Source organism: Rathayibacter sp. Leaf248, assembly GCF_920939495.1.
Taxonomy (GTDB): domain Bacteria; phylum Actinomycetota; class Actinomycetes; order Actinomycetales; family Microbacteriaceae; genus Rathayibacter; species Rathayibacter caricis.
Genome location: NZ_CAKLAV010000001.1, coordinates 1,407,151 through 1,461,733, shown reverse-complemented (window position 1 = coordinate 1,461,733; position 54,583 = coordinate 1,407,151). Strand labels below are relative to the sequence as shown.

Here is a 54,583-nt window from a genome sequence, read left to right as displayed (position 1 = left end):
AGCGCTACCCGAAGGTGGAGGTCGCCGCCTCTCTCGACCGCATCAAGGACGCCGGCTTCTACTGGGCCACCCGGTCCGGTGTGACCGTCGCCCTGTCGGACATCCTCACGCCCCCCTCCAAGCCCGAGATCATCGCGGGCTACGAGAAGAAGGCCGCGAAGGTGGAGACCGAGTACGACAAGGGTCTGACCACCCAGGCGGAGCGTCGCCAGGAGCTCGTGAAGATCTGGACCGAGGCGACCGACGAGGTCGCGAAGGCCATGCGCGCGAACTTCCCGACCGACAACACCATCAACCGGATGGTCACGTCCGGTGCCCGTGGAAACTGGCTGCAGGTCCGCAACATCGCGGGCATGCGAGGCCTGGTGAACAACCCGAAGGGCGAGATCATCGCCCGACCGATCATCTCCTCGTACCGCGAGGGCCTGTCGGTCGCCGAGTACTTCATCGCCACGCACGGTGCCCGCAAGGGTCTGGCCGACACCGCGCTCCGCACCGCGGACTCGGGCTACCTGACGCGTCGACTCGTCGACGTCTCGCAGGACGTCATCATCCGCGAGGACGACTGCGGCACCACCAAGGGCCTCGAGCTGCCGATCATGCTCCAGGACGCCACCGGCGCCTGGTCGCAGGACTCCAACGTCGAGAACTCCGTCTACGCCCGCTCGCTCGCCACCCCGGCGACGAACGAGGCCGGCGAGGTCATCGCGGAGGCCGGCGAGGACGTCGGAGACGTCCTCATCGAGAAGCTGGTCGGAGCCGAGGTGCGCCACATCAAGGTGCGCTCGGTCCTGACCTGCGAGTCCGCCGTCGGCGTCTGCGCGGCCTGCTACGGCCGTTCGCTCGCCACCGGCAAGCTCGTCGACATCGGAGAGGCCGTCGGCATCATCGCGGCCCAGTCGATCGGCGAGCCCGGCACGCAGCTCACGATGCGCACCTTCCACACCGGTGGATCGGCCTCGGCCGACGACATCACGCAGGGTCTGCCCCGCGTGCAGGAGCTCTTCGAGGCGCGCACCCCCAAGGGCGCGTCGCCGATCGCGGAGGCCGCCGGTCGCATCACGATCGAGGACACCGACCGGGCCCGACGACTCATCCTCCAGCCGGACAACGGCGACGAGGCGGTCATCTACCCGGTGCTCAAGCGCTCGCAGCTCCTCGTCGAGGACGGCCAGTCGGTCGTGCTCGGTCAGCAGCTGCACGTCGGAACGGTCGACCCCAAGGAGGTCCTGCGCGTGCTGGGCGTCCGCGAGGTCCAGAAGCACCTGGTCGGCGGCGTCCAGGGCGTCTACCGCTCGCAGGGTGTGCCGATCCACGACAAGCACATCGAGGTCATCGTCCGTCAGATGCTCCGCAAGGTCACCGTGGTCGACCACGGCGACACGGATCTGCTTCCGGGCGAGCTCGTCGACCGCTCGCGCTACAGCGAGGTCAACCGTGCGGCTCTGACCGAGGGCAAGCGGACCGCGTCCGCCCGCCAGGAGGTCATGGGAATCACCAAGGCCTCGCTCGCGACGGAGTCGTGGCTGTCGGCCGCGTCCTTCCAGGAGACCACCCGCGTCCTGACGCAGGCGGCCATGGAGGGCAAGCGCGACCCGCTGCTGGGCCTGAAGGAGAACGTGATCATCGGAAAGCTGATCCCGGCCGGTACCGGTCTCCCGAAGTACCGCAACGTGTCCGTCGAGGCGACCGAGGAGGCGAAGGCCGAGCGGTACCCCAACCGCATCTTCGCCGACGACGCCGCGTTCAGCGACGCCGACCTGTCGTTCGTCGACTTCGACTCGTTCTCGAGTGACGGATACGAGCCCGGCAACTACAGCTGAGCTCCGACCGAGTGATCGAAGGCCCCGCCGGGTTCCCGGCGGGGCCTTCGTCGTTCCCGGAGCGTCCCGCCACGCCGGTTGCCCACCGCAAGGGGGGTGAATGGGAGTCGCCCGGGAACCGCACGGTGCCTGCGTCGGTGATTGACTCGAGGGACGTTCGACGGGGTACCGCCCCGCGCCCGTCCGGTCGGGGTCGCAGCGGTGAGGATACGCGCGGATGAGAGTCGTGGTCGTCGCGCTGGCCGCCCTTCTCGTGGCGGTCGGTGCCGTCGTGCTGCCCGCAGCGCCCGCCGTCGCAGCGCCGTCCGTCCCGGCCTCGTGCGGAGTCGCGCAGCTCGCTCCCGTGCTGCAGGACGACGAGGTCGACGCGACTCCCTCCGCCGAGAACGTGCCGATCGTCGTCGTGCACGGCTGGCTCGGCACCTCGACGCACGACGAGGCCCGCACAGGCGCCTTCTCGCACCTCGTCGACCTGGTCGCCGGCGCCGACACGGACCCTCCGGGCGCCGACACGGACCCTCCGGGCGCTGAGGCGGATCAGCCGGGAGTCGTCGCCGAGCGCTCCGTCATCGGCACGCTGCAGGACATCGAGGGCTCCCTCGTCTACACGTTCGACTACCGCGACCTCTCGGCGCGCTGGGTGACGGATCCGGGCATCAGCGACGCACTCGCCTCCTCCCTCGCCTGCCTGGTCTCCGCGACCGGCAACAGGGCGATCGTGGTGGCGCACTCGATGGGAGGCCTCGCCGCTCGCCAGGCGCTCAGCCAGGAGGTCGACGGGGTGAGCGTCGAGTCGATGGTCTCGGACGTCATCACCTTCGGCACGCCGAACACGGGCTCCGACCTCGCCGCCCGCCTGGGCGAGATGATCGAGTCGACCGGGTCGGTCAGCCCCGCGGTCGTCGCCGGGCTCGAGCCGCAGTCCCGGCTCGGGGTCTCGGCCCTCCTCGCGTCCTGCGGCGAGGCGGCGTCCGAGGACGCGGCGCGGGCGGGGGAGTGCACGGGGATGCCGATGATCGACGCCCTCTCCTCCCAGGCCGGCATCGCGATGCGCACGGGCTCGTCGGAGCTGAGCCGGCTCCCGCCCTGGCCGGCGGGGGTGCACGTCGTGGCTCTCGCGGGGGACATCCGCGTGACGCTGGTGTCCGTCCTCGGGGCGCGCACCCGCGACCTCGATCTGGGCGACGTCATCGTCGGCGCGCGATCGGCCGAGGCGGGCGTGGACGAGTACGCGGTCTCGACGTGCCGCTACACGCTGATGTCGCTGCCGGACGTCCCGTCCGTCCTCGCGGAGCTCAACCCGCTCGCGCGAGTGGGGGACGCGATGCGTCTCGCCTCCGTCGTGACGAGGATCGCCGCGAGCCCCTGCCACCACGCATGGCTGATGCGCAACGCGGCGCTGGCCGAGCGGGCCGGAGCGGAGGCGGCCGACGCGGTGGCCGCCTCCCTCGCGCACTCCCGCGGCGAGGCGCCGACGCCCCCGCTCGTGTCCGACCTCCCGCTGTCCGAGGAGCCGCGTCGCCGTCCGGTCCGCTGACGACGTCCTCAGACCCGCCCCCCGGTACGACGCGACATGATGTCCCGATGTTTTGACTCCGCGTCCGGACTGCGCTTACCGTGGGCGAGGCCGATGGGGCGGCCACCAGGGGGACAGGCAGCGCGGCCCGCTCGGCTCACGGGCCGGCAGCGGGCCGCGCCCGTCCCGACGACGGTGGGACACGCGCTACGCTCCCAGCACCGGGGGCCGACGACGGCGCCTCCGCCTTCCCGCCGGAGGCCGCATGAGCCAGACCCCCGTCCCGCCCGCGACACCCGCGCGCGCACCCCGACTGACGCGTGAGCAGGTGCGCTCCCGCCTCCTGGACGCCGGACTCGACGTCGTGCGCAGCGACGGCCTGAGGGTGGGCGTCTCCCACCTCCCGCTGGAGGACCTCATCCGCACGGCCGGGGTCCCGCGGAGCACGGTCTACCGGATCTGGCCGAGCCGCCAGGACTTCTTCGACGAACTGCTCGCCAGGATCCCCGACCGGCTCCTCTCGACCCGCCTCGACGAGCCGGCGCTGCAGGTCGGCGCGACCTACCTGCAGCGGAACACGGATGCCGAGGCCCCGGCCGACGAGCGGCGCGCGACCCTCGTCGCCTCCGTGGCCGTCGCCATCGAGGCCAACTACGAGAACACCTTCGCGTCGCAGCACTGGCGCAACTTCGTCTCGCTGGCCGGCACCGTCGAGTCGCACGACGAGCCCGTCCGGGGAGTGGTCCACGACGCCCTCCGCAAGCGCCAGCAGCACTTCATCGAGAACATGGCCAAGTACTACCGCTACACCCTGACCGAGGCGGGGCTGCGGCTGCGCCCGGGCTTCGGCGGCGAGTACACGGCGCTCGCGTCCGCGATCTCGGCGTACATCGAAGGACTCTGCGTCGCGAGGATCGCGGCGCCGGAGCTGGTCACCGGACCGCTCCTCCCCGAGCGGCCCGAGTCGCCGAGCCTCGTCGTCGCCGGAGTGATGATGCTGATCGACGGGTTCTGCGAGCCGATCCCGGAGGGCTAGGGCGTGTCGACCAGGACGAGCGGAGCACGCGGGATCGTGGTCGACGCGCCCTAGTCCTCGGTGGGGGGCTCGAGCATGCCCTCGACGATCGAGCGGATGGTCCACGCGGCCAGATTCCACTCCACCGGCTCGCCGTCCAGGCCCGGAGCGGTGATCGTCGCGTCGAGCTCCTCGTCGATCAGCCGGCTGCGGTGCGCCAGCCCGTCGATCACGATCGCGGTGAGGTGGGCGAGCTGCAGCGTCGTGAATCCGGGGCGCATGCTCCCGTGGAACACGTCGAGCATCTCCTGGTAGAAGGTCTGCATCCGGTGCGTGAGCATCGTCTCGATGCGCTTCGCGGTGGCGCGGACCGCCTCGCGGGCCGGTCCCTCCTCCATCGAGAACGTGCAGGCGAGCAGGGCGTTGTAGGAGGACCAGTCGACGGAGCGGCGCAGGTTCGCCATGTTGGCGTTCGCCCCGATCCGGATCATCTCCCACGCGACCGCCCGGCGGCCGCGTGACGTGGACAGGCGGTCGCCGTGCCGCTCGTAGACCTCCCGCATGAGCTCCTGCGCCTCGGGGTCGGTACCCCCGGCGTAGCGGTCGCGCACGAAGACCTCGCCGATCAGATCGGCGACGAACTCCTCGCGGGTGCTCCAGATGCGGTAGACGGAGCTGCGCGGGACCTCCGCGAGCCGGATGTACTCCTCCATCGGGAGGTGCGCGAAGCCGACCGTCAGGCCGTTCTCCGCGATCACCCCGCGGGCGGCGTGCAGCATCCGCTCCCGCACCTCCTCGGCCGGGAGCCTCTTGGCGCGGGGGGTCGAGGTGTCGAGGCGGTCCATCCGGCAGACACTAGCCCGCGCAGGGCGTCCCGCGCACTGGGGACACCCCGAGAGGCGCCGAGGTCGCGGGAAGCCCGGGAGCCGGTCCCGGTGGAGACAGTGTGTCCCAAGATCTGGTCCACGGGCTCCGAGGGCGCTACGGTGCCCCCGGGGCGGCTCCCGACCGCGCCCACGAGGAGTCCCTGTGCCCGAGACCGAGCCTCTCGCCCTGACCGTCGTCGACGGTCTCGCGATCGACCGCGCCGCCCTGCTCGCCCTCCTGGGTGCGGCCCTTCCGCAGTTCGACGTGCAGGACGCGTCGAGCCGTGCCGACACCGGCACCGTCGCCGTGGTCGACCTCGACGGCGTCGCCACCGGCGACCTCGTCCGCACCCTGGCGGGTCTCGTCGGCCGGTACCGCGGAGTCGTGGCCCTCTCGACGATGCTCGGGCTCGAGACCGTGCGCGCCGTGCTCCGCTTCGAGCGCTCGGCGTTCGTCTGGAAGGGCGACGACCCCGGTGACCTCGCCGCGGCCGTGGTGTCGGTCTCATCCGGCCGCACCTGGATCTCCGAGGCGGCCCGCGGCCGCTTCCTGATGACCGAGGAGGACCGCCGCCCGGTCCTCAGCCCGCAGGAGAGCCGCGTCATGCGCTCCTACGGGGCCGGCACCGCGGTCAAGACGGTCGCGGTGGAGATGCGGATCGCCGAGCACACCGTCCGCACCTACATCAAGCGGATCAGGGTGAAGTACCTCGACGCGGGCATCGCGCTCGAGTCACGGGTCGACTTCTACCGCAACCTCGACGGGCACGACGTGGCGCTGCGCAGCGGCGGCGACCGGATGAGGACCCGCGGCCAGCAGCTGGACGGCGACCTCAGCGGCGACGGCGCCGCGTGAGGCGAGCAGGATCGCATTGCCGGACGATCGCCCGCGGGCGAACGACTCCGCTCCGATCGCCTCGGTGACCGGCAGCAGCGGCTCCACCGCCGCGCGGATCCGGTCGAGGCGGCGATGGTCGGCGTCGTCGGCGACGTTCACGGCCAGCAGGCCCTCGCCGACGCGGTCGGCGATCCGGGCCAGCGCCACCGCGCCGAAGAACGCCTCCGGGATCTCGTCGCCGTCATAGGCGTCCAGGACGACCAGGTCGACGGTGCCGCGGGGGAGGGAGGCTGAGGCGTCGGCCGTGACGACGCGCAGGCGGGTGCCCGGCGGGAGCGGAGCGTGCTCGACGACGAAGTCGACCAGTCCCTCCTCGACGTCGACGACGGTCTGGTCGGATCCCGGCCGCGTCCACTGCGTGTAGCGCGCGAGCGAGAGGGCGCCCGCGCCCAGGTGCAGCACGCGCACGGCCCGACGGGGCGGTGCGAGGGCGTCCACGACCGCTCCGAGCCGAGCGGTGTACTCGAGGTCGAGGGCACCCGGGTCGGACGGGTCGATCAGCGACTGCTCGACGCCGTCGATCGTCAGCACGAGCGAGCCCGTCCTGACCGCGTCCGGCTCGAGCGCGACCGTGCGACCGCCGGGCAGTCGAACGGAGGGAGGCATCCCGCCACGCTACGGCCTCTCGCGGCACCCGGGTGCCGCGGCTACGGTGGCAGGCATGGCCGCGCTCATCCTCCTCGACGTCGACGGCGTCCTGAATCCGTCCGTCGTGAGCGATCGGGCTGCGGGCGGCCACCGGCTGGTGCTCGACGCCGACCGCGCCGCGCTGGTCGCCCGCCTCGCCGCCGTCGGCACGATCGTCTGGGCGACCACCTGGCCGCCCGAGCTCACCTCGGTACTCGCCCGCGATCTGGGCCTGCCCGAGGGGACGGAGGCGATCGTGTTCCGCGGGGGCCTTCCGCGCGACGCGCGCTTCCCGGGCGGCACGGGCAAGCTGCAGCCCGTCGCGCTGTGGCTCGAGCGGGCGCGTGCCACCGGGCCGTTCGACGCCGTGGTCTGGATCGACGACAACCTCCGCGAGGACGCCTATGCCTGGGCGCGCGAGCAGGACACCCCGCTCCACCTCGTCCGTCCGGAGTCGGCCGAGGGCCTCACCGCCGACGAGGTGTCGGGAGCGGAGGAGTTCCTCGCCGCGCTCGCGCCGTCATCCGGGGACATCGGGGAATAGGCCGCCCCCTCCCGGTGGTTATGGTCACTCCGGGCGGCCGCGGATCCGGTCCGCGCCGTCCCGCTCCCGGAGCCCCCGCTCGGGAACCCGCGCCGACCACCGGCGCGACCACATCGTGAAGCACCGAAGGACACCCACCGTGACGCACCTCCCCGCCCGCACCCCTCTGCGCGTCCTGCTCGGCACCGCCGCAGCCGCCACCGCCCTCGTCCTCGCCGGCTGCGCGCCGGCCTCCACCGAGGACGCCGTCTCCGGCTCCACCGACGAGGGGACCACCGCGGCGAACTCGGGCCTCACCCTCGCCGAGGTGCAGGACGCGGGCGTGCTGACCATCGGCACCGAGGGCACCTACCAGCCGTTCTCGTTCCACGCCGACGGCGGCACGGGCGAGCTCACGGGCTACGACGTCGAGATCATCACGGCCGTGGCCGAGAAGCTGGGCGTCGAGCCCGAGTTCGAGGAGACGCAGTGGGACGCGATGTTCGCGGGCCTGGACGGGGGCCGCTTCGACGTCATCGCGAACCAGGTCTCGATCAACGACGAGCGCAGCGCCCGCTACGACTTCTCCGAGCCCTACGCCGTGAGCCCCGGAGTGGTGGTCGTCCCGACCGCCGACACCGAGATCACCTCGCTCGACTCGCTCGCGGGCAAGACGACCGCGCAGTCCCTCTCGAGCAACTGGTACGAGCTGGCGCAGGACGCCGGCGCGCAGGTCGAGGGCGTCGAGGGCTGGGCGCAGGCCGTCGCCCTCGTCGAGCAGGGTCGCGTCGACGCGACCATCAACGACCGCCTCACCTGGCTCGACTGGTCGACGAACTTCCCGGACCAGGCCGCGGGCCTCAAGGTCGCGGTGACCACCGACGACAGCTCCGAGAGCGCCTTCACCTTCCCGAAGGGCTCGGACGACCTCGTCGCCGCGGTCGACGACGCGCTCGACGAGCTCCGCGCCGACGGCACGCTGACCGAGATCTCCGAGCGCTACTTCGGAGCCGACGTCTCCGAGTAGGACCGCACAGGAGGGGGTCGGCCGCTCGCGCCGGCTCCCTCCCGTCGTCCACGGCGCCTCCCACGCGGGTCGGCTCCGTGGCAACCTCCCGCGTCCGTCCCGGATGCGTGACAGCATCCCAGGGGAGCGACGCGCACCGTCCGGCCGCCCGCACCGCCCATCGCCCCGGCGAGAGGAGACCACATGGACCTCGACCTCGTCCTGCGGTCGTTCTGGCCGATCCTGTCCGGCGGCCTCGTGGGCACGATCCCGCTCGCTCTCGCCAGCTTCGTGCTCGGACTGGTCCTCGCTCTGGCCGTCGCGCTGATGAGGCTCTCGAAGGTCCGGATCCTCGCGTGGATCGCCCGCGTCTACATCTCCGTGATCCGCGGCACCCCGCTCCTGGTGCAGCTCTTCGTCATCTTCTACGGCCTGCCCAGCCTGGGCGTGCGGATCGACCCGTGGCCCAGCGCCATCATCGCGTTCGCCCTGAACGTCGGCGGCTACGCGGCCGAGGTCATCCGGGCCGCGATCCTCAGCGTGCCCAAGGGGCAGTGGGAGGCGGCGCACACGATCGGCATGGGCCGGGGACTGGCCCTGCGGCGGATCATCCTCCCGCAGGCCGCTCGCGTGTCGGTGCCGCCGCTCTCGAACACGTTCATCTCGCTGGTGAAGGACACCTCGCTCGCCTCGCTGATCCTAGTGACCGAGCTCTTCCGCCAGGCGCAGAAGATCGCCACGGCGTCGAGCGAGTTCATGCTTCTCTACCTCGAGGCGGCCCTGATCTACTGGCTCATCTGCCTCGTGCTCTCGAGCGGGCAGAGCATCCTCGAGAAGCGATTGGACCGCTATGTCGCCCGTTGACGCCCCGCAGGACGCGCGCCCCGTGCTCTCCGTCCGGGGCCTGCGCAAGTCGTTCGGCTCCGTCGAGGTCCTCCGCGGCATCGACCTCGACATCCGCCGCGGCGAGGTCATCGCCCTGATCGGCCCGTCCGGCTCGGGCAAGACCACCGTGCTGCGCTCGCTCAACAGCCTCGAGGTGCCCGACGCGGGTGTGGTCGTGCTCTCGGACGGCACCTCGCTCGACTTCGCCGCGGGCGTCGGCCGACGCCCGCTCACGGCGCTCCGCGACCGCTCGGCCATGGTCTTCCAGCACTTCAACCTGTTCCCGCACCTCAGCGTGCTCGAGAACGTGACGGAGGGACCGCTGCGGGTGCAGCGCCGCCCGGCGTCCGAGGTGGTCCCCGAGGCCGAGGCGCTGCTCGAGCGGGTGGGCCTGGGCGGCCGCGGCGGCGCCTACCCCTTCGAGCTCTCGGGCGGGCAGCAGCAGCGCGTCGGGATCGTGCGCGCGCTCGCGCTGCGTCCGGAGCTCCTGCTCTTCGACGAGCCGACCTCGGCACTCGATCCCGAGCTGGTCGGCGACGTGCTGTCGCTGATGCGCGAGCTCGCGGCCGAGGGCTGGACCATGCTCGTCGTCACGCACGAGCTGGAGTTCGCGCGGAGGGTCGCCTCCGAGGTGGTCTTCATGGCCGACGGAGTGGTCGTCGAGCGGGGCGCGCCCGCCGGGATCCTCCGCGAGCCGCGGGAGCCGCGGACCCGGCAGTTCCTCCACCGCCTGCTGAACCCGCTGGAGTGAGGCTGTCGTGCCACCCTTCTGCGGGTGGCCGCGCGCCTGACCGCTCCCGCGCGGGCGTGTGCCTATCCTGACCGGGTGACCTGGAGAAGCGACGCCGAGACCGAGCGCATGCCGTCCGCGCCCGAGGGGTCCGGCACTGCGACCGGGCCGCAGAAGACCCGCGAGTACGTGTGGCCCGAGCCGCTGACCGGCGGGGCGCCCGCCACGGCGCCCGCGGCCGCCGGGCCCGCCGAGCGCTCGCCGCTGGGGCCGGTGGAGCCCGAGCCCGCGCCGCCGCGCCGGAAGGGGAACCGGATCGCCGGCCTCGCCGTCGCCCTGCTGGCCACCGCCGTCTTCGCGGCCCTGCTGCTGGCGTGCCTCACGGCGATCCGCCTCGTCGTGGACGCCGCGCAGGGGGACCCGCTCTCCGTCGCCCTCGCGCAGGGTCCCACCGCCGCGTTCCTGGCGCCCGTCGCCGCGTTCCTGATCGGTCTCGCCCTCCTCGTCCTCGCCGTGAACCGCGCCGGATGGTGGGCGTACGTCCTCGGCGGCTTCTTCATCGCCTTGCTCGCCGGAGCGGCGGCGCTCGCCGGCGCCTGGTACGACATCGGGGGAGCCGTTCCGCCCGCCGACCGCACCGAGCTCGTGGAGTTCCTGAGCGACCCGGCCGTCCTCCTCCAAGGCGCCGCGGCTGCGGTGCTCGGCCGCGAGGTGAGCGTCTGGGGCGGCGCCCTCATCGCCGCCCGCGCTCGCGGCGTGAAGCGCCGCAACGCCCAGCGGGAAGCCGCCTCGCAGTCGTGACCTCGCCGGGGGAGCAGGGCAGGGGAGCGGGACTGGGCTACGGCATCGCCCTGGCCGCGTTCGCCGCGTTCCTCTACCTCGCCCTGGTCGTCTGCGCGTTCGGGGTGCTGAGCCTCCTGCTCGACCAGGACGTCGTGCCCGAGCGCGACGCCGGCCCGCTCCTGGGCCCGGTGGCGGTCGGCGCGTGCGTCGTGGCGGTCCTGCTCTCGATGATCACCCTCGCCGCGCGCCCGTCGGTCACCCGCGTGCTCGGGCCGTCGCTGCTCGCCGGAGTCGTCGTCTACCTCCTCTTCCTGCTCGTCGGCGGCGCGATCTACGGTCTCGGACTCCAGCAGCCGGCCGAGATCCTGGGCTACGCGCTCGACCACGCCGGCACGGCCTTCGCGATCGCGACCGGGGTGCTGGCGGCGGCCGTCCACCTCGTCTTCCTGCTGCTCCTGGCACGTCGGGACGCCGGCGGAGGCACGCCCCACTGGGGCTGGGAGGGGGACGAGCGGGAGTAGCCCGCCCGCCGCCCTGCTCGCTGACGGCGGACGCCGTCCGGTTGACCGGCCCCGTCACTCCCCGTAATATTCTTTGGGTGTGCGCTTTGCCGTGCGCTCGTGTCGTGCCTCCGGGTCGATCGGGTGCCGCGCTTCGCTCCACCGGGTCCGCAAGGGTCCGCGGGTTCGTCCGATCGGACGGCCCCCACGGCATACCCGTCCTCCTCCCCTCTGCGCCGCTCGCCGGTGCAGGCGGGTGCGTCGGGTCCAGATGAACTCGGCCGCGTCCGGCGACGGACAGGCCGAATGTCGACCATCGATCCGCTGTCACCGTGCAGCATTCAAGGAGCAAATCAGTGCCAACGATTCAGCAGTTGGTCCGAAAGGGACGCTCGCCCAAGGTCACCAAGACCAAGGCGCCCGCCCTGAAGGCCAACCCCCAGCAGCGCGGCGTCTGCACGCGCGTCTACACGACCACGCCCAAGAAGCCGAACTCGGCCCTCCGCAAGGTGGCCCGCGTGAAGCTCTCCAACGGCACCGAGGTCACCGCCTACATCCCCGGCGAGGGCCACAACCTGCAGGAGCACTCGATGGTGCTCGTGCGCGGCGGTCGTGTGAAGGACCTCCCCGGTGTCCGCTACAAGATCGTTCGCGGCGCCCTGGACACCCAGGCCGTCAAGAACCGCAAGCAGGCTCGCAGCCGGTACGGCGCGAAGATGGAGAAGAAGTAATGCCTCGTAAGGGCCCCGCTCCCAAGCGCCCCGTCGTCGCAGACCCCGTCTACGGCGCACCGGTCGTCAGCCAGCTCGTGAACAAGATCCTCCTGGACGGCAAGAAGGGACTCGCCGAGCGCATCGTCTACGGTGCCCTCGAGGGAGTCTCCGCCAAGAACGGCCAGGACGCCGTCGTCACGCTCAAGAAGGCGCTCGACAACGTCCGTCCGACCCTCGAGGTCCGCAGCCGCCGCGTCGGCGGCTCGACCTACCAGGTCCCGGTCGAGGTCAAGCCCCACCGCGCCAACACCCTCGCGCTCCGCTGGCTCACCAGCTACGCGAAGGCCCGTCGCGAGAAGACGATGACCGAGCGTCTCATGAACGAGATCCTCGACGCGTCGAACGGTCTCGGCGCCGCTGTGAAGCGTCGCGAGGACACCCACAAGATGGCCGAGTCGAACAAGGCCTTCGCGCACTACCGCTGGTAGCGCGTCCCGCGGCCGCTCCCGAGCGGCCGCGACCCCCGGGTCCGCAGCGTCCGCGCTGCGGACCCGGCCCGGCGGCTGATCGCCCGATCCCCGCGGTCGGGCGATCGTCCCACCTGAACCCCAGCCGATCGGCCATGAGCCCGTTGCGCTGGCTCCATCACTCATCGGAGGAACTCCGTGGCACAAGATGTGCTCACCGACCTGAACAAGGTCCGCAACATCGGCATCATGGCCCACATCGATGCCGGCAAGACCACCACCACCGAGCGCATCCTGTTCTACACGGGTATCACGCACAAGATCGGTGAGGTCCACGACGGCGCCGCCACGATGGACTGGATGGCGCAGGAGCAGGAGCGCGGCATCACGATCACGTCCGCCGCGACGACCTGCTTCTGGAACAAGAACCAGATCAACATCATCGACACCCCGGGTCACGTCGACTTCACCGTCGAGGTGGAGCGCTCGCTCCGCGTCCTCGACGGCGCCGTCGCCGTCTTCGACGGCAAGGAGGGCGTCGAGCCCCAGTCGGAGACCGTCTGGCGCCAGGCCGACAAGTACGACGTCCCGCGCATCTGCTTCGTCAACAAGATGGACAAGCTCGGCGCCGACTTCTACTACACGGTCGACACCATCGTGAACCGCCTCGGCGCGAAGCCGCTGGTCATCCAGCTCCCGATCGGCGCCGAGTCGTCCTTCGAGGGCGTCATCGACCTGGTCGAGATGCGCGCGCTCACGTGGCGCGGCGACTCCAAGGGAGACGTCCAGCTCGGTGCGAAGTACGAGATCGAGGAGATCCCGGCCGACCTCGCCGACAAGGCCGCCGAGTACCGCCAGAAGCTGCTCGAGACCGTCGCCGAGACCTCGGACGAGCTGCTCGAGAAGTACTTCGGCGGCGAGGAGCTGACCGTGGCCGAGGTCAAGGCCGCGATCCGCAAGCTGACCGTCAACTCCGAGATCTACCCCGTGCTCTGCGGCTCCGCGTTCAAGAACCGCGGCGTCCAGCCCATGCTCGACGCGGTCGTCGACTACCTCCCCTCCCCGCTCGACGTCCCCGCCATCGAGGCGCACGACGTCCGCGATGAGGAGAAGGTCATCATGCGCCACGCCGACTCGACCGAGCCCTTCTCGGCGCTCGCGTTCAAGGTCGCCGTGCACCCGTTCTTCGGTCGCCTGACCTACGTCCGCGTCTACTCGGGCAAGCTCGACTCCGGCGCCCAGGTCATCAACTCGACCAAGGGCAAGAAGGAGCGCATCGGCAAGATCTTCCAGATGCACTCCAACAAGGAGAACCCGGTCGACTCGGTCACCGCCGGCCACATCTACGCGGTCATCGGCCTGAAGGACACCACCACCGGTGACACCCTCAGCGACCCGCAGGCGCAGGTCGTCCTCGAGTCGATGACTTTCCCGGAGCCCGTCATCGAGGTCGCCATCGAGCCCAAGACGAAGGCCGACCAGGAGAAGCTCGGCACCGCGATCCAGAAGCTCGCGGAGGAGGACCCCACCTTCCGCACCGAGCAGAACCAGGAGACCGGTCAGACGGTCATCAAGGGAATGGGCGAGCTGCACCTCGACATCCTGGTGGACCGCATGAAGCGCGAGTTCAACGTCGAGGCCAACGTCGGCAAGCCGCAGGTGGCCTACCGCGAGACGATCCGCCGCACCGTCGAGAAGTACGACTACACCCACAAGAAGCAGACGGGTGGATCGGGTCAGTTCGCGAAGGTCCAGATCACCATCGAGCCGATGGAGGTCGAGGCCGACAAGACCTACGAGTTCGTCAACGGCGTCTCGGGCGGACGCGTCCCCCGCGAGTACATCCCGTCGGTCGACGCGGGCATCCGCGACGCCATGCAGGTCGGCGTGCTCGCCGGCTACCCGATGGTGGGCGTCAAGGCGACCCTGGTCGACGGTGCCGCGCACGACGTCGACTCCTCCGAGATGGCGTTCAAGATCGCCGGCTCGATCGCGTTCAAGGAGGCCTCGCGCAAGGCGCAGCCCGTCCTCCTCGAGCCGCTCATGGCCGTCGAGGTCCGCACTCCCGAGGAGTACATGGGCGACGTCATCGGCGACCTCAACTCGCGTCGCGGGATGATCCAGTCGATGGAGGACGCCACCGGCATCAAGGTCATCCGCGCCAACGTGCCGCTGTCCGAGATGTTCGGCTACATCGGCGACCTGCGCTCGAAGACCTCGGGCCGCGCCGTCTACTCGATGACGTTCGAGACCTACAGCGAGGTCCCCAAGGCCGTCGCCGAGGAGATCGTCCAGAAGAACAAGGGCGAGTAACTCCGCCCCCTCCCCCCGCCGTTCGACCGGACGGCGGGGGACTGGTAGTGTCGTGCGGGTTTGCTGCCGCTTACGCGCGTGGAAACCCGCACGACCTCTGCCGGTAACATAAGTACACAAAACCCCCGCAAGCCCTCATGTCCTCGTGCCGCCCCGTGCGGCGTCGGATGCGGATGCTTGCACCTAAGTCCTGAGGAGGACCCACAGTGGCTAAGGCCAAGTTCGAGCGGACCAAGCCGCACGTCAACATCGGAACCATCGGTCACGTCGACCACGGAAAGACCACGCTGACCGCGGCGATCTCCAAGGTTCTCGCTGACAAGTTCCCGTCCGCGACCAACGTTCAGCGCGACTTCGCGTCGATCGACTCCGCTCCCGAGGAGCGCCAGCGCGGCATCACGATCAACATCTCGCACGTCGAGTACGAGACGCCGAAGCGCCACTACGCGCACGTCGACGCCCCGGGTCACGCCGACTACATCAAGAACATGATCACCGGCGCGGCGCAGATGGACGGCGCGATCCTCGTGGTCGCCGCCACCGACGGCCCCATGGCTCAGACCCGTGAGCACGTCCTCCTCGCCAAGCAGGTCGGCGTCCCCTACCTCCTCGTCGCCCTGAACAAGGCCGACATGGTGGACGACGAGGAGATCCTGGAGCTCGTCGAGCTCGAGGTCCGCGAGCTGCTCTCGTCGCAGGGCTTCCCCGGCGACGACGCGCCCGTCGTGCGCGTCTCCGGTCTCAAGGCCCTCGAGGGCGACGAGGCCTGGACCCAGTCGATCATCGACCTGATGGACGCCGTCGACGAGTCCATCCCGGACCCGATCCGCGACAAGGACAAGCCGTTCCTCATGCCGATCGAGGACGTCTTCACGATCACCGGTCGTGGAACCGTCGTCACCGGCCGTGCGGAGCGTGGAACCCTCGCTCTGAACTCCGAGGTCGAGATCGTCGGCATCCGCCCGACGCAGAAGACCACGGTCACCGGTATCGAGATGTTCCACAAGCAGCTCGACGAGGCCTGGGCCGGCGAGAACTGCGGTCTGCTCCTCCGCGGCACCAAGCGCGAGGACGTCGAGCGCGGCCAGGTCGTCGTCAAGCCGGGTTCGGTCACGCCGCACACCGACTTCGAGGGCACCGCGTACATCCTGTCCAAGGATGAGGGTGGGCGTCACAACCCGTTCTACGCGAACTACCGCCCGCAGTTCTACTTCCGCACCACCGACGTCACCGGCGTCATCACGCTGCCCGAGGGTACCGAGATGGTCATGCCCGGCGACACCACCGACATGACGGTCGCGCTGATCCAGCCGATCGCCATGGAGGAGGGCCTCGGCTTCGCCATCCGTGAGGGTGGACGCACCGTGGGTGCCGGAACGGTCACCAAGATCGTCAAGTAGGTCCGCCTGCTCGATCTCTCGAGAGGGGTCGTCCGCTTCGTGCGGGCGGCCCCTTCCGTGTGTCCGGGCGGGGTCACGGAGCGCGGGCTACCGTGATCTCCATGTCCTTCGTCAAGAGCGATCCGTCCGCGGCCCCGCGGTTCTTCGAGTGGGAGGCGGCGGGCCTGGAGTGGCTGCGGGAGGCGGAGGCGTCCGGCGGCGCGTCGTGCGTCGAGGTCCTCTCCGTCGGCTCGGGCCGCATCGAGCTGGAGGAGCTCGAGTCCATCCGTCCCGATCCGGGCGCTGCGCGGGCCTTCGGCCGAGCCCTGGCCCGGACGCACGACGCGGGAGCCGCGGCGTTCGGTGCAGCCCCGGACGGCTGGGACGGCCCCGCGTACATCGGCCGCCGGCGGATGCCCTGCAGCCCCGAGGAGTCGTGGGGCGTCTTCTACGCCGAGCAGCGTGTCCGTCCGTTCCTCCCCGTCGCGGTCCGGGAGGGGAACCTGTCGCGATCCGATGCCGGGACCGTCGAGCAGGCGCTCGATCGTGTCGCGGCGGGGGAGTTCGACGGCGAGGAGCGGCCCTCCCGCCTGCACGGAGACCTCTGGACGGGGAACGTGCTCTGGTCCGGCTCCGGCGCCGTGCTGATCGATCCTGCCGCGCACGGCGGCCACCGCGAGACCGACCTCGCCATGCTGGCGCTCTTCGGTGCGCCTCACCTCGACGAGATCCTCCGGGGTTACGACGAGGCGCACGCTCTCGCCGACGGCTGGCAGGAGCGCGTCCCGCTGCACCAGCTGCACCCGCTCGCGGTGCACGCCGCCGGCCACGGACCCTCCTACGGTCGCGCCCTCGCCGAGGCTGCGGCCCGGGTCCTCGCCCTCTAGCGCCCCACCGTTCGTCCAGCCCCGCCCGCCACACTGGCTCGGCGCGGATCGCCGCGCCCTCGAACAAGGAGCAGTCATGGTGGATCTCGGGAAGCTCGGACGTCAGGCAGCGGAGCTGCTGAAGAGCCAGAAGGCGCAGGAGGCGCTGCGCAGCGAGAAGGCGGAGCGCGTCTCCGACCAGGTGCTCGAGAAGACGGGCGACATCGCCAGCAGGCTCACCAAGGGCAAGTACGACGAGCGCATCGAGGACCTCAAGCGCCAGGCCGACAAGCGCCTCGGCAACGAGTAGCGGCCCCTCCTGGCTCGTTCTGCACCCTCCCGTCAAGCGGGTGCAGAGCGGACGGAGCCCGGCCTAGGGTCGGGCCGATGGCTGAGACGCGTGCGCAGAGACTCCGCAGGACCGATTCGAGCAGTCGCGGGTACACCCGCGTCCGCGCCGGCTCCGGATTCAGCTACCGCGACCCGAAGGGCGTGACGGTCACCGACCCCGAGCTCCGGGCCCGCTTCGATGCGCTGGGCATCCCCCCGGCGTGGAAGGACGTCTGGATCGCGCCGTACCCCAACGGTCACATCCAGGCGATGGGCGTCGATGCGGCCGGCCGTCGGCAGTACATCTACCATCCGACCTGGCGCGAGCAGAAGGACCGGATCAAGTTCGACCGCGCACTCCGTCTGGCCGAGTCGCTGCCGAGCGCGCGCCGCGCGGTGACGATGGACCTCCGTCGCGACGGCTACGGCCGCGAGCGTGCTCTCGCAACCGCGTTCCGGATGCTCGACACGGGCTCCCTCCGCGTGGGGAGCGAGCGCTACGCCAAGGAGCACGGCAGCATCGGCCTGTCGACGCTGCTGTGCTCGCACGCGACGACCCACGGCGATCGCGTCGCCCTCGCCTTCCCGGGCAAGAGCCATCAGGCCTGGACGAGCGAGATCCTCGACCACGACCTGGCGAGCGTCGTGCGCTCGCTGAAGCGCCGCGGCCCGAACGCCCGCCTGCTCGCGTGGAAGGACGGGCGGGAGTGGCGGCCGCTGTCCGCTCCCGAGATCAACGACTACGTCCGGGAGAAGGCGGGCGACGACTTCACCGCGAAGGACTTCCGCACTCTCCACGGCACCGTCGCCGCCGCGCTCAGCCTTGCGCGCACGGGACCGAAGCCGACGCAGCGGGCCCGGAACTCCGCCATCGCGCAGGCCATGCGCGACGCCTCCGAGGTGCTCGGCAACACCCCGACGGTGGCGCGCGCCAGCTACGTGGACCCGCGGGTCCTCGACCACTACCGCGCGGGTGAGACGATCGACCCTGCCCGTCCGAACTCCGCCGAGACGACCCTCCGCGCCCTCCTCTACGAATGAGGCGCCGCCCCGGAATCCCGGGCGAGGAGGGGTCCCCGATCCGCGACACGCCCGGGTTGCACGGGTGCCCGTTCTGTGGGAGACTCTTCTAGTTCAAAATTTCCGCCGAAGCAGCGTGCTGCGACCGGTGGAACACTGCCAGGCAGTGCCGAGACGGCACCGCTGAGGCTCGACCCGAGAGGGCGGCCCAGCCGGTGCGACGTCGAGGCGGCGGGTAGCAGAACGAAACAACCGACAACTCAACGGGCTCTCCGTGCGTCGTGCGTTCTGCACGTCGCTGGAGCGCCCCGAGCGCGGTGCTTTTGACAGAAGAACACTGGTGCACTCCCCGGTTCCCCGGAGTTCCTTCGCGAGCGCGTCCAATGCGACGCGGGCCCACGGGTCCGCAGCGTACGACGCAATAACAAGAGAGTGAGAGATCACACATGGCGGGACAGAAGATCCGCATCCGACTGAAGTCGTACGACCACGAGGTCATCGACACGTCGGCGCGCAAGATCGTCGACACGGTCACCCGTGCCGGAGCAACGGTCGTCGGCCCCGTGCCGCTTCCGACCGAGAAGAACGTGGTCTGCGTGATCCGTTCTCCCCACAAGTACAAGGACAGCCGCGAGCACTTCGAGATGCGCACCCACAAGCGCCTCATCGACATCATCGACCCGACGCCCAAGGCCGTCGACTCGCTGATGCGCCTCGACCTCCCGGCCGACGTCAACATCGAGATCAAGCTCTAAGGGGAGGGGTAACACATGTCTGTCGCCACCAAGACCTCCAAGGGCCTCCTCGGCACCAAGCTCGGCATGACCCAGGTCTGGGACGCCGAGAACAAGCTCGTCCCGGTCACCGTCATCGAGATCAGCCCGAACGTCGTGACCCAGATCCGCACCGAGGCGAAGGACGGCTACTCGGCCGTCCAGATCGCCGCCGGAGCGATCGACCCGCGCAAGGTGAACAAGCCCGCCGCCGGTCACTTCGACGCCGCGGGAGTCACCCCCCGCCGCCACCTCACCGAGGTCCGCACCGCCGACGCCGCCGAGTACTCGGCCGGCCAGGAGCTGACCGTCGACGCCGTCTTCGAAGCCGGCACCAAGGTCGACGTCGTCGGCACCAGCAAGGGCAAGGGCTTTGCCGGTGTCATGAAGCGTCACAACTTCAAGGGCGTCTCGGCTTCGCACGGTTCGCACCGCAACCACCGCAAGCCCGGCTCCATCGGAGCCTCCTCGACCCCCAGCCGTGTCTTCAAGGGCATGCGCATGGCCGGTCGCATGGGTGGCGAGCGCGTCACCGTGCTCAACCTCAAGGTGCACTCCGTCGACGCCGAGAAGGGCCTGCTGCTCGTCAAGGGCGCCGTCCCCGGTGCGCGCGGTCGCCTCGTGTTCGTTCGCAACGCCGTGAAGGGAGCGTAGTTCCATGGCTACCTCTATCGACATCCTCGACGTCAAGGGCCAGAAGGCGAGCTCGTTCGAGCTCCCCGCCGAGCTCTTCGACGTGCAGACCAACATCCCCCTCATCCACCAGGTCGTCGTTGCCCAGCTCGCCGCGGCGCGCCAGGGTACCCACAAGACGAAGAACCGTGGCGAGGTCTCCGGAGCCGGTCGCAAGCCGTTCAAGCAGAAGGGAACCGGTCGCGCTCGTCAGGGCTCGATCCGCGCCCCGCACATGACCGGTGGTGGCGTCGTCCACGGACCGACCCCCCGCAGCTACGCGCAGCGCACCCCCAAGAAGATGATCGCCGCAGCCCTGCTCGGTGCTCTCTCCGACCGCGCCCGCGGCGGCCGCATCCACGCGGTCGAGTCCCTCGCCCTCGGCGAGACCCCGAAGACCAAGGACGTCCTCGTCCTGCTCGACGCCCTCTCGGTGTCGCGCAACGTCCTCGTGGTCCTCGAGCGCGACGACTTCATCGCCGAGCTGTCCCTCCGCAACGTGCCGTTCGTGCACATCCTGCCGTTCGACCAGCTCAACGCGTACGACGTGCTCGTCTCGGACGACATCGTCTTCTCGCAGGCTGCTCTCGAGGGCTTCGTCGCCCTCAAGACCGGCGCCGAGTCCAAGAAGGAAGAGGTGAACGCATGAGCCAGTCCGCCGCGTTCAACAAGGACCCCCGCGACGTGATCATCTCCCCGGTGGTCTCCGAGAAGTCCTACGGCCTGATCGACCAGGGCAAGTACACCTTCGTGGTGGACCCCCGCTCGAACAAGACCGAGATCAAGCTCGCCATCGAGAAGATCTTCGGAGTCGAGGTCGCGTCGATCAACACGCTGAACCGCCAGGGCAAGACCCGTCGGACCAAGTTCGGCACCGGCAAGCGCAAGGACACCAAGCGCGCGATCGTGACGCTGAAGTCCGGCTCCATCGACATCTTCACGAACGTCGGCTGAGCCGAAGAAGCGTAGAGGAAACAGACAATGGCTATTCGTAAGTACAAGCCCACGACCCCTGGTCGCCGCGGCTCCAGCGTTGCCGACTTCGCCGAGATCACCCGCTCGACGCCCGAGAAGTCGCTCCTTCGCCCGCTGTCCAAGACCGGTGGCCGCAACAACTCCGGCCGCATCACGACGCGTCACATCGGTGGTGGCCACAAGCGCCAGTACCGTCTGATCGACTTCCGTCGCAACGACAAGGACGGCGTCAACGCCAAGGTCGCTCACATCGAGTACGACCCCAACCGCACCGCGCGCATCGCGCTGCTCCACTTCGTGGACGGCACCAAGCGCTACATCCTGGCTCCGAACAAGCTCTCGCAGGGCGACATCGTGGAGTCGGGCGCCGGCGCCGACATCAAGCCCGGCAACAACCTGCCGCTGCGCAACATCCCGACCGGTACGGTCATCCACGCCATCGAGATCAAGCCCGGTGGGGGAGCGAAGCTCGCCCGCTCGGCCGGCACCTCGGTCCGCCTCGTCGCCAAGGACGGCCCCTACGCGCAGCTCCGTCTGCCGTCGGGCGAGATCCGCAACGTCGACGCGCGCTGCCGCGCCACGATCGGCGAGGTCGGCAACGCCGAGCAGTCGAACATCAACTGGGGCAAGGCCGGCCGCATGCGCTGGAAGGGCGTCCGCCCGACCGTCCGCGGTGTCGCGATGAACCCGGTCGACCACCCGCACGGTGGTGGAGAGGGCAAGACCTCCGGTGGACGCCACCCGGTCAGCCCCTGGGGACAGTCCGAGGGACGCACCCGTCGCCCCAACAAGGAGAGCGACAAGCTCATCGTCCGCCGCCGCACCGCCGGTAAGAAGCGCAAGTAGGAGTTGTAGAAGATGCCTCGCAGTCTCAAGAAGGGCCCCTTCGTTGACGACCACCTGCTCCGCAAGGTGTTCACGGCCAACGAAGCCGGCAACAAGAACGTCATCAAGACCTGGTCGCGCCGTTCGATGATCATCCCGGCGATGCTGGGTCACACCATCGCGGTCCACGACGGTCGCAAGCACATCCCCGTGTTCGTGACCGAGACCATGGTCGGCCACAAGCTCGGCGAGTTCGCCCCCACTCGGACCTTCCGCGGTCACGAGAAGGACGACAAGAAGGGCCGTCGCCGCTAAGCGGCGACGAGAAGGAGGAGAGAAATGGTGGAGTCGATCGCACGCGTGCGACACATCCGCGTCACCCCCCAGAAGGCTCGCCGTGTCGTGAACCTGATCCGCGGCAAGCAGGCTCAGGAGGCACTGGCCATCCTGAAGTTCGCGCCGCAGGGCGCGTCCGAGCCCGTCTACAAGCTCGTCGCCTCGGCGATGGCCAACGCTCGCGTCAAGGCCGATGCCTCGAACGAGTACCTCGACGACCAGGACCTGTTCGTGTCCCGCGCCTTCGTCGATGAGGGAACCACCCTCAAGCGATTCCAGCCCCGTGCTCAGGGTCGTGCCTTCCGCATCAACAAGCGCACCAGCCACATCACCGTCGTGCTGGCCACTCCTGAGGAGGGGACCAAGTAATGGGTCAGAAAGTAAACCCCTACGGTTTCCGTCTGGGAATCACCACCGACCACGTGTCGCGCTGGTTCTCCGACAGCACCAAGAAGGGCCAGCGGTACAGCGACTACCTCGCCGAGGACGTCAAGATCCGCCGCCTGCTCGCCACGCAGCTCGACCGTGCGGGCGTCGCCCGCATCGAGATCGAGCGCACCCGTGACCGCGTCCGCGTCGACATCCACACCGCCCGTCCGGGCATCGTGATCGGTCGTCGCGGCGCCGAAGCCGAGCGCATCCGCGCCGACCTCGAGAAGCTCACCGGCAAGCAGATCCAGCTCAACATCCTCGAGGTCAAGAACCCCGAGGCCGAGGCCCAGCTCGTCGCGCAGGGCATCGCCGAGCAGCTCTCCGCCCGCGTGGCCTTCCGCCGCGCGATGCGCAAGGGTCTGCAGGGCGCGCAGCGCGCCGGCGCCAAGGGCGTCCGCATCCAGGTCTCCGGCCGCCTCGGCGGCGCCGAGATGAGCCGTTCGGAGTTCTATCGCGAAGGCCGTGTGCCCCTGCACACCCTCCGCGCGAACATCGACTACGGCTTCTACGAGGCCAAGACCACCTTCGGCCGCATCGGCGTGAAGGTCTGGATCTACAAGGGCGACATCACGAACAAGGAGCTCGCGCGGGAGCAGGCGAACAGCAAGTCGTCGCGCCCCGAGCGCAGCGACCGACCGCGTCGCGCCCCCCGCCAGCAGGGCGAGGCGCCCGTCGCAGCAGGAGTTGAGGCATAACCATGTTGATTCCCCGTCGAGTCAAGCACCGCAAGCAGCACCACCCCGGCCGCTCGGGCCAGGCCACCGGTGGCACCAAGGTGTCGTTCGGTGACTTCGGTATCCAGGCGCTCACCCCGGCCTACGTGACCAACCGTCAGATCGAGTCCGCTCGTATCGCCATGACGCGTCACATCAAGCGCGGTGGAAAGGTGTGGATCAACATCTACCCCGACCGCCCGCTGACCAAGAAGCCCGCCGAGACCCGCATGGGTTCCGGTAAGGGCTCGCCCGAGTGGTGGGTCGCCAACGTCAAGCCGGGTCGGGTCCTCTTCGAGGTCGCCGGCGTCGAGGAGAAGCTCGCTCGCGAAGCTATGACTCGTGCCATCCACAAGCTGCCCCTGAAGGCACGCATCATCAAGCGCGAGGAGGGAGACGCGTAATGGCGATCGGATCCAAGGAGCTCGCCCCCGCCGAGCTCGACACCTTCGAGGACGAGCGTCTCGTCACCGAGCTGAAGAAGGCCAAGGAGGAGCTGTTCAACCTCCGCTTCCAGTCGGCCACCGGACAGCTCGACACCAACGGCCGCCTGCGTGCCGTCAAGCGCGACATCGCCCGCATCTACACGGTCATCCGTGAGCGCGAGCTGGGCATCCGCGCCACCCCCGCACCCGTCGAGGCCCCGGCCAAGGCGGAGAAGAAGCCGAAGACCACCAAGAAGGCCGCCAAGGCCGAGGTCGCGGCGACCGAGTCGAATGAGGAGGCCAAGTAATGGCAACGGCCAACGAGACCGCCGGCCACGAGTCGGCCGCCCACGACGTCAAGGAGGCGGGCACTCGCGGATACCGCAAGACCCGCCGCGGATACGTCACCAGCGACAAGATGGACAAGACCGTCGTCGTCGAGGTCGAGGACCGCGTGAAGCACCCGCTCTACGGCAAGGTCATCCGCCGCACGTCCAAGGTGAAGGCTCACGACGAGCTCAACTCCGCGGGCATCGGCGACCTCGTCGTCATCAGCGAGACCCGTCCCCTCAGCGCCACGAAGCGCTGGCGCCTGGTCGAGATCCTCGAGAAGGCCAAGTAGGCCGCGGCCTACTTGAGTTAGCAGGAGAGAGACATGCTTCAGCAAGAATCCCGAGTGAAGGTCGCCGACAACACCGGCGCCAAGGAACTCCTCACGATCCGCGTCCTCGGTGGCTCCGGCCGCCGCTACGCCGGTCTCGGTGACATCATCGTCGCCACCGTCAAGGACGCGATCCCCGGTGGCAACGTCAAGAAGGGCGACGTCGTCAAGGCGGTCATCGTCCGCACCGTCAAGCAGACCCGTCGTCCCGACGGTTCGTACATCAAGTTCGACGAGAACGCCGCCGTCATCCTCAAGAACGACGGGGACCCCCGCGGCACCCGCATCTTCGGACCGGTCGGTCGCGAGCTCCGCGACAAGAAGTTCATGAAGATCGTCTCGCTGGCACCGGAGGTTATCTAGTCATGGCCAAGATCAAGAAGGGTGACCTCGTCCAGGTCATCTCGGGCGCTACCCAGGCCCGCGGCGGAGACCGCGGCAAGCAGGGCAAGGTTCTCGAGGTCCTGGTCGAGAAGAACCGTGTCGTCGTCGAGGGCGTGAACTTCGTCAAGAAGCACGTCCGCGTCGGCCAGACGCAGCGCCGCTCCAAGGAGGGTGGCATCGAGACCGTCGAGGCCTCGATCCACATCTCGAACATCGCGCTCGTCGACCCGAAGACCAAGAAGCCGACCCGGGTCGGGCACCGCAACGTGTCCGTCACCAAGGACGGCGTGACCAAGACCGTTCGCGTTCGCTACGCGAAGGCGTCGGGTGAGGAACTCTGATGACTGACACCACCGCAGCGGCTGCGAAGGTTCAGCCGCGGCTCAAGGCCAAGTACCAGGCCGACATCGTCCCGGCGCTCAAGGAGCAGTTCGGCTTCGGCAACATCCACCAGGTCCCCGGCCTGGTCAAGGTCGTCGTGAACACCGGTGTCGGCGAGGCCGCCCGCGACGGCAAGATCATCGACGGCGCGATCAAGGACCTCACGGCCATCACCGGCCAGAAGCCCCAGGTCACGAAGGCCCGCAAGTCCATCGCCCAGTTCAAGCTGCGCGAGGGCCAGGCCATCGGTGCTCACGTCACGCTCCGCGGCGACCGCGCCTGGGAGTTCCTGGACCGCCTGGTCACGGTGGCGCTGCCGCGCATCCGCGACTTCCGCGGTCTGTCGGACCGCCAGTTCGACGGCAACGGCAACTACACCTTCGGCATCACGGAGCAGTCGATCTTCCACGAGATCGACCAGGACCGCATCGACCGCGTCCGCGGCTTCGACGTGACCGTCGTGACCACCGCGAAGACCGACGACGAGGGTCGCGCGCTGCTCAAGCAGCTCGGGTTCCCGTTCAAGTCGGCGGACAACGCGTAGTCAGAACCTCCGAGGTCGGAGGGTGGTGAGAACCGCCCTCCGACCTCGTTGCACGTCCGCGTGCAGCGAGGCGCCGCTCTCCGCAGGGGGACGCGGCGAGAATCGGCCCTCGACCGCCGGCCCCGCGCCATGTAGCATGGCTCGTTGGCCTGCGTTCGCGCGGCCGCATGGGCGTCGACGTCGTCGGCGCCGTCCCACACCACAGGTCGTCACTCTTGTAAAGGGTGCCGAAACCAGGCGAGAAAGGCACCATCAGCCATGACCATGACTGATCCGGTCGCAGATCTGCTGACCAGAATCCGTAACGCGAACTCCGCGCACCACGACTCCATCACCCTCCCGGGCTCGAAGCTCAAGGCGCACATCGCCGAGATCCTCAAGCTCGAGGGCTACATCGCCGACTGGAAGGTCGAGGAGGCGCGCGTCGGCACGACGCTCTCCATCTCCCTCAAGTACGGCCCGAACCGCGAGCGCTCGATCGCCGGCATCAAGCGCGTCTCGAAGCCGGGACTGCGCGTCTACGCGAAGTCCACCGAGATCCCGACCGTCCTCGGCGGCCTCGGCGTCGCCATCCTGTCCACCTCGAGCGGTCTGCTGACCGACCGCCAGGCCGAGAAGAAGGGCGTGGGTGGGGAAGTCCTCGCCTACGTGTGGTAACCCCTCATGTCGCGTATTGGAAGACTCCCCATCGAGATCCCGGCGGGCGTCGACGTCTCCGTCGCCGGGTCCGTCGTGACCGTCAAGGGCCCCAAGGGCGAGCTGACCGTCCCGGTCGCCAGCCCCATCCAGGTCTCCGTCGAGAACAGCCAGGTGCTGGTCTCGCGTCCCGATGACGAGCGCGAGTCGCGCTCGCTCCACGGCCTCACCCGGACGCTCATCGCGAACGACATCATCGGTGTCACGCAGGGCTACTCCAAGGGCCTCGAGGTCGTCGGAACCGGTTACCGCGTCGTCGCCAAGGGCTCGGACATCGAGTTCGCGCTCGGCTTCTCGCACCCGGTCGTCGTCACCCCGCCTGCGGGGATCTCGTTCACGGTCGAGGGCAACAACAAGCTCACCGTGCACGGCATCTCGAAGCAGGCCGTCGGTGAGGTGGCCGCCAACATTCGTAAGATCCGCAAGCCCGAGCCCTACAAGGGCAAGGGCGTGCGCTACGCCGGCGAGGTCGTTCGCCGCAAGGCCGGAAAGAGCGGTAAGTAATCATGGGTCTCGGAACCAGAGGAAAGAGCAAGTCCGCCGCTCGCGGTCGTCGTCACGACCGCCTGCGCAAGAAGGTCGTCGGATCCGCCGAGCGCCCCCGCCTCGTCGTCAACCGCTCGGCCCGCCACGTCTTCGTGCAGATCGTCGACGACGCGCAGGGTCGTACCCTCGCGTCGGCGTCCACGCTCGAGGCCGACCTGCGCGTGTTCGACGGTGACAAGACCGCCAAGGCCCGCAAGGTCGGCGAGCTCGTCGCCGAGCGCGCCAAGAACGCCGGTGTCGAGGCGGTCGTCTTCGACCGCGGAGGCAACAAGTACGCCGGTCGCGTCGCCGCGATCGCCGATGGAGCACGAGAGGCAGGGCTCAACCTGTGAGCGCCGCAGAGAACAAGGAACCCGAGGTCGCCGCCGTGTCGGAGGCCCCCGTCGAGACCGCTGCGTCCACGCAGCCGCAGCAGGAGGCTCGCGAGCCCCGCCGCGGCGGCCGTGACCGCAACCAGGGTGGCCGCGACCGCGGTGGCCGTGACGCCGAGAAGAGCCAGTTCCTCGAGCGCGTCGTGACCATCAACCGCGTGTCGAAGGTCGTCAAGGGCGGTCGTCGCTTCAGCTTCACCGCTCTCGTCGTCGTCGGCGACGGCAACGGACTGGTGGGCGTCGGCTACGGCAAGGCCCGCGAGGTCCCGACCGCCATCTCCAAGGGCGTCGAGGAGGCGAAGAAGAACTTCTTCCGCGTCCCGCGCGTCGGCTCGACCATCCCCCACCCCGTCCAGGGTGAGGCCGCGGCAGGTGTGGTGCTCCTGCGCCCCGCCGCCGCCGGTACCGGTGTCATCGCCGGTGGTCCCGTCCGCGCCGTGCTCGAGTGCGCCGGCATCCACGACGTCCTGAGCAAGTCGCTCGGCTCGTCGAACACCATCAACATCGTCCACGCGACCGTCGAGGCTCTTCAGCAGCTCGAGGAGCCGCGCGCCGTTGCCGCCCGTCGTGGTCTCGACTTCGACCAGGTCGCTCCGGCCCGTCTCGTCCGTGCCGAGGCCGATGCCCTCGCCGCCGCGTCCAGCGCGAAGGCAGGCAAGTGATGGCCCAGCTCAAGGTGACCCAGATCAAGTCGAAGATCAGCGAGAAGCAGTACCAGCGCGACACGCTGCGCTCGCTCGGTCTCAGGAAGATCGGTCAGAGCGTCGTCCGCGAGGACAACTCTCAGAACCGCGGATACGTGAAGACCGTCGCCCACCTGGTGAAGGTCGAGGAGATTGACTAATGGCTGACAAGAACCAGGCCGTCGCGACGGAGTCCACGACTCCCGCGAAGACCTCCACGAAGGGCGCGGCCGCGGCCGACGCTCCGGCGACCAAGGAGCACGTGCTCAAGGTCCACCACCTGCGTCCCGCCACGGGAGCCAAGAAGGCCAAGACCCGCGTCGGTCGCGGTGAGGGCTCGAAGGGCAAGACCGCCGGTCGCGGCACCAAGGGCACCAAGGCCCGCTACACGGTGCGCATCGGCTTCGAGGGTGGGCAGATGCCGCTGCACATGCGCACCCCGAAGCTGCGCGGGTTCAAGAACCCGTTCCGCGTCGAGTACCAGGTCGTGAACCTGTCGGCTCTCGCCGACCTCTACCCTCAGGGCGGTGACGTCACCATCAGCGACCTCGTCGCGAAGGGTGCCGTTCGCAAGAACGAGAAGGTCAAGGTTCTCGGCGACGGGGACATTGCGGTTAAGCTGAACGTCGCGGTCGACAAGGTCTCCAGCTCCGCTGAGCAGAAGATCGTCGCTGCGGGCGGATCCATCAAGTAGCACCAGCAGCTTGTCGGTCGAGCTTGTCACGCCGACTCCCTCCGGGGAGCGCGTGGCAAGCTCGACCTGTATCCCGCACCAAGAACTGAGCAGGAGACCTTAGGTAGTGTTTGGCGCAATCGCGCGGATCTTCCGCACCCCCGACCTCCGCCGCAAGATCGGCTTCACTCTCGCGATCGTGGCGATCTTCCGGCTGGGATCCTTCATCCCTGCTCCGTTCGTCAGCTTCAGCGCCGTTCAGGCCTGTCTCGCCGGCAACCAGGGGACCTCCGGTCTCTACGAGCTCGTGAACCTCTTCAGCGGTGGAGCCCTGCTCCAGCTGTCGATCTTCGCGCTCGGCATCATGCCGTACATCACGGCGTCGATCATCGTGCAGCTGCTGCGCGTGGTCATCCCTCACTTCGAGACCCTCTACAAGGAGGGCCAGTCCGGCCAGGGCCGGCTGACGCAGTACACGCGCTACCTGACGATCGCGCTCGGTGTTCTGCAGTCGACCACGCTGATCACCGTCGCCCGCTCCGGCGCGCTGTTCGGATCCTCCGGCGTCCCCGAGTGCTCGCAGCTGATCACGACCGACGCCTGGTACTCGATCCTGCTCATGGTCATCACCATGACCGCCGGCACCGGCATCATCATGTGGATGGGCGAGCTCATCACCGAGCGCGGCATCGGCAACGGCATGTCGCTGCTGATCTTCACGTCGATCGCCGCCCAGTTCCCGACCTCGCTCTGGTCCATCGCGCAGTCGCGCGGCTTCGAGACCTTCCTCCTCGTCCTCGGCGTCGGCCTGCTCCTCGTCGTCGCCGTCGTCTTCGTCGAGCAGTCGCAGCGTCGCGTCCCGGTGCAGTACGCCAAGCGGATGGTCGGTCGTCGCACCTACGGCGGCAACAACACCTACATCCCGATCAAGGTGAACATGGCCGGCGTCGTGCCCGTCATCTTCGCGTCGTCGCTGCTGTACCTGCCCGCGCTGATCGCTCAGTTCAACCAGCCCGCAGCGGGCCAGGAGGCACCCGCGTGGGTGACCTGGATCACCAACTACCTCACGCAGGGCGACCACCCCCTCTACATGGCGCTCTACTTCCTCCTGATCGTCGGCTTCACCTACTTCTACGTCGCCATCACGTTCAACCCGGACGAGGTCGCCGACAACATGAAGCGCTACGGCGGGTTCATCCCCGGCATCCGTGCCGGACGACCCACGGCCGAGTACCTGAACTACGTGCTCACCCGCGTGACGCTGCCCGGCTCGATCTACCTCGGTCTGATCGCGCTCGTGCCGCTCGTCGCCCTGGCGCTCGTCGGCGCGAACCAGAACTTCCCGTTCGGCGGCACGTCGATCCTGATCATCGTCGGAGTCGGGCTGGAGACCGTGAAGCAGATCGACTCGCAGCTGCAGCAGCGCCACTACGAAGGGCTCCTCCGATGACCTCGACCCCGGTGGTGGGCTTCCGTCTCCTGCTGATCGGCCCTCCCGGCGCCGGCAAGGGGACCCAGGCCTCGCGGCTCTCCGAGATCCTGAGCGTGCCGGCCATCTCGACCGGCGACATCTTCCGGATGAACGTGGCGAACGAGACCGAGCTGGGCCTCCAGGCGAAGGCGTTCCTCGACGCGGGGCGCTACGTCCCCGATGAGCTGACGAACGCGATCGTCCACGACCGCCTCCAGGAGGCCGACGTCTCAACGGGTTTCCTGCTCGACGGCTACCCGCGCACCACGGAGCAGGTCGACGAGCTCGACCGCATCCTCGCCGCCGACGGCAACAGCCTCGACGCCGTCGTGCAGCTCACGGCAGACCCCGACGAGGTCGTCTCGCGTCTCCTCAAGCGCTCGCACGAGCAGGGGCGCAGCGACGACACCGAGGACGTCATCCGTCGCCGTCTCGCGCTCTACGAGGAGCAGACGGCGCCGCTGATCGATGTCTACGCCGGCCGCGGACTCGTCGTGATCGTCGACGGCCTCGGGCCGGTCGAAGAGGTCACCGACCGCATCGTCGTCGCGCTCGAAGGCCACCGCGTGGGTCGTCTGGTCGACGACCCGTCGGCCGCCTGACGCCGTGGGATTCCGCTCCTCCCTGTACAAGACGCCCGCCCAGCTGCGATCGATGATCGCTCCCGGGCTCGCGACCGCCGCCTCCCTCGACGCCGTGCGGGCCGCGATCCGTCCCGGGATCACGACTCTCGAGCTCGACGCCGTCGCCGAGGCGGCGATCGTCGCGCTCGGCGGGCACTCGAACTTCAAGCTCGTGCCGGGCTACCGGCACACGGTCTGCGCCTCGGTGAACGAGGAGGTCGTGCACGGCATCCCCGGCGGCCGCGTGCTGGCTCCGGGCGACATCGTGTCGATCGACAGCGGCGCCGAGATCGACGGCTGGAACGGCGACTCGGCGATGACGCTGGTACTGCCCGACGCGTCGCGTCCCGATGAGGTCGCGGCGCGGGAGGAGCTCTCCCGGGTCACCGAGGGTTCCCTCTGGCGGGGCATCGCGGCCCTCTCCTCCGCACGGCACCTGAACGAGGTCGGTGCAGCGATCGAGGAGTACATCGAGGACGAGGCCGAGAAGTCGGGACGCGTCTACGGGATCCTCACCGACTACATCGGCCACGGGATCGGCCGCACGATGCACGAGGCTCCGCCCGTCTTCAACTACCGGGTGCGCCAGCGCGGGCCCGAGGTGAAGCCCGGACTCGTCGTCGCGATCGAGCCGATGGTCACGGCGGGCAGCGCCGAGACCTCGGTCCTCGAGGACGAGTGGACCGTGGCGACCGTCGACGGCAGCATGGCGGCGCACTGGGAGCACTCGGTGGCGGTGCACCGCGACGGGATCTGGGTGACGACGCTCGCCGACGGGGGAGCCGCCGGGCTCGCTCCGTACGGGATCGTGCCCACGCCGATCGCCTGAGTTTCCAGGTCGAGAGCGCCGCCGCAGAGCGTCCGACCCGCTGACGGTCCGCGTGGCGGCGGCGCTGAGCGGTGACCGGATCGGGTGGGGTGCCTCGTCACGGCTCCCTCCCGAGCGCCTGCGGCGCTCCCGCCAGACCCGAGCCAGGAGCCGTGACGAGGCACCCCACCCGCTCCTCGAGTTCAGGAGGGGATCCTTCTTCTGGAGGGGACGACGGCACCCTCCCGATCCCCTCCGGAAGGCCAGCGGAGGGGGGTCAGCTGTCGAAGACGCGGACGAGTTCCTCGATGAACGCGCCGAAGTCGGTGGAGCGGCGGATGAGCCGCTGCACCTCCGCCCGCTCCGAGAAGACCTCGACGAACTGGTCGAAGACCGACTGGAAGGTGCCGCGGCCGGCCGACGCGAACGCGATCATGGCGATGACGTTCACCCGCTGCTCGCCCCACTGCATGGGCACGTCGTTGACGACGATGGCGATCGAGGTGCGCCGCGCGCTCATCGCCATGGCGTGCGGCACGGCGAGGTTGTCGGTGAAAGCCGTGGAGCTCATCCGCTCGCGCTCGATCGCGCCCTCGACGTAGGCGTCGTCGATGATGCCCTGCTCGGTCATCCGCTCGCCCAGGAGGCGGATCATCGCCGACTCGTCGCGCGCGTGGAGATTGCGGAAGAAGAGCGACTCGTCGAAGAACTGCAGCAGCTCGTCCTTGATCTGCGCCCGACGGCGATGACGCCGGACGCCCGCGATCGCGCGGCGCACCGCCTCCACGTCGTGATCGGTGAGGAACGGCTGCACCACGACGACGTCGTCGGCGTAGGGGCGCTCGTCGATCGTGGTGATGACGAGATCGGCGGTCAGTCGGTCCCAGTCGACGTCGCTCCGGGTGATCAGGGACCGCACCTCCACCTCGGTGCCGAGGGAGCGCTCGACCCGGAGCCGCAGCATGTGCGCGAGGTCGTAGTAGTTGGGGCAGACGATGACGCAGGACAGCCGTTCCGCGCGCCGAGACACCCGCTCGAGGAACGAGCCGACGTGCAGAGCGATGTAGGCGATCTCGTCCTCGTTCACGAGGATCCCGCGGCGGCGCTGCAGCCCCGAGGCGAGGAAGACGGCGATCTCGTACGTCATCGGGAAGCTGGTCTTGATCGAGCGGGTCAGCGGGTTTCGGGAGTACCCGCCCTCGGACGCGCGGGCGATCAGGTTCCGCACGTGCAGGGCCAGGCGCACGATGAAGCCCTCGTCGTCGAGGTCGACGAGGTACTCGCGGTTGACGTCGGCGACGAGCGCGCGGACGACCGCGAGGTCCTCGGGGTCGACGTAGTTCTCGACGACGGCGGCCACCGGCTCGTTCTGGCCGGGGGTCGCCACGCGGGTGGTCATCAGGATCGCGAGCTGCGCGAGCTCCGCGTCGGTCAGCCGCGTGGCGAAGTGGCGCTCGACGAGGTCGGCGAGGAGTGCCGCCAGCTCTCCGTGCCGACCGGGGGAGGGGCGGGAACCGGAGGCGTCCCCGATGCCGCGGGAGACCCGGTCGACCGCGATCGCGATGTGCAGCAGCACGCTGTTCACGCCGTAGTCGTTGATGTAGTAGCCGCGCTCCTCGAGCGCCGCGAGCAGCTCGGTCTTGAACGCGCCGAGGCCGGGGGAGGCGAACTCGCGCTGGACGTCGTCGAGGGTGAAGACGCCCTGGGCGCTCTCGTCGCGGAACATCCGCGAGATGAGGCGGCGCCGGGCCTCCTCGCTGCCCTCCAGTCGGACGGAGGAACCGCTGCGGGCGAGGGCGAGCCCGGCCTCGTCGGCCAGCGTCTTCACCCGGCGGAGGTCCGCCTCGACCGTCGACTCGCTGACCGAGAGGTCGTCGGCGAGGGCGAACAGGTCGAGCCCGTCGTCGGAGTCGACGAGCCGCCGGACCACGGCGTAGAGCCGATCGCGGGGGGTGTCGGGCTCGGTGTCGCGGCTGCGCTGCGCCTCCAGGAACGCGGCGTAGACGTCGCGGGCGAGGCGGTAGCCGTTCGCGGAGGACTCGACCGGCTCGAGCGGCGCGGCCTGCGTCTTGACGGCGGTGACGTAGCTGCGGACGCTGCGGGTCGTCACTCCCAGCCGGTCGGCGAGCTCGTGCGCCGTCACCCAGCCGTCCGCGCGGGAGAGGTACTCCAGCAGGCGTTCGCGGTTGTCAGGCATCCAGGGGGCTCCAGGCGCGAAGGGGGATCTCGGAGAGCGCTTCCGCCCCGCCGCGGGCCCGCTCGTCGCGAGGTCGGCGAGTCGTCGGTCCTCGCAGTCAACCATCTGCGGGGCGGCCCGGGAAATCCCCGCGCCGACGCCGTGGAAGCGCTCTTCCGGCCCCGCGGAAGATTCTCTGCTGGAGCCCTCCGCCCCCGGACGGGGATGATTCACTGAAGTACGACACGGGCGCGAGGAGGCGGATCACGTGCGGAAGATCCTGATCGTCTGCGGTGCGGGAGCGTCGAGCACGTTCCTGGCGCACCGCTTGCGAGCGGGCGCGAAGGAGCGCGGCATGGACGCCTCGTTCCGGTCGGAGACCCTCACCGGTCTCGCGGACTCCCTCCCGGAGGCCGACGTCCTCCTGGTGGGTCCGCACCTCGAGTCGCAGTTCGACCGACTCCGCCTGCGTGCGGAGCGAGTCGGAGCCGCGGCCGCCCTCCTCCCGCACGACGTCTTCGGAGTGCACGGTGCCGCCACCGTGCTCGACACCCTCCCGATCCTCTTCGCCGCTCGCGCGGTCGGGGCGGGGGCGGACGGGGATCCCTCCGTCCGACCGGCACCGGGCACCGAGCCCGACGCCGGCCACCACTGACGCAGCCACCGCTGCAGATCCCAAGGAGAAACGTTCATGGTCGAGCGCACTGTTCAGGTCGCATCGTCGAAGGGCCTCCACGCCCGCCCCGCCTCGCTCTTCAGCCAGGCCGCGGCGAAGTCGGGGCAGAAGGTCCTCGTCAAGAAGGGCGACGCGACCGCGGTCAACGCCGCGTCGATCCTCGGGATCATCTCCCTCGGCATCGAGCACGGCGACGACCTGACCCTCACGGTCGAGGGCGACAACGAGCAGGCCGTCCTCGACGAGCTGGCGACGTTCTTGACGACGGACCACGACGCCTAGGCCCCACCCGCACCCCCCACTCGATCACCCCCGCTCTCTCACCGACGAGAGCACGACAGGAACCGAGCACTCATGACGCTGTCCACTCCCCACACCGCCTACGCCTCCGCGAAGCTCCAGGGCACCGGAGTCGGCCGCGGACTCGCCCTCGGGCCGGTCCTGCGCATGCCCGAGCCGCTGCCCGAGCCGGAGGACGTCGCGAGCACTCGCACGCCGGTCCAGGAGGAGGAGCGCGCCGTGTCGTCGCTGTCCGCGACCGCTGCGACCATCCGCCACCGCGGTGAGCGCGCCGGCGGGTCGGCCAAGGACGTGCTGGACGCGCAGGCGCTGATGGCGGAGGACCCGTCGCTCGCCGACGACGTGAAGGCGCGCATCGGGAACGGCAAGACCGCGGAGCGCGCAGTGCACGAGGCGTTCGCGGGCTTCCGTGATCTGCTCGTCGCGATGGGCGGCTACATGGCCGAGCGCGCGACCGACCTCGACGACGTCTCGCAGCGCGTCGTGGCGCACCTGCGCGGAGTGGCCGCCCCCGGCGTGCCCGAGTCGGACGAGCCCTTCGTGCTCGTCGCTCGCGACCTCGCGCCGGCCGACACCGCTCTGCTGGATCTCGACAAGGTCCTCGGACTCGTCACGAGCGACGGAGGCCCCACGTCGCACACCGCGATCCTCGCCCGCGAGAAGTCGATCACCGCCATCGTGGGCACCACCGGCGCACTCGATCTCCGCGACGGACAGCTCGTGATCCTCGACGCGACGACCGGCGTCGTCACGGTGAACCCCTCGGACGCCGAGATCACCGAGGCGAAGGGCGCGATCACGGAGCGCGCCGAGCGTCTCGCCGCTCCCGTCGTCCCCGGCGCGCTGGCCGACGGCCACGCCGTGCCGCTGCTCGCCAACCTCGGCTCGGCCGACGGCGCGCAGGGAGCCGTCGAGCTCGGCGCGGAGGGCGTGGGCCTGTTCCGCACCGAGTTCCTCTTCCTCGATGCGAAGGAGGCGCCGACCGTCGCCGACCAGGCCGAGCAGTACACCCGTCTGCTCGCCGCGTTCCCCGGCAAGAAGGTCGTCGTCCGCGCGCTGGACGCCGGTGCCGACAAGCCGCTGAGCTTCCTCAACGACGACCACGAGGAGAACCCCGCCCTGGGACTCCGCGGACTGCGCGCGCTCCGTGCCAGCGAGCAGATCCTCCGCGACCAGCTCACCGCCCTCGCGCAGGCCGACGCCGCGACGGACGCCGACCTCTGGGTCATGGCGCCGATGGTCGCGACCGTCGACGAGACGCGCTATTTCACCTCGATGGCGCGGGAGCTCGGCATCCGCACCGCGGGCGTGATGGTGGAGGTCCCCTCCTCCGCCCTGCTCGCCGATCGGATCCTCGGAGTCGCGGACTTCGCCTCCATCGGGACGAACGACCTCACCCAGTACACGCTGGCCGCCGACCGGATGCTGGGCACCGTCTCGGCCTACCAGGATCCGTGGCACCCGGCCGTCCTCCGCCTCGTCGGCGAGGTCGGGCGCGCGGGAGCCGCACTGGGCAAGCCCGTCGGCATCTGCGGCGAGGCCGCCGCCGACCCCCTGCTCGCCGTGGTCCTCGTGGGCCTCGGCGCGACGACCCTCTCGATGTCGCCGTCGGCCCTCGCCGACGTGCGGGCCGAGCTGGCCGAGCACACCCTCGAGGACGCGAAGCGGTTCGCCGAACTCGCCCTCGCGACGGACAGCGCCGCCGCGGCGCGGTCCGCCGTCACCGAGGCGATCGCCGCCTCCTGATCCCCGGCCTCCGGGCCGCCCGCCACGCACCACCTCCCCCTCTCACCACCCCCTCATCACGACCCGCCCGCAGGGACCCGGCCGCCTCAGGAACGACCGGGACCCCGCACCAAGAATCGGAGAACACCACATGACAACGACGTCAGCGACGTCGACGCGCGGTGGAGCGCGCGTCCACGTCCAGCGTTTCGGCACCTTCCTCTCGGGGATGGTCATGCCGAACATCGCGGCCTTCATCGCCTGGGGCTTCATCACGGCCCTCTTCATCGAGACCGGATGGCTCCCGCTGCTCGGTGTCGACGCCACCTGGGTCCAGCAGTTCGGCGGCTGGAGCAGCGACCCCGACGTCGTGAACACCGGCCTCGTCGGCCCGATGATCACGTACCTCCTCCCGCTGCTCATCGCGAACACCGGTGGCCGCATGGTCTACGGCGCCCGAGGCGGAGTCGTCGGCACCATCGCGACCATGGGCGTCATCGTCGGCGCCGGCATCCCGATGTTCATCGGCGCCATGATCATGGGCCCGCTCTCGGCCTGGCTCATGAAGAAGGTCGACGCGATCTGGGACGGCAAGATCAAGCCCGGCTTCGAGATGCTCGTCAACAACTTCTCGGCCGGGATCCTCGGCCTCCTGCTGGCGCTCGTCGCGTTCGCCGGTGTCGCTCCGCTCGTCGAGGGCCTCTCGGCGATTCTCGGCGCCGGAGTCGAGTGGCTGGTCGGCGCGGGCCTGCTCCCGCTGACGAGCCTCTTCATCGAGCCCGCCAAGATCCTGTTCCTCAACAACGCGATCAACCACGGCGTGCTCACCCCGCTCGGCGTGCAGCAGGCGGAGGAGACCGGCAAGTCCTTCCTCTTCCTCCTCGAGGCGAACCCCGGCCCCGGCCTGGGCGTGCTCCTCGCCTTCGCGATCTTCGGAGTCGGCGCCGCCCGCGCCTCCGCTCCCGGCGCCGCGGTCATCCACTTCATCGGCGGCATCCACGAGATCTACTTCCCGTACGTGCTGATGAAGCCGGCCCTCCTCGCCGCCGTCATCCTCGGCGGCGCGACCGGTGTCGCCACGAACGTCGCCTTCAACTCGGGCCTTCGCGCCCCGGCGTCGCCCGGCTCGATCATCGCGGTGCTCCTGCAGACCGCGAACGACAGCTTCATCGGCGTGATCCTGTCGGTCATCCTCGCGGCCGCCGTCTCGTTCGCCGTCGCCTCGGTGATCATCCGGGCCGGCCGCAAGAGCGACCTCGCCGCAGCGCAGGAGGGCGACGACAAGCTCGCCGCCGCCGTCGCCGCGAACCAGGCCAACAAGGGCAAGGACAGCGCCGTCGGCTCGCTCATCAACGCCGGCGGAGCCAACACCCCGCAGGACTCCAGCGGTGCCTCGGTCGCGGGAGCCACGGCCACCGCCACCCAGGTCCGCAACATCGTGTTCGCCTGCGATGCCGGGATGGGATCGTCCGCCATGGGCGCCTCCGTCCTGCGCAACAAGATGAAGAAGGCGGGCTTCGAGGACGTCACGGTCACCAACAAGGCGATCGCGGCCCTCGAGGACGACGTCGACCTGGTCATCACCCAGGCCGAGCTGACCGAGCGCGCCCGCCAGCGCACGCCCGGCGCGATCCACGTCTCCGTCGACAACTTCATGAACAGCCCGAAGTACGACGAGGTCGTTTCCCTGGTCCGCGAGCAGCACGGCCAGTAGCCCGAGCGGCCATCCAGTAAGCACGACGAGGGAGCCCGTAGGGTGCGACGAGGCGGACACGCTCCGCTCGCCCCCGCGGGCTCCCTCGCCTGTTCCCACCATCGGAAGGACTGAAGCCATGAGCGAAGTGCTCACCATCGGACAGATCAACGCCTCCGGCACCGCCACCACGAAGGAGGCCGCCATCAAGGAGGCCGCCGACATGCTCGTGGGAGTCGGCGCGGTGACGCCCGCCTACCACGAGGCCATGCTCGCCCGCGAGGCGACCGTCTCCACCTACATGGGCAACCTGCTCGCGATCCCGCACGGCACCAACGATGCGAAGGACGAGATCCGCTCCTCCGCGCTGTCGTTCGTCCGCTACGGACAGCCGATCGACTGGGACGGCAACGAGGTCCGCTTCGTCGTCGGCATCGCCGGCGTGAACAACGAGCACCTCGAGATCCTCTCCAAGATCGCCATCATCTTCTCGGAGGAGGACGAGGTGCAGAAGCTCCTCGACGCCCCCGACGCGCAGGCGCTCTACGGGCTCCTCGGGGAGGTCAACTCCTGATGCCCAAGGCCGTCCACTTCGGCGCCGGCAACATCGGCCGCGGCTTCGTCGGGCTGATCCTGCACGGGGCCGGCTACGAGATCGTCTTCGCCGACGTCAACGCCGCCCTGATCGACCAGCTCGCCGCCGCCGACAGCTACGAGGTGCACGAGGTGGGGGAGGAGTCGGTCACGCACGTGGTCGACCGCTTCCGCGCGATCAACTCGGCCTCCGACGAGGAGGCGCTCGTGCGCGAGATCGCGACGGCCGATGTCGTCACCACGGCGGTCGGCCCGAACATCCTGCGCTTCGTCGCTCCGGTGATCGCCAAGGGCCTGGCCGCCCGAGCGGAGTCGGCGCCGCGGCTGAGCGTGATGGCCTGCGAGAACGCGATCAACGCGACCCGCCTGCTGCAGACCGAGGTCGCCGCGAACCTCGGCGCGGACGAGTGGGAGACGCTGCGGTCCCGCGCGGTCTTCGCCGACACGGCCGTCGACCGCATCGTGCCGAACCAGGAGCCGGGGCAGGGCCTGGACGTCACGGTCGAGAGCTTCTTCGAGTGGGTCATCGACCGCACGCCCTTCGAGGGCGGCGAGCCGGAGCTCCCGGGAGCGACCTACGTCGACGACCTCGAGCCCTTCATCGAGCGCAAGCTCTTCACGGTCAACACCGGGCACGCGACGGCGGCCTACGTCGGCTTCGCCGCCGGAGCGCACAAGCTCTCGGACGCTCTCGCGATCCCGGCGGTGCACGACGCGGTGAAGGCGGCGCTGGAGGACACGAAGGCGCTCATCGTCGCGAAGCACGGCTTCAGCGACGAGGAGCAGCAGGCCTACCTCGAGAAGACGCTCAAGCGCTTCGGCAACCCGTACCTGACCGACACCGTCGACCGGGTCGGCCGCCAGCCGCTGCGCAAGCTCTCGAGGCACGAGCGCTTCATCGGCCCGGCCGCCGAGCTCGCCGAGCGCGGGCTCGTCCCGTCGGGACTGCTCACCGCCGTCGGAGCCGCACTGCGCTTCGACGTGCCGGAGGATCCGCAGAGCGTCGAGCTGCGCGAGAAGCTCGCGTCACTGTCGCCGGAGGAGTTCGTCGCCGACGTGACCGGGCTCGCTCCCGAGCACCCGCTGTTCCCGCAGCTGGTCGAGGTCGTGCGCGCCTAGCGTGCTTCCGCCGGGACTCCGCGAGTCCCGCACCCGCGACGAGATCCCCTGCCACGGCGGGGGATCTCGTCCGTTCGGGCCCGAGGGTCAGAAGAGGCGCCAGCGGGTGAGCGGCCACGCGACCGCGAACACGCGCCCGACGACCCGCTCGACGGGCACCGTCTTCACGCACGAGTCGATCGGCCCGAGTGCGCCGCGGCACAGCCCTAGGGAGTCGTTCGAGTTCGACCGGTGGTCGCCCAGGACGAAGAGCGTCCCCTCGGGCACCGTGTACTCGTCGAAGCACCGCGTCGACCGGACCTCGGTCGTGCAGGTCGCGCCGTCCCCGAACGGGAAGTCCTCGAACACGTAGTCCTCGTCGAGCGGCTCCCCGTCGACCAGCACGCGCCCCTCGGCGTCGCAGCAGGACACGGTCTGCCCACCGGTGGCGATCACGCGCTTCACGAGGAACTCCTCGTGCGACGGGCCGATGCTGGTCACGTCGCCGAAGTACTTCACCGCCTCGGAGAGCGGGCTCCCGACGGTGTCGGTGGCACCCCACTCCTCGTCGCGCGAGAAGACGACGATGCGGCCGGTCGTCGGATCGCCCTGCAGCGCCGCCGTACGGTCCACCAGGATCCGGTCGCCCCAGAAGCCCCCGCCCTGCAGGGTGCGCTCCATCGAGCCGGTCGGCACGGTGTACACCTTCACGAAGAAGGTCTGGACCAGCGCGATGACGACGATCGCGCCCAGCACCGTCACCAGGGGATGCGAGTACCAGCGTCGCCGCTCGTGCTCCGACGACTCCCGATTGCGCGCCATCCGCGCTCCCTCCGCTCGACTGCAGTCAGCCTAGGCGGCGGGCCGGCGGAGTCCGGCTGAGGCGCGTACCGGTGGGCGTCCGGAGGAGGGAGGCCGCGACACGCCCGAGGTGGCGGAGGAGGCCGGAATCGCGTAGCATCGACCCTTGGTGTTTTGCGCGTGCTCCGGCACGCCCGCACACCGCATCCCGGGCACTCGCCCGGGGGAGGTTCGTCGCGGAAACATTCGCACGACCAGTACACACACTACTTCCGAACGACAGTGAGGCTATGGCCAAAAAAGACGGTGTCATCGAAATCGAAGGTGCGGTTGTCGAGGCGCTCCCCAACGCGATGTTCCGCGTGGAGCTGACCAACGGACACAAAGTTCTCGCCCACATCTCGGGCAAGATGCGTCAGCACTACATCCGGATCCTCCCCGAGGACCGCGTGATCGTGGAGCTGAGCCCTTACGACCTGACCCGCGGCCGGATCGTCTACCGCTACAAGTAGGCGTTCGCCCCGCTCCGTTCGCGACGTGCGTGTCCTGTAAGGAACGGCCCCGGCATCCGCCGGGAGCACGACGCCAGCGAAATCAAGGAACAGAACCATGAAGGTCAACCCCAGCGTCAAGCGCATCTGCGACCACTGCAAGATCATCCGCCGCCACGGCAACGTGATGGTCATCTGCAGCAGCAACCCCCGCCACAAGCAGCGCCAGGGCTAGTCCCGACCGCTGCTCCCCGCAGGGAGCGCCGGGGCGGTCCGCCGCCCCACGACAGAACCACAGAACCGCAACGTCACCAATCGCGCTGCATCCCCGCTCCGGCGGCGGATGAACGGCGAGGACACCCCCGGTGGAGGCCGGGGCACCGACGTTGCATCACACCTCCACTCACTCAACAGGAGAAGCCACAATGGCACGTCTGGCAGGAGTAGACATCCCGCGCGAGAAGCGCGTGGAGGTCGCACTGACCTACATCTACGGTGTCGGCCGCACTCGGGCGCTCGCGACCCTCAGCGACACCGGGATCGACGGCAACATCCGCGTCAAGGACCTCAGCGACGACCAGCTCGTCGCCCTCCGCGACCACATCGAGGGCAACTACAAGGTGGAGGGAGACCTCCGCCGCGAGGTCGCCGCCGACATCCGCCGCAAGGTCGAGATCGGCTCGTACGAGGGCCTCCGCCACCGTCGCGGCCTCCCGGTCCGTGGACAGCGCACCAAGACGAACGCGCGCACCCGTAAGGGCCCGAAGCGCACCGTCGCCGGCAAGAAGAAGGCCGGCCGCAAGTAACGCGGGCGACACGGACCTAGAGGAGATACACATTGGCTACCCCCAAGTCGGCCGCTCGTAAGCCGCGCCGCAAGGAGAAGAAGAACATCGCCGTGGGCCAGGCCCACATCAAGTCGACGTTCAACAACACGATCGTCTCGATCACCGACCCCTCCGGGGCCGTCATCAGCTGGGCCTCGTCCGGTGGAGTCGGCTTCAAGGGCTCGCGCAAGTCGACGCCGTTCGCCGCTCAGCTCGCCGCCGAGTCGGCCGCGCGCCAGGCTCAGGAGCACGGCATGAAGAAGGTCGACGTCTTCGTGAAGGGCCCGGGCTCGGGTCGCGAGACGGCGATCCGCTCCCTCCAGGCCGCAGGCCTCGAGGTCGGCTCGATCAACGACGTCACGCCCCAGGCGCACAACGGGTGCCGCCCGCCCAAGCGCCGTCGCGTCTAGCACCAGCACTCGCAGCCGCCGGTCGGCCGGCCCCGTCCTCCGCGGCGGGGGCCGGTCGACCGGCGGATCGCGCATTTCTTTCACAACTTCATACCTCGCAAACGCACGTGTCATATAGCGGACACGTGATCGAAAGGAATCAACAGTGCTTATCGCACAGCGTCCGACGCTCACCGAGGAGAACATCTCGGAGTTCCGTTCCCGCTTCGTCATCGAGCCCCTCGAGCCCGGCTTCGGCTACACGCTCGGCAACTCGCTGCGTCGCACCCTGCTGTCCTCCATCCCGGGCGCCGCTGTCACCAGCATCCGGATCGACGGAGTCCTGCACGAGTTCACGACGGTCCCGGGCGTCCGCGAGGACGTCACCGAGATCATCCTGAACATCAAGGGCCTGGTCGTCTCCTCGGAGCACGACGAGCCGATCACCGCCTACCTGCGCAAGCAGGGCGCCGGCCAGGTCACCGCCGCCGACATCTCGGCTCCGGCCGGTGTCGAGATCCACAACCCGGAGCTCGTCATCGCCACGCTGAACGACAAGGCGAAGTTCGAGCTGGAGCTCACGATCGAGCGCGGCCGCGGCTACGTCTCGGCGACCCAGAACCGCAGCGAGTTCTCCGAGGCCGGCCAGATCCCGGTCGACTCGATCTACTCGCCCGTGCTCAAGGTCACCTACCGCGTCGAGGCCACCCGTGCCGGCGAGCGCACCGACTTCGACCGCCTGGTCGTGGACGTCGAGAGCAAGCCGGCCATCACGCCGCGCGACGCGATCGCCTCCGCCGGTCGCACGCTGACCGAGCTGTTCGGACTCGCCCGCGAGCTGAACAACGCGGCCGAGGGCATCGAGATCGGCCCCGCGCCGGTCGACGCCGTCCTCTCGACCGAGCTGTCGATGCCCATCGAGGACCTCGACCTCTCGGTGCGCAGCTACAACTGCCTGAAGCGCGAGGGCATCAACAACGTCAATGAGCTCGTCGCCCTCTCGGAGACGCAGCTCATGAACATCCGCAACTTCGGTCAGAAGTCGGTGGATGAGGTCAAGGAGAAGCTGACGGAGCTCGGCCTGTCGCTCAAGGACTCGGTCCCCGGGTTCGACGGCGCCCACTTCTACAGCTACGACGACGAGAGCATCTAGGTCTCCGCTTCCGGAGCCTGCGGCTCTTCGCGACCGACCTGCTGACACCCCTTTAGTACTGGAGTAAACCCATGCCCAAGCCCACCAAGGGCCCCCGCCTCGGAGGCGGTCCCGCACACGAGCGTCTGCTCCTCGCGAACCTGGCCGCGGCCCTGTTCACGCACAAGAGCATCAAGACGACGGAGACCAAGGCCAAGCGCCTGCGTCCGCTCGCCGAGCGTCTCGTGACGTTCGCCAAGCGCGGCGACCTGCACGCCCGTCGTCGCGTCCTCGCGACGATCGGCGACAAGTCCGTCGTCCACGAGCTCTTCACCGAGATCGCTCCGCTCGTCGCCGAGCGCGAGGGCGGCTACACCCGCATCACGAAGATCGGCCCGCGCAAGGGCGACAACGCCCCCATGGCGGTCATCGAGCTCGTCCTCGAGCCCGTGACCCCGAAGGCGAAGAAGACCCGCACCGCGACGGCGCCCGTGGCGGCTCCCGTCGAGGACGCTCCCGTCGAGGACGCTCCCGTCGAGGAGACCGACGTCCAGGACGCTCCGGCCGAGGAGGCCGCGACCGTCCAGGACGCTCCCGTCGAGGACGCCCCGGTCGAGGAGACCAGCGAGACCAAGTAGTCCCGCACGATCCGCGAGAGCCCTCCGTCCTCCGGGACGGGGGGCTCTCGTCGTCTCCGGCGGTGGCGCGGAACGTCGCATACGATGGCGTGATCGCGCCCTTTCGGCGCGACCGCGCCCCGGGGCGCGGCCGCTGCGCTCCAGCGGAGGTCCGGAAGGGGAACCGTGCGCTCGCGCCTCTGGCCACCGGTCGTCCTGGCCTGCTTCCTCGGACTCGCCGGGTGCTCCTCGCAGCCGGTCGTCGACGTCCCGGCGACGGCGGGCGCGGGGGCGACGCTCACTCCGACTCCGATCGCCACCCGGGATCCGACGCCGACCTCGGCCGGCCCCGCTCTGGACTGCACGGCCGTGCTGCCCGGGTCGAGCATCGAGCAGGACCTCGGCCTGCCGAGCGGCGCAGCGGCCCTCGCGGACGACGGCTCGCGCTGCTCCTACGCCATCGCGGGCAATCCCGAGGCGGTCGTCGTCACGCTCACGCCGGCCCGGCTCCTCGAGACGTTCCGCGGAGCGGGGGAGGCGGTCGGAGCCGTGTCCGTACCTCTGGGGGAGGCGGCGTACCAACGCACTGCGCCGGAGGGCGGGACCGAGCCGTCCGAGCTCGCTGTCCTCGCCGGCGGGTACGAGCTGCGCATCGTCTCCTACGTCGGCGACTCCGCCGTCTCGGTGCAGTGGGCCCAGACCGTGTTCGCCTCGGTGGACGTCCGCCTGGTGGTCTGAGGGCCGTCCGACCCCATCGGGGCACGGCACCTAGACTCGTCGGGTGCTTCACCGCGTCCGCCTCGACCTGGCCTACGACGGCTCCCACTTCTCGGGCTGGGCCCTCCAGCCCGGACTCCGCACGGTGCAGGGGGTGCTCGAGGACGCGCTGTCGAAGGTGCTCCGGACTCCCGAGCGCACCACCGTCACCGTCGCGGGTCGGACGGACGTCGGGGTGCACGCGAGCGCCCAGGTCGCGCACGCGGACCTCACCGAGGAGCAGTGGACCCGCTTGAGCGGCGGGCGGCGCGCGAGGGAGGGCGTCCTGCCGCAGGAGGCGGTGCTGGAACGGCGGCTCCGGGGGATCCTGGGTCAGTACTCCGACCTCAGCGTGCACCGCGTCTCGCGAGCGCCCGACGGCTTCGACGCGCGCTTCTCGGCGCGCTGGCGGCGCTACGAGTACCGCCTGGCCGACGCCTCCTCCCTCCGCCACCCGCTCGAGCGCGCGTACACGACCTGGATCACGGAGTCGGTGGACGAGGCCGCGATGAACCGTGCGGCGCAGTCCCTCCTGGGGCTGCACGACTACGCGTCGTTCTGCCGAGCGCGGGTCGGCGCCACGACGATCCGCACGCTGCTCGACTTCGACTGGGAGCGCGATCGCGACGGGGTGCTGCACGCGCACCTGAGGGCCGACGCGTTCTGCCACAGCATGGTGCGCGCGCTCGTGGGCGCGTGCGTCGCGGTGGGGAACGGACGCCTCGCCGAGGGCGACGTCGAGCCGCTGCGCGACGCCGTCGCCCGCACGAACGCCTTCGCCGTGATGCCGGCGCGGGGGCTCGTCCTGCGCGAGGTCGACTATCCTGAGGACTCCTCGCTCGCCGAGCGCGCCGTCCTGACGCGCATGCGCCGGACCCTGCCGGTCGTCGAGCCCGTGCCGGAGGACCCGTCATGATCCGCTCCCCGCGTCTCGCGCTGCCCGCTGCCGCACTGGTGCTCGCTCTCGCGGGCTGCTCCGGAGGTGCGGTCGACATCCCGGAGTCGTCCCAGCCGACGATCGCGACGCAGGAGCCGGGCGCCTCCGTCGCGCCCGTCGCACCGCAGCAGACCGCCGAACCCGTCGTGCCGTCCCCGACGATCGAGACCCTCGACTGCGAGGCGGTCCTGCCCGTCGAGACGATCGAGTCCGTGCTCGAGCTGCCGAGCGGATTCGCGACACCGGGAGAGCAGCCCGTCGGCTGCGCCTGGACCATGGCGGGGAACCCGTCGGCCCTGCTGCTGCAGACCGCGACGGGGGCGACGCTCGCCGAGGTGTCGACGCGCCAGGCCGCGACGCCCGGTGCGCTCGCCAGCGATCTCGGAGAGGCGGCGTTCTTCCGGCCGGCGGACGCTGCGCTCGATCCGGCGTCGACGCTCACGGTGCTGTCCGGGGACCGGCTGCTGTCGCTCCGATCCTCGGTGGGGGATCAGGCGGCGCTCGAGACGCTGGCGGAGGACGTGACCGCGGCGCTCGACGCCGAGGAGTGACTCCGACGCGTGGCTGCGATGAGTGGCTGCGACCTCCGCGCTACCGCTGACGGCGTCCTTGCTGTAATGTCGACCCTTGGTGTTTTCGGCCGTGTGCCGAGCGCCCGAAGTTGAGCCCTCCACCGGATCGGTTCGCCCCCTCGCGGGGCGAACGGCCACGGAGCGGGATTCACGAACACCTCACTCCGACCAGAAAGCAGCACTCACGTGACTCGCACTTTTTCTCCGAAGCCGGCTGACGTCCAGCACGACTGGATCGTCATCGACGCGTCCGACGTCGTGCTCGGCCGTCTCGCCACCCACGCCGCGGCGCTCCTGCGCGGCAAGCACAAGGCCACCTTCGCGCCGCACATGGACATGGGCGACTTCGTCATCATCGTCAACGCCGAGAAGGTCGCCCTCACCGGTCAGAAGCTCCTCCAGAAGAAGGCGTACCGCCACTCCGGCTACCCGGGCGGCCTCTCGGCCACCACGTACGCCGAGCTCCTCGAGAAGAACCCGATCCGCGCCGTCGAGAAGGCCATCCGCGGAATGCTCCCCAAGAACTCCCTCGGTCGTGCGCAGCTGCGCAAGCTGAAGGTCTACACGGGCACCGAGCACCCCCACGCGGCGCAGCAGCCCAAGGCGTACGCCTTCACCCAGGTCGCCCAGTAGGCTCCGGCCCTCCCCGACACCTCAGACTTCGAAGACAAAGGATCACCTACACCGTGGCGAAGATCGCAGACCAGATCGACGTGGCTCCCGAGAGCTACTCCACCGAAAGCGCGGCCACCGAGGCGTCCTCGACGCCCCGCGCCGTCCTCAACGTCTCCGGCGCAGCCGTGGGCCGACGCAAGCAGGCCATCGCCCGCGTGCGCCTGGTCCCGGGCTCCGGCAGCCTGACCGTGAACGCCCGCGAGTTCGCGGAGTACTTCCCCAACAAGCTGCACCAGCAGCTGATCACCGACCCCTTCAAGGTGCTCGACCTCGTCGGCTCGTACGACGTCGTCGCGAAGATCACCGGCGGCGGCCCCTCCGGCCAGGCCGGCGCGCTGCGCCTCGCCATCGCGCGTGCACTCAACGAGATCGACCGCGAGAACAACCGCGCGATCCTCAAGAAGGCGGGCTTCCTGACCCGCGACGCTCGCGTCATCGAGCGCAAGAAGGCCGGTCTCAAGAAGGCCCGCAAGGCGTCGCAGTTCTCGAAGCGCTAGTCGGTGCGGCCCGACGGGCCGCTCGATCAGTAGCTCGAGAAGTGGACTGCGCACTATGACGCGCCTGTTCGGAACCGACGGCGTCCGTGGCCTCGCCAATCGCGAGGTCACGGCCGACCTGGCTCTCGGCCTCGCCCAGGCGGCCGCCCGTGTACTCGGTGCGGCCGCCCGTGCGGAGGGTCGACGCCCCCTCGCGGTACTCGCCCGCGACCCCAGAATCTCCGGTCAGTTCATCGGCGCCGCTGTCGCCGCCGGACTCGCCAGTGCGGGAGTCGACGTCCTCGACGCCGGCGTCATCCCGACCCCTGCCACCGCGTACCTGATCGCGGACGAGCAGGCGGACTTCGGCGTGATGATCTCGGCCTCGCACAACCCCGCCGCCGACAACGGCATCAAGTTCTTCGCCGCGGGCGGTCGCAAGCTCCCCGACGAGCTCGAGAACCGCATCGAGGCGGCTCTCGGCGTTCCGCCGCTGACCCCGACCGGTGCCGACGTCGGCCGCATCCGCCGCTTCTCCGACGCGGAGGACCGCTACGTGGTCCACCTCCTCGGCTCGCTCGGCAGCACCCGCCTCGACGGGCTCCACGTGGTCATCGACTGCGCCCACGGCGCGGCCGCCGGCATCTCGCCCGAGGTCTTCACGGACGCGGGCGCCACGGTCACCGTCATCGGCAACGACCCCGACGGCCTCAACATCAACGACGGCGTCGGCTCGACCCACCTCGAGCACGTCGCCGAGGCGGTCGTCGCGGCCGGAGCGGATCTCGGCATCGCCCACGACGGCGACGCGGACCGCTGCCTCGCGGTGGACGCCACCGGCCGGACGATCGACGGCGACCAGATCATGGCGATCCTCGCTACATCGATGGCCCGCCGCGGCGTGCTGCGCGACAACGTGCTCGTCGCGACCGTGATGAGCAACCTCGGTCTGAAGCTCGCGATGGCCGACGCGGGCATCCGCGTCATCGAGACCGCCGTCGGCGACCGCTACGTCCTCGAGGCGATGAACGACGGCGGCTACTCGCTCGGCGGCGAGCAGTCCGGCCACGTCATCATGAGCCGCTTCGCCACCACCGGCGACGGCGTGCTCACCGCGCTCCAGCTCGCCGCCGAGATGGCCCGCACCGGCAGGAGCATCGCCGACCTGGCGTCGGTGATGAGCGTGTTCCCGCAGACCCTCGTCAACGTCCGCGGTGTCGACCGCGAGGGCGTGCACGCCGACGAGGTCATCGCGGCGGCCGTCGCCGACGCGTCGGCCGAGCTCGGCACCGACGGCCGCGTCCTGCTCCGCCCCTCGGGCACCGAGCCGATGGTGCGCGTGATGGTCGAGGCGAAGACGCAGGAGACGGCGGATCGTCTCGCGCAGTCTCTGGCCGACGTCGTGCTGGAGCAGCTGCGCACGTAGCGGTCGGCGCTCCGGCGCTGGTGGATCTCGAGACGCCCGCTGCGCGGGCTGCTCGATCAGCAAGCAGCGGAAGACCTCCTCGGAGGAGATCCGCCGTCGTCTGCTGGTCGAGTAGCCCCGGAGGGGCGTATCGAGACCCACAGACTCCAGGAAGACCGTGTCCGCCCCGCGTCAGATCTTGCGGAGCAGCACCGACGACACGGCGTGATCGGACTGCTTGCGCAGCACCAGACTCGCGCGGCTGCGGGTCGGGCGCACGTTCTGCACGAGGTTCGGCTCGTTGATCGCGGTCCAGATGCTCCGTGCCCGCTCGCGTGCCTCGTCGGGGGTGAGCGACGCGTAGCGGTGGAAGTACGAGTTCGGGTTCGCGAACGCGCCCTGCTGCAGAGCGAGGAAGCGCTCCTCGTACCAGCGGGCGATGTCGCCGGTGCGCGCGTCGACGTAGACGGTGAAGTCGAACAGGTCGCTGACCGCGAGGCCGTGGCCGGGGACCGGCGGCTGCAGCACGTTCAGGCCCTCGACGATCAGCACGTCGGGTCGGCGCACCACGATCTCGGCATCGGGGACGATGTCGTACGAGAGGTGCGAGTAGAAGGGCGCGCGCACCTCCGCGGCCCCGCCCTTCACCTCCGAGACGAAGCGGAGCAGCGCGCGGCGGTCGTACGACTCCGGGAACCCCTTGCGGCTCATCAGCCCGCGCCGCTCGAGCTCGCTGTTGGGCAGGAGGAACCCGTCGGTGGTCACCAGCTCGACCCGGGGAGTGTCCTCCCAGCGGGCGAGGAGCTCGCGCAGCAGTCTCGCGATCGTGGACTTGCCGACGGCGACGGAGCCGGCGACTCCGATGACGAAGGGCGTGGGCTGGGCGCGCTCGCCGAGGAAGGTGCTGGTCGCCCGGTGCAGGTGGCGGGCACCGGCCGCGTAGAGGGCGAGGAGCCGCGAGAGGGGGAGGTACACCTCGGCGACCTCGGTGAGGCTCAGCCGGTCGCCGAGTCCGCGCAGCTGCACGACCTCGGTCTCGGTCAGCGGGAGCTCCGTCGACCGGGCGAGCTCGGCCCAGTCGGAGCGGACGATCTCGACGAACGGGGAGGGCTGCGCCTCTCGCCCGGGTTCGCGAGCTGACGACGGCACAATCACCGATCCTAGCGGCCGGCGACCCTGCGGCCCGGCCGCCGCGATCCGCCCCTCCTGCGCCGTTAGGATCGAGCGCATGTGTGGAATCGTGGGATACGTCGGCGCGCGTGACAGCCTGGCCGTGCTGCTCGGGGGCCTGAAGCGACTGGAGTACCGCGGGTACGACTCCGCGGGCGTGGCCGTGATCGACGCCGATGGCGTGATCGACAGCCGCAAGCGCTCGGGCAAGCTCAGCGTCCTGGTCGACGACCTCGAAGCGCACCCGCTGGCGCAGGGCACGACCGGCATCGGTCACACCCGGTGGGCGACCCACGGTGGGCCGACCGACCGCAACGCCCACCCGCACCTCGCCGACGACGGCAAGCTGGCCGTCATCCACAACGGCATCATCGAGAACTTCCAGCCGCTGAAGGAGGAGCTCGCCGCCGAGGGCGTCGTCTTCGAGAGCGAGACCGACACCGAGGTCGCCGCTCACCTCATCGCCCGCGAGTACCGCCGGACCGGGGACCTCGTGCTCGCGTTCCAGGCGATCGTCGCGCGGCTCGAGGGCGCCTTCACGCTGCTCGCCCTGCACCAGGACCAGCCGGGCGTCGTCGTCGGCGCGCGGCGCAACTCCCCGCTGGTGATCGGCCTGGGCGACGGCGAGAACTTCCTCGGCTCCGACGTCGCGGCGTTCGTCGAGTTCACCCGCCGCGCCGTCGCGATCGGGCAGGACCAGATCGTCACGATCACCCCGGACCTCGTCACGGTCACCGACTTCTTCGGGCAGCCGGTCGAGACCGAGCCGTTCGAGATCGCCTGGGACGCCTCCGCCTCCGAGAAGGGCGGCTGGTCGAGCTTCATGGCGAAGGAGATCACCGAGGGTCCCGAGGCCGTCGCGAACACCCTGCGCGGCCGGATCGCCGACGGCACGATCACCCTCCCCGAGCTCGAGGGCCTGGACCCCGTCCTGACGGAGATCGACCGGATCACGATCATCGGCTGCGGCACCGCCGCCTACTCCGGCATGGTCGCCAAGTACGCGATCGAGAAGTGGGCCCGCGTCCCCGTCGAGGTCGAGCTCAGCCACGAGTTCCGCTACCGCGACCCGGTGCTCACGCCCCGCACGCTCGTCGTCTCGATCAGCCAGTCGGGCGAGACCATGGACACGCTCATGGCGGTCAAGTACGCGCGCGAGAAGGGCGCGAAGACGCTCTCGGTCTGCAACACCCAGGGCGCGACGATCCCACGCGAGTCCGACGCGGTCCTCTATACGCACGCCGGCCCGGAGGTGGCGGTCGCGTCGACCAAGGCCTTCGTCGCGCAGATCGCGGCCCTCTACCTCTTCGGTCTGCACCTCGCGACGCTGCGCGGAGCCTCCTCCGCCGAGGTCGTCGCGTCGCAGGCCGCCGAGCTGGCGGCGATCCCCGAGAAGCTCTCGAAGGTGCTCGACGCCTCGGACGCCATCGTCCAGCTCGCCGGCTGGATGGCCGACACCCGCGCGGTGCTGTTCCTGGGCCGCCACGTCGGCTACCCGGTCGCGCTCGAGGGTGCGCTCAAGCTCAAGGAGCTGGCCTACATCCACGCCGAGGGCTTCGCGGCCGGGGAGCTCAAGCACGGGCCGATCGCGCTCATCGAGCCGGGCCAAGTCGTCTTCGTGATCGTGCCGAGCCCGAGCGAGTCGTACGAGCTGCAGCGCAAGGTGATCTCGAACATCCAGGAGATCAAGGCGCGCGGCGCCCGCGTCATCGCGATCGCCGAGCAGGGCGACACCGCGGCGATCCAGATCGCCGACGAGGTCGTGCCGATCCCGCTCGCCGACCCGCTGTTCGAGCCGCTGCTCGCCGTCACTCCGCTGCAGATGTTCGCGATGGAGCTCGCGACCGCGAAGGGCCTGGACGTCGACCAGCCGCGCAATCTCGCCAAGTCGGTCACGGTCGAGTGACCCTGCCGTGATCGTGGGGATCGGCGTGGACGTCGTGGACCTCGCCCGGTTCGGCCGGGCGATCGACCGCACCCCGCGGTTGCGCGACCGTCTGTTCGCCCCCAGCGAACGCGACCTGCCGATCGCCTCCCTCGCCGGGCGGTTCGCGGCGAAGGAGGCGTTCATCAAGGCCCTCGGCGACTCGGCGGGTGCGCGCTGGCACGACATGGTCGTGGAGCGCGACGAGCACGGGAACCCCTCCTTCGCCCTGCACGGAGCGGCCCGGACCGCCGCCGATGCCCGCGGCATCACGCGGGTGCACCTGTCGATGAGCCACGACGCGGGCATCGCGACGGCGTTCGTGGTGGCCGAGTCGTGACCGCTCCGCTGTTCTTCCGCGAAGCGCTGATCGATGCCGACGCGATCCGGAGGAACGTCTCCCGGCTCCGCGAGCTGACCGGCGCCCGGCGCCTCATGGCCGTCGTCAAGGCGAACGGCTACGGCCACGGCGCCGTGACAGCGGCCCAGGCCGCGCTCGCGGGCGGAGCCGACGCTCTCGGCACCGCCGACCTCCAGGAGGCCGTGGCGCTGCGCGAGGCCGGCGTCCTCGCTCCGCTGCTCTGCTGGCTGCACGACCCCGGCGAGGACTTCGACGCGGCCATCGAGCACGGGATCGACGTGGCGGTCTCGTCGCTCACCCAGCTGGAGGCCGTGGCCCAGGCCGCCGAGGACCGCGGCGGCCGGGCGGCCGTGCAGCTCAAGCTCGACACGGGGCTCAGCCGCAACGGCGCTCCCGAGCAGGAGTGGCCGCTGCTCGTCGAGGCGCTCGTGCGCCACGTGGAGCGCGGCACCGTGCACCTGACGGGCGTGCTCTCGCACCTCTCGAACACCTCGCGCACCGAGGACCTCGCGCAGCTCGCGCTCCTGTCCCGGGGGGAGGAGCTCCTGCGGGCGAGCGGCGTCCCCGCCCCGATCGTGCATCTGGCGGCCACCGCCGGTGCGCTGAGGATCCCGGAGGCGCGCCGCGATATGGTGCGCGCCGGCATCGGCGTCTACGGACTCTCGCCGTTCGACGACGAGACGTCGCTCGAGCTCGGCCTCGTCCCCGCGATGACGCTGCACGGACGCGTCGCGGGGGTGCGCCGCGTCGATCGGGGCACGGGTGTCAGCTACGACTACACCTACCGGGCCGAGGGGGAGACCGGCCTCGCGCTCGTCCCGTTCGGCTACGCCGATGGCATCCCGCGCAGCGCCTCCGGAGTCGCCGAGGTGACGATCCGGGGGAGGCGGCATCGCATTGCGGGCCGGGTCGCGATGGACCAGTTCGTCGTCGAGGTGGGCGACGCCCCGATCGAGGTCGGCGACGCCGTGACCCTCTGGGGCGACCCGACGACGGGCGTCCCCTCGGTCGACGAGTGGGCGCGCTGGTGCGGCACGATCAACTACGAGCTCGTGACGCGGATCGGACCGCGAGTGCAGCGCCGGGTGCTGGGCGGCGATTGTGGCTGAGCGCGCCCGCTTCGCCGATCTGACGGTGGAGGTCCCGGACACCGAGGCGATGGAGGAGCTCGGTCGCGAGCTCGGCCGCACTCTGCGGGCCGGGGACCTGCTCGTCCTCACCGGCCCTCTCGGAGCGGGCAAGACGACGTTCACCCGGGGGCTGGGAGAGGGGCTCGACGTGCGCGGCCCCGTGACCAGCCCGACCTTCGTGATCGCGCGCACCCATCCTCCGCTGCACGACGGCCCCCCGCTCGTGCACGTCGACGCCTACCGGGTCGGCTCGGCGGTCGAGCTGGACGACCTCGATCTCGACCTCGAGCACTCGGTCGTGGTGGTGGAGTGGGGCGCGGGGCTCCTGGACGGAGTCGCCGACTCCTGGCTCGACATCGTGATCGAGCGGCCGACCGCCGGATCCGACGCGGCGGAGGGCGAGGAGCCGATCGAGCCGCGGACGGTCCGCTTCCGCGGCACCCGTTGGGCCTGAGCCGGCCCGCCGCGCGCGGGTAGCCTGTCAGGGTGCTGCTCGCGATCGACACCTCCTCCGGAACCTCCGTCGCCGTCGTCGACGACGCGGGCGGAGTCCGCTCGGACCGCGTCGAGACCGACACCATGCGGCACGCCGAGGTCGTCGGCCGCCTGATCGCCGAAGCGCTGGAGGAGGCGGGGGTCGCTCCCGCCGGGATCGACGCCGTCGCCGTGGGGATGGGTCCGGGGCCCTTCACCGGGCTCCGCGTCGGCATCGCCGCGGCCCGCGCCTTCGCATTCGGCCGCGGGATCCCGACGCTCCCCGTCGTGTCCCACGACGCCGTCGCACTGGCCGCGCTGCTCGACGGCCGCGACGCCGGGTTCCTGGTGGTCACCGACGCGCGTCGTCGCGAGCTCTACTGGAGCGCCTACGACGGTCTCGACGGACAGGGTCTGCCCGTCCGTCGGAGCGGCCCCGGCCTCGACAAGCCCGACGTGCTGCCGTTCCCCGAGCTCCCACGCCTCGAGGCGTCCACCGTCTCGGCAGCAGCGCTCGGAGTCGTCGCCGCACTCGCCCGCGCCGCCGGCCGCTCCCTGCCCGCCGACGAGCCGCTCTACCTCCGTTCGCCCGACGTGACGCTCTCGGCCGGTCCCAAGCGGGTGACCGCGTGAGTGTCCTCCGCGAGGCGACCCCCGGCGATCTCGACGCGATCATGGCGATCGAGGAGTCGGAGTTCACGGGCGACGCCTGGTCGAGCCGGATGATGGCGGAGGAGATCCGGAGCGTGCACACCCGCTACCTCGTGGCGGAGGAGGACGGCGTCGTGCTCGGCTACGCGGGGCTGCTCTGCCCTCGCGGCGCGCACGAGGCCGACGTGCAGACGATCGCCGTGCTCGCCTCCGCGCGCCGTCGCGGCACCGGCCGGCGCCTCCTGCGGGAACTGCTCGAGGAGGCCGCCCGGCGCGGGGCC

General features: G+C 70.1%; 68 protein-coding genes (2 of these 68 running past the window's edge). 64 read left to right on the top strand and 4 right to left on the bottom strand.

Annotation, left to right across the window (positions count from 1 at the left end; all coding sequences use genetic code 11):
* The 3 genes from LRG51_RS07215 to LRG51_RS07205 all read left to right on the top strand — a co-directional run.
* A protein-coding gene (locus LRG51_RS07215; RefSeq protein ID WP_107574600.1) for a DNA-directed RNA polymerase subunit beta' crosses the window boundary here: on the top strand, positions 1-1,823 show its end. 2,077 nt of this gene lie to the left of the window's left edge; only the last 1,823 of its 3,900 coding nucleotides appear in the window; its start codon lies beyond the left edge, outside the window; it ends in the stop codon at positions 1,821-1,823.
* A 217-nt stretch (positions 1,824-2,040) separates the two neighbouring features.
* Positions 2,041-3,360, top strand: coding sequence for an esterase/lipase family protein (locus tag LRG51_RS07210; RefSeq protein WP_230671888.1), 1,320 nt, complete (start codon positions 2,041-2,043; stop codon positions 3,358-3,360).
* Between the two features lie 244 nt (positions 3,361-3,604).
* On the top strand, positions 3,605-4,375 hold the full coding sequence (locus LRG51_RS07205) for a TetR/AcrR family transcriptional regulator (protein WP_230671886.1): 771 nt from the start codon (positions 3,605-3,607) through the stop codon (positions 4,373-4,375).
* A 50-nt stretch (positions 4,376-4,425) separates the two neighbouring features.
* Here LRG51_RS07205 and LRG51_RS07200 read toward each other — a convergent pair whose 3' ends face one another.
* Positions 4,426-5,199: a hypothetical protein gene (locus LRG51_RS07200; RefSeq protein ID WP_055787010.1), complete on the bottom strand. Its 774-nt coding sequence runs from the start codon at positions 5,197-5,199 to the stop codon at positions 4,426-4,428.
* A 184-nt stretch (positions 5,200-5,383) separates the two neighbouring features.
* Here LRG51_RS07200 and LRG51_RS07195 point away from each other — a divergent pair, with 184 nt between their 5' ends.
* From LRG51_RS07195 to map, 37 genes are all read left to right on the top strand, one after another.
* On the top strand, positions 5,384-6,076 hold the full coding sequence (locus LRG51_RS07195; protein ID WP_230671884.1) for a LuxR C-terminal-related transcriptional regulator: 693 nt from the start codon (positions 5,384-5,386) through the stop codon (positions 6,074-6,076).
* Between the two features lie 703 nt (positions 6,077-6,779).
* On the top strand, positions 6,780-7,289 hold the full coding sequence (locus tag LRG51_RS07190; protein ID WP_230671882.1) for an HAD domain-containing protein: 510 nt from the start codon (positions 6,780-6,782) through the stop codon (positions 7,287-7,289).
* 139 nt (positions 7,290-7,428) lie between these two features.
* Complete coding sequence (locus LRG51_RS07185; protein ID WP_230671880.1) at positions 7,429-8,295, top strand: amino acid ABC transporter substrate-binding protein; 867 nt, start codon at positions 7,429-7,431, stop codon at positions 8,293-8,295.
* A 183-nt stretch (positions 8,296-8,478) separates the two neighbouring features.
* Positions 8,479-9,138 (top strand): amino acid ABC transporter permease, encoded by a 660-nt coding sequence (locus LRG51_RS07180; RefSeq protein ID WP_055787023.1) that lies wholly within the window; start codon positions 8,479-8,481, stop codon positions 9,136-9,138.
* Positions 9,125-9,910 (top strand): amino acid ABC transporter ATP-binding protein, encoded by a 786-nt coding sequence (locus LRG51_RS07175; RefSeq protein WP_055787027.1) that lies wholly within the window; start codon positions 9,125-9,127, stop codon positions 9,908-9,910. Before LRG51_RS07180 ends, LRG51_RS07175 begins: the two co-directional genes overlap by 14 nt.
* Positions 9,911-9,985: 75 nt before the next feature.
* Positions 9,986-10,690: a hypothetical protein gene (locus tag LRG51_RS07170; RefSeq protein ID WP_157603050.1), complete on the top strand. Its 705-nt coding sequence runs from the start codon at positions 9,986-9,988 to the stop codon at positions 10,688-10,690.
* Positions 10,687-11,193 carry a DUF6121 family protein gene (locus tag LRG51_RS07165; RefSeq protein ID WP_055787034.1) on the top strand — a complete coding sequence of 169 codons (507 nt, stop codon included), beginning with the start codon at positions 10,687-10,689 and terminating at the stop codon, positions 11,191-11,193. The genes LRG51_RS07170 and LRG51_RS07165 overlap by 4 nt, the downstream gene beginning before the upstream one ends.
* A gap of 335 nt (positions 11,194-11,528) precedes the next feature.
* A complete protein-coding gene (gene rpsL / locus LRG51_RS07160; protein WP_055787040.1) occupies positions 11,529-11,903 on the top strand; it encodes a 30S ribosomal protein S12 in 375 nt (124 codons plus the stop codon).
* Entirely contained in the window at positions 11,903-12,373 is a 471-nt protein-coding gene (gene rpsG, locus LRG51_RS07155) for a 30S ribosomal protein S7 (RefSeq protein ID WP_055787043.1), read from the top strand. Before rpsL ends, rpsG begins: the two co-directional genes overlap by 1 nt.
* Before the next feature lie 177 nt (positions 12,374-12,550).
* Positions 12,551-14,665, top strand: coding sequence for an elongation factor G (fusA, locus tag LRG51_RS07150; RefSeq protein ID WP_055787046.1), 2,115 nt, complete (start codon positions 12,551-12,553; stop codon positions 14,663-14,665).
* Positions 14,666-14,871: 206 nt separating this feature from the next.
* Positions 14,872-16,065 (top strand): elongation factor Tu, encoded by a 1,194-nt coding sequence (gene tuf / locus LRG51_RS07145; RefSeq protein WP_055787051.1) that lies wholly within the window; start codon positions 14,872-14,874, stop codon positions 16,063-16,065.
* Between the two features lie 101 nt (positions 16,066-16,166).
* On the top strand, positions 16,167-16,931 hold the full coding sequence (locus tag LRG51_RS07140) for a fructosamine kinase family protein (RefSeq protein ID WP_055788942.1): 765 nt from the start codon (positions 16,167-16,169) through the stop codon (positions 16,929-16,931).
* 76 nt (positions 16,932-17,007) lie between these two features.
* Entirely contained in the window at positions 17,008-17,220 is a 213-nt protein-coding gene (locus LRG51_RS07135; RefSeq protein ID WP_055787055.1) for an Rv0909 family putative TA system antitoxin, read from the top strand.
* A 77-nt stretch (positions 17,221-17,297) separates the two neighbouring features.
* Entirely contained in the window at positions 17,298-18,281 is a 984-nt protein-coding gene (locus LRG51_RS07130) for a DNA topoisomerase IB (protein ID WP_055787058.1), read from the top strand.
* A gap of 425 nt (positions 18,282-18,706) precedes the next feature.
* Positions 18,707-19,015: a 30S ribosomal protein S10 gene (gene rpsJ / locus LRG51_RS07125; RefSeq protein ID WP_005050520.1), complete on the top strand. Its 309-nt coding sequence runs from the start codon at positions 18,707-18,709 to the stop codon at positions 19,013-19,015.
* A gap of 15 nt (positions 19,016-19,030) precedes the next feature.
* Positions 19,031-19,687 (top strand): 50S ribosomal protein L3, encoded by a 657-nt coding sequence (gene rplC / locus LRG51_RS07120; RefSeq protein ID WP_055787062.1) that lies wholly within the window; start codon positions 19,031-19,033, stop codon positions 19,685-19,687.
* Between the two features lie 4 nt (positions 19,688-19,691).
* Positions 19,692-20,354, top strand: a complete 663-nt coding sequence (gene rplD, locus LRG51_RS07115) for a 50S ribosomal protein L4 (RefSeq protein WP_055787067.1) — start codon at positions 19,692-19,694, stop codon at positions 20,352-20,354.
* Positions 20,351-20,659: a 50S ribosomal protein L23 gene (gene rplW / locus LRG51_RS07110; RefSeq protein ID WP_055787071.1), complete on the top strand. Its 309-nt coding sequence runs from the start codon at positions 20,351-20,353 to the stop codon at positions 20,657-20,659. The genes rplD and rplW overlap by 4 nt, the downstream gene beginning before the upstream one ends.
* Before the next feature lie 27 nt (positions 20,660-20,686).
* Positions 20,687-21,526, top strand: a complete 840-nt coding sequence (gene rplB / locus LRG51_RS07105) for a 50S ribosomal protein L2 (RefSeq protein ID WP_055787074.1) — start codon at positions 20,687-20,689, stop codon at positions 21,524-21,526.
* 12 nt (positions 21,527-21,538) lie between these two features.
* On the top strand, positions 21,539-21,820 hold the full coding sequence (gene rpsS, locus LRG51_RS07100; RefSeq protein WP_055787078.1) for a 30S ribosomal protein S19: 282 nt from the start codon (positions 21,539-21,541) through the stop codon (positions 21,818-21,820).
* A 24-nt stretch (positions 21,821-21,844) separates the two neighbouring features.
* Positions 21,845-22,210: a 50S ribosomal protein L22 gene (rplV, locus tag LRG51_RS07095; RefSeq protein WP_082480979.1), complete on the top strand. Its 366-nt coding sequence runs from the start codon at positions 21,845-21,847 to the stop codon at positions 22,208-22,210.
* Positions 22,210-22,968 carry a 30S ribosomal protein S3 gene (gene rpsC / locus LRG51_RS07090; RefSeq protein WP_055787081.1) on the top strand — a complete coding sequence of 253 codons (759 nt, stop codon included), beginning with the start codon at positions 22,210-22,212 and terminating at the stop codon, positions 22,966-22,968. Before rplV ends, rpsC begins: the two co-directional genes overlap by 1 nt.
* A gap of 2 nt (positions 22,969-22,970) precedes the next feature.
* On the top strand, positions 22,971-23,390 hold the full coding sequence (rplP, locus tag LRG51_RS07085; RefSeq protein ID WP_055787085.1) for a 50S ribosomal protein L16: 420 nt from the start codon (positions 22,971-22,973) through the stop codon (positions 23,388-23,390).
* Positions 23,390-23,719: a 50S ribosomal protein L29 gene (rpmC, locus tag LRG51_RS07080; RefSeq protein WP_055787089.1), complete on the top strand. Its 330-nt coding sequence runs from the start codon at positions 23,390-23,392 to the stop codon at positions 23,717-23,719. The genes rplP and rpmC overlap by 1 nt, the downstream gene beginning before the upstream one ends.
* On the top strand, positions 23,719-24,033 hold the full coding sequence (gene rpsQ, locus LRG51_RS07075; protein WP_055787092.1) for a 30S ribosomal protein S17: 315 nt from the start codon (positions 23,719-23,721) through the stop codon (positions 24,031-24,033). The genes rpmC and rpsQ overlap by 1 nt, the downstream gene beginning before the upstream one ends.
* A 33-nt stretch (positions 24,034-24,066) precedes the next feature.
* Positions 24,067-24,435, top strand: a complete 369-nt coding sequence (gene rplN / locus LRG51_RS07070; RefSeq protein ID WP_055787095.1) for a 50S ribosomal protein L14 — start codon at positions 24,067-24,069, stop codon at positions 24,433-24,435.
* A gap of 2 nt (positions 24,436-24,437) precedes the next feature.
* On the top strand, positions 24,438-24,797 hold the full coding sequence (gene rplX, locus LRG51_RS07065; RefSeq protein WP_230671878.1) for a 50S ribosomal protein L24: 360 nt from the start codon (positions 24,438-24,440) through the stop codon (positions 24,795-24,797).
* A complete protein-coding gene (gene rplE, locus LRG51_RS07060; RefSeq protein ID WP_055787105.1) occupies positions 24,797-25,381 on the top strand; it encodes a 50S ribosomal protein L5 in 585 nt (194 codons plus the stop codon). Before rplX ends, rplE begins: the two co-directional genes overlap by 1 nt.
* 258 nt (positions 25,382-25,639) lie before the next feature.
* Complete coding sequence (gene rpsH / locus LRG51_RS07055; RefSeq protein ID WP_055787108.1) at positions 25,640-26,038, top strand: 30S ribosomal protein S8; 399 nt, start codon at positions 25,640-25,642, stop codon at positions 26,036-26,038.
* Between the two features lie 6 nt (positions 26,039-26,044).
* Positions 26,045-26,581 carry a 50S ribosomal protein L6 gene (gene rplF, locus LRG51_RS07050; protein ID WP_055787111.1) on the top strand — a complete coding sequence of 179 codons (537 nt, stop codon included), beginning with the start codon at positions 26,045-26,047 and terminating at the stop codon, positions 26,579-26,581.
* Positions 26,582-26,583: 2 nt separating this feature from the next.
* Positions 26,584-26,955, top strand: a complete 372-nt coding sequence (gene rplR, locus LRG51_RS07045; protein WP_055787114.1) for a 50S ribosomal protein L18 — start codon at positions 26,584-26,586, stop codon at positions 26,953-26,955.
* Positions 26,952-27,656: a 30S ribosomal protein S5 gene (gene rpsE, locus LRG51_RS07040; RefSeq protein WP_055787117.1), complete on the top strand. Its 705-nt coding sequence runs from the start codon at positions 26,952-26,954 to the stop codon at positions 27,654-27,656. Before rplR ends, rpsE begins: the two co-directional genes overlap by 4 nt.
* Entirely contained in the window at positions 27,656-27,838 is a 183-nt protein-coding gene (gene rpmD / locus LRG51_RS07035) for a 50S ribosomal protein L30 (protein ID WP_077221985.1), read from the top strand. The genes rpsE and rpmD overlap by 1 nt, the downstream gene beginning before the upstream one ends.
* On the top strand, positions 27,838-28,371 hold the full coding sequence (gene rplO / locus LRG51_RS07030; protein ID WP_082480980.1) for a 50S ribosomal protein L15: 534 nt from the start codon (positions 27,838-27,840) through the stop codon (positions 28,369-28,371). The genes rpmD and rplO overlap by 1 nt, the downstream gene beginning before the upstream one ends.
* A 106-nt stretch (positions 28,372-28,477) precedes the next feature.
* Positions 28,478-29,800 (top strand): preprotein translocase subunit SecY, encoded by a 1,323-nt coding sequence (gene secY / locus LRG51_RS07025; protein WP_055787123.1) that lies wholly within the window; start codon positions 28,478-28,480, stop codon positions 29,798-29,800.
* A complete protein-coding gene (locus LRG51_RS07020) occupies positions 29,797-30,423 on the top strand; it encodes an adenylate kinase (RefSeq protein WP_055787128.1) in 627 nt (208 codons plus the stop codon). Before secY ends, LRG51_RS07020 begins: the two co-directional genes overlap by 4 nt.
* Positions 30,424-30,427: 4 nt before the next feature.
* Entirely contained in the window at positions 30,428-31,273 is an 846-nt protein-coding gene (gene map / locus LRG51_RS07015) for a type I methionyl aminopeptidase (RefSeq protein WP_082480981.1), read from the top strand.
* Between the two features lie 256 nt (positions 31,274-31,529).
* On the opposite strand, the gene LRG51_RS07010 is transcribed toward map, so the two are convergent.
* Positions 31,530-33,449: a BglG family transcription antiterminator gene (locus tag LRG51_RS07010; RefSeq protein WP_230671876.1), complete on the bottom strand. Its 1,920-nt coding sequence runs from the start codon at positions 33,447-33,449 to the stop codon at positions 31,530-31,532.
* 247 nt (positions 33,450-33,696) lie between these two features.
* Between LRG51_RS07010 and LRG51_RS07005 the strand changes: the two genes are divergently transcribed.
* The 6 genes from LRG51_RS07005 to LRG51_RS06980 all read left to right on the top strand — a co-directional run bounded on the left by LRG51_RS07005 (position 33,697) and on the right by LRG51_RS06980 (position 39,535).
* Positions 33,697-34,083 (top strand): PTS sugar transporter subunit IIB, encoded by a 387-nt coding sequence (locus tag LRG51_RS07005; protein ID WP_055787134.1) that lies wholly within the window; start codon positions 33,697-33,699, stop codon positions 34,081-34,083.
* Positions 34,084-34,119: 36 nt separating this feature from the next.
* Entirely contained in the window at positions 34,120-34,386 is a 267-nt protein-coding gene (locus LRG51_RS07000; RefSeq protein WP_055787137.1) for an HPr family phosphocarrier protein, read from the top strand.
* 72 nt (positions 34,387-34,458) lie between these two features.
* Entirely contained in the window at positions 34,459-36,150 is a 1,692-nt protein-coding gene (ptsP, locus tag LRG51_RS06995) for a phosphoenolpyruvate--protein phosphotransferase (RefSeq protein ID WP_082480982.1), read from the top strand.
* A gap of 130 nt (positions 36,151-36,280) precedes the next feature.
* Complete coding sequence (locus LRG51_RS06990) at positions 36,281-37,843, top strand: PTS mannitol transporter subunit IICB (protein ID WP_055787142.1); 1,563 nt, start codon at positions 36,281-36,283, stop codon at positions 37,841-37,843.
* A 118-nt stretch (positions 37,844-37,961) separates the two neighbouring features.
* Entirely contained in the window at positions 37,962-38,396 is a 435-nt protein-coding gene (locus tag LRG51_RS06985; protein WP_055787145.1) for a PTS sugar transporter subunit IIA, read from the top strand.
* On the top strand, positions 38,396-39,535 hold the full coding sequence (locus LRG51_RS06980) for a mannitol-1-phosphate 5-dehydrogenase (RefSeq protein WP_055787151.1): 1,140 nt from the start codon (positions 38,396-38,398) through the stop codon (positions 39,533-39,535). The genes LRG51_RS06985 and LRG51_RS06980 overlap by 1 nt, the downstream gene beginning before the upstream one ends.
* Positions 39,536-39,622: 87 nt before the next feature.
* On the opposite strand, the gene lepB is transcribed toward LRG51_RS06980, so the two are convergent.
* Entirely contained in the window at positions 39,623-40,336 is a 714-nt protein-coding gene (gene lepB / locus LRG51_RS06975; RefSeq protein WP_230671874.1) for a signal peptidase I, read from the bottom strand.
* Positions 40,337-40,605: 269 nt separating this feature from the next.
* On the opposite strand from lepB, the gene infA reads away from it, so the two are divergent.
* From infA to glmM, 12 genes are all read left to right on the top strand, one after another.
* On the top strand, positions 40,606-40,827 hold the full coding sequence (gene infA, locus LRG51_RS06970; RefSeq protein ID WP_022883252.1) for a translation initiation factor IF-1: 222 nt from the start codon (positions 40,606-40,608) through the stop codon (positions 40,825-40,827).
* A gap of 97 nt (positions 40,828-40,924) precedes the next feature.
* A complete protein-coding gene (gene rpmJ / locus LRG51_RS06965; RefSeq protein WP_055787164.1) occupies positions 40,925-41,041 on the top strand; it encodes a 50S ribosomal protein L36 in 117 nt (38 codons plus the stop codon).
* 190 nt (positions 41,042-41,231) lie between these two features.
* Positions 41,232-41,612 carry a 30S ribosomal protein S13 gene (gene rpsM, locus LRG51_RS06960; protein ID WP_055787167.1) on the top strand — a complete coding sequence of 127 codons (381 nt, stop codon included), beginning with the start codon at positions 41,232-41,234 and terminating at the stop codon, positions 41,610-41,612.
* A gap of 32 nt (positions 41,613-41,644) precedes the next feature.
* Positions 41,645-42,043 carry a 30S ribosomal protein S11 gene (gene rpsK, locus LRG51_RS06955; protein WP_055787170.1) on the top strand — a complete coding sequence of 133 codons (399 nt, stop codon included), beginning with the start codon at positions 41,645-41,647 and terminating at the stop codon, positions 42,041-42,043.
* 145 nt (positions 42,044-42,188) lie between these two features.
* Positions 42,189-43,175, top strand: coding sequence for a DNA-directed RNA polymerase subunit alpha (locus LRG51_RS06950; protein ID WP_055787173.1), 987 nt, complete (start codon positions 42,189-42,191; stop codon positions 43,173-43,175).
* A gap of 71 nt (positions 43,176-43,246) precedes the next feature.
* A complete protein-coding gene (gene rplQ, locus LRG51_RS06945) occupies positions 43,247-43,792 on the top strand; it encodes a 50S ribosomal protein L17 (protein ID WP_230671872.1) in 546 nt (181 codons plus the stop codon).
* Between the two features lie 165 nt (positions 43,793-43,957).
* Complete coding sequence (locus tag LRG51_RS06940; protein WP_230671870.1) at positions 43,958-44,509, top strand: hypothetical protein; 552 nt, start codon at positions 43,958-43,960, stop codon at positions 44,507-44,509.
* 43 nt (positions 44,510-44,552) lie between these two features.
* Positions 44,553-45,443 (top strand): tRNA pseudouridine synthase A, encoded by an 891-nt coding sequence (locus LRG51_RS06935; protein WP_230671868.1) that lies wholly within the window; start codon positions 44,553-44,555, stop codon positions 45,441-45,443.
* Positions 45,440-46,015, top strand: coding sequence for a hypothetical protein (locus tag LRG51_RS06930; protein WP_230671866.1), 576 nt, complete (start codon positions 45,440-45,442; stop codon positions 46,013-46,015). Before LRG51_RS06935 ends, LRG51_RS06930 begins: the two co-directional genes overlap by 4 nt.
* A 207-nt stretch (positions 46,016-46,222) precedes the next feature.
* On the top strand, positions 46,223-46,669 hold the full coding sequence (rplM, locus tag LRG51_RS06925; RefSeq protein WP_055787189.1) for a 50S ribosomal protein L13: 447 nt from the start codon (positions 46,223-46,225) through the stop codon (positions 46,667-46,669).
* A 53-nt stretch (positions 46,670-46,722) separates the two neighbouring features.
* Positions 46,723-47,208, top strand: coding sequence for a 30S ribosomal protein S9 (gene rpsI / locus LRG51_RS06920; RefSeq protein WP_055787192.1), 486 nt, complete (start codon positions 46,723-46,725; stop codon positions 47,206-47,208).
* A 55-nt stretch (positions 47,209-47,263) separates the two neighbouring features.
* On the top strand, positions 47,264-48,613 hold the full coding sequence (glmM, locus tag LRG51_RS06915) for a phosphoglucosamine mutase (protein ID WP_230671864.1): 1,350 nt from the start codon (positions 47,264-47,266) through the stop codon (positions 48,611-48,613).
* 171 nt (positions 48,614-48,784) lie between these two features.
* Here glmM and coaA read toward each other — a convergent pair whose 3' ends face one another.
* Entirely contained in the window at positions 48,785-49,741 is a 957-nt protein-coding gene (gene coaA, locus LRG51_RS06910) for a type I pantothenate kinase (RefSeq protein ID WP_055787198.1), read from the bottom strand.
* Between the two features lie 79 nt (positions 49,742-49,820).
* Between coaA and glmS the strand changes: the two genes are divergently transcribed.
* The 6 genes in view from glmS to rimI are tightly spaced (at most 49 nt apart) and all read left to right on the top strand, a layout consistent with a single transcriptional unit that may run on beyond the window.
* Positions 49,821-51,668: a glutamine--fructose-6-phosphate transaminase (isomerizing) gene (gene glmS, locus LRG51_RS06905; protein WP_055787202.1), complete on the top strand. Its 1,848-nt coding sequence runs from the start codon at positions 49,821-49,823 to the stop codon at positions 51,666-51,668.
* A 7-nt stretch (positions 51,669-51,675) separates the two neighbouring features.
* Positions 51,676-52,026, top strand: coding sequence for a holo-ACP synthase (locus tag LRG51_RS06900; RefSeq protein WP_055787206.1), 351 nt, complete (start codon positions 51,676-51,678; stop codon positions 52,024-52,026).
* Positions 52,023-53,156 carry an alanine racemase gene (gene alr, locus LRG51_RS06895; RefSeq protein WP_230671862.1) on the top strand — a complete coding sequence of 378 codons (1,134 nt, stop codon included), beginning with the start codon at positions 52,023-52,025 and terminating at the stop codon, positions 53,154-53,156. The genes LRG51_RS06900 and alr overlap by 4 nt, the downstream gene beginning before the upstream one ends.
* Before the next feature lie 49 nt (positions 53,157-53,205).
* On the top strand, positions 53,206-53,631 hold the full coding sequence (gene tsaE, locus LRG51_RS06890; RefSeq protein WP_055788956.1) for a tRNA (adenosine(37)-N6)-threonylcarbamoyltransferase complex ATPase subunit type 1 TsaE: 426 nt from the start codon (positions 53,206-53,208) through the stop codon (positions 53,629-53,631).
* Between the two features lie 32 nt (positions 53,632-53,663).
* Positions 53,664-54,284, top strand: a complete 621-nt coding sequence (gene tsaB / locus LRG51_RS06885) for a tRNA (adenosine(37)-N6)-threonylcarbamoyltransferase complex dimerization subunit type 1 TsaB (RefSeq protein ID WP_230671860.1) — start codon at positions 53,664-53,666, stop codon at positions 54,282-54,284.
* A protein-coding gene (gene rimI / locus LRG51_RS06880; RefSeq protein ID WP_230671858.1) for a ribosomal protein S18-alanine N-acetyltransferase crosses the window boundary here: on the top strand, positions 54,281-54,583 show its 5' portion. It continues 168 nt past the right edge of the window; the window shows 303 of its 471 coding nt (coding positions 1-303); it begins with the start codon at positions 54,281-54,283; the stop codon falls past the right edge of the window. The genes tsaB and rimI overlap by 4 nt, the downstream gene beginning before the upstream one ends.

Excerpts from the sequence above, each read along its gene's own strand:
- rpmJ (WP_055787164.1), top strand. The coding sequence starts at position 40,925 with ATGAAGGTCAACCCCAGCGTCAAGCGCATCTGCGACCACTGCAAGATC.
- rpsC (WP_055787081.1), top strand. The coding sequence starts at position 22,210 with ATGGGTCAGAAAGTAAACCCCTACGGTTTCCGTCTGGGAATCACCACC.
- ptsP (WP_082480982.1), top strand. The coding sequence starts at position 34,459 with ATGACGCTGTCCACTCCCCACACCGCCTACGCCTCCGCGAAGCTCCAG.
- rpsS (WP_055787078.1), top strand. The coding sequence starts at position 21,539 with ATGCCTCGCAGTCTCAAGAAGGGCCCCTTCGTTGACGACCACCTGCTC.
- glmM (WP_230671864.1), top strand. The coding sequence starts at position 47,264 with ATGACGCGCCTGTTCGGAACCGACGGCGTCCGTGGCCTCGCCAATCGC.
- tsaE (WP_055788956.1), top strand. The coding sequence starts at position 53,206 with ATGGAGGAGCTCGGTCGCGAGCTCGGCCGCACTCTGCGGGCCGGGGAC.
- rpsQ (WP_055787092.1), top strand. The coding sequence starts at position 23,719 with ATGGCAACGGCCAACGAGACCGCCGGCCACGAGTCGGCCGCCCACGAC.
- LRG51_RS07140 (WP_055788942.1), top strand. The coding sequence starts at position 16,167 with ATGTCCTTCGTCAAGAGCGATCCGTCCGCGGCCCCGCGGTTCTTCGAG.
- LRG51_RS07130 (WP_055787058.1), top strand. The coding sequence starts at position 17,298 with ATGGCTGAGACGCGTGCGCAGAGACTCCGCAGGACCGATTCGAGCAGT.
- rplB (WP_055787074.1), top strand. The coding sequence starts at position 20,687 with ATGGCTATTCGTAAGTACAAGCCCACGACCCCTGGTCGCCGCGGCTCC.
- LRG51_RS07000 (WP_055787137.1), top strand. The coding sequence starts at position 34,120 with ATGGTCGAGCGCACTGTTCAGGTCGCATCGTCGAAGGGCCTCCACGCC.
- rpsG (WP_055787043.1), top strand. The coding sequence starts at position 11,903 with ATGCCTCGTAAGGGCCCCGCTCCCAAGCGCCCCGTCGTCGCAGACCCC.
- LRG51_RS07180 (WP_055787023.1), top strand. The coding sequence starts at position 8,479 with ATGGACCTCGACCTCGTCCTGCGGTCGTTCTGGCCGATCCTGTCCGGC.
- infA (WP_022883252.1), top strand. The coding sequence starts at position 40,606 with ATGGCCAAAAAAGACGGTGTCATCGAAATCGAAGGTGCGGTTGTCGAG.
- rplP (WP_055787085.1), top strand. The coding sequence starts at position 22,971 with ATGTTGATTCCCCGTCGAGTCAAGCACCGCAAGCAGCACCACCCCGGC.
- rpmD (WP_077221985.1), top strand. The coding sequence starts at position 27,656 with ATGGCCCAGCTCAAGGTGACCCAGATCAAGTCGAAGATCAGCGAGAAG.
- LRG51_RS06980 (WP_055787151.1), top strand. The coding sequence starts at position 38,396 with ATGCCCAAGGCCGTCCACTTCGGCGCCGGCAACATCGGCCGCGGCTTC.
- rpsM (WP_055787167.1), top strand. The coding sequence starts at position 41,232 with ATGGCACGTCTGGCAGGAGTAGACATCCCGCGCGAGAAGCGCGTGGAG.
- LRG51_RS06985 (WP_055787145.1), top strand. The coding sequence starts at position 37,962 with ATGAGCGAAGTGCTCACCATCGGACAGATCAACGCCTCCGGCACCGCC.
- rpmC (WP_055787089.1), top strand. The coding sequence starts at position 23,390 with ATGGCGATCGGATCCAAGGAGCTCGCCCCCGCCGAGCTCGACACCTTC.
- LRG51_RS07135 (WP_055787055.1), top strand. The coding sequence starts at position 17,008 with ATGGTGGATCTCGGGAAGCTCGGACGTCAGGCAGCGGAGCTGCTGAAG.
- rpsJ (WP_005050520.1), top strand. The coding sequence starts at position 18,707 with ATGGCGGGACAGAAGATCCGCATCCGACTGAAGTCGTACGACCACGAG.
- LRG51_RS07210 (WP_230671888.1), top strand. The coding sequence starts at position 2,041 with ATGAGAGTCGTGGTCGTCGCGCTGGCCGCCCTTCTCGTGGCGGTCGGT.
- LRG51_RS06990 (WP_055787142.1), top strand. The coding sequence starts at position 36,281 with ATGACAACGACGTCAGCGACGTCGACGCGCGGTGGAGCGCGCGTCCAC.
- rplR (WP_055787114.1), top strand. The coding sequence starts at position 26,584 with ATGGGTCTCGGAACCAGAGGAAAGAGCAAGTCCGCCGCTCGCGGTCGT.
- rplV (WP_082480979.1), top strand. The coding sequence starts at position 21,845 with ATGGTGGAGTCGATCGCACGCGTGCGACACATCCGCGTCACCCCCCAG.
- rplD (WP_055787067.1), top strand. The coding sequence starts at position 19,692 with ATGGCTACCTCTATCGACATCCTCGACGTCAAGGGCCAGAAGGCGAGC.
- rplF (WP_055787111.1), top strand. The coding sequence starts at position 26,045 with ATGTCGCGTATTGGAAGACTCCCCATCGAGATCCCGGCGGGCGTCGAC.
- LRG51_RS06930 (WP_230671866.1), top strand. The coding sequence starts at position 45,440 with ATGATCCGCTCCCCGCGTCTCGCGCTGCCCGCTGCCGCACTGGTGCTC.
- rplW (WP_055787071.1), top strand. The coding sequence starts at position 20,351 with ATGAGCCAGTCCGCCGCGTTCAACAAGGACCCCCGCGACGTGATCATC.
- LRG51_RS07205 (WP_230671886.1), top strand. The coding sequence starts at position 3,605 with ATGAGCCAGACCCCCGTCCCGCCCGCGACACCCGCGCGCGCACCCCGA.
- rplQ (WP_230671872.1), top strand. The coding sequence starts at position 43,247 with ATGCCCAAGCCCACCAAGGGCCCCCGCCTCGGAGGCGGTCCCGCACAC.
- rplN (WP_055787095.1), top strand. The coding sequence starts at position 24,067 with ATGCTTCAGCAAGAATCCCGAGTGAAGGTCGCCGACAACACCGGCGCC.
- rplO (WP_082480980.1), top strand. The coding sequence starts at position 27,838 with ATGGCTGACAAGAACCAGGCCGTCGCGACGGAGTCCACGACTCCCGCG.
- LRG51_RS07010 (WP_230671876.1), bottom strand. The coding sequence starts at position 33,449 with ATGCCTGACAACCGCGAACGCCTGCTGGAGTACCTCTCCCGCGCGGAC.
- rplE (WP_055787105.1), top strand. The coding sequence starts at position 24,797 with ATGACTGACACCACCGCAGCGGCTGCGAAGGTTCAGCCGCGGCTCAAG.
- LRG51_RS07200 (WP_055787010.1), bottom strand. The coding sequence starts at position 5,199 with ATGGACCGCCTCGACACCTCGACCCCCCGCGCCAAGAGGCTCCCGGCC.
- LRG51_RS07020 (WP_055787128.1), top strand. The coding sequence starts at position 29,797 with ATGACCTCGACCCCGGTGGTGGGCTTCCGTCTCCTGCTGATCGGCCCT.
- rplX (WP_230671878.1), top strand. The coding sequence starts at position 24,438 with ATGGCCAAGATCAAGAAGGGTGACCTCGTCCAGGTCATCTCGGGCGCT.
- LRG51_RS07175 (WP_055787027.1), top strand. The coding sequence starts at position 9,125 with ATGTCGCCCGTTGACGCCCCGCAGGACGCGCGCCCCGTGCTCTCCGTC.
- lepB (WP_230671874.1), bottom strand. The coding sequence starts at position 40,336 with ATGGCGCGCAATCGGGAGTCGTCGGAGCACGAGCGGCGACGCTGGTAC.
- LRG51_RS07190 (WP_230671882.1), top strand. The coding sequence starts at position 6,780 with ATGGCCGCGCTCATCCTCCTCGACGTCGACGGCGTCCTGAATCCGTCC.
- rplC (WP_055787062.1), top strand. The coding sequence starts at position 19,031 with ATGTCTGTCGCCACCAAGACCTCCAAGGGCCTCCTCGGCACCAAGCTC.
- rpsH (WP_055787108.1), top strand. The coding sequence starts at position 25,640 with ATGACCATGACTGATCCGGTCGCAGATCTGCTGACCAGAATCCGTAAC.
- glmS (WP_055787202.1), top strand. The coding sequence starts at position 49,821 with ATGTGTGGAATCGTGGGATACGTCGGCGCGCGTGACAGCCTGGCCGTG.